This is a genomic window from Streptomyces thermoalcalitolerans (genome assembly GCF_039525155.1).
GTDB lineage: Bacteria > Actinomycetota > Actinomycetes > Streptomycetales > Streptomycetaceae > Streptomyces > Streptomyces thermovulgaris.
This window is the reverse complement of the sequence record NZ_BAAAHG010000006.1, coordinates 114,022-165,744: the sequence shown is the minus strand read 5'-3', so window position 1 is coordinate 165,744 and position 51,723 is coordinate 114,022. Positions and strand designations below refer to the sequence as shown.

55 protein-coding genes, 2 tRNA genes and 2 pseudogenes (1 of these 59 only partly in view) are annotated in these 51,723 nt (G+C 69.4%); 38 read left to right on the top strand and 21 right to left on the bottom strand.

Features of this window, described 5'->3' with window-relative positions:
- Together ABD224_RS06540 and ABD224_RS06535 are read left to right on the top strand one after the other, a co-directional pair.
- A partial coding sequence (locus ABD224_RS06540) for an RDD family protein (protein WP_344047766.1) occupies positions 1 to 725 on the top strand: 725 nt, incomplete at its 5' end.
- A 135-nt stretch (positions 726 to 860) separates the two neighbouring features.
- Complete coding sequence (locus ABD224_RS06535) at positions 861 to 1,529, top strand: RDD family protein (protein ID WP_344047763.1); 669 nt, start codon at positions 861 to 863, stop codon at positions 1,527 to 1,529.
- A 47-nt stretch (positions 1,530 to 1,576) separates the two neighbouring features.
- Here ABD224_RS06535 and ABD224_RS06530 read toward each other — a convergent pair whose 3' ends face one another.
- On the bottom strand, positions 1,577 to 1,849 hold the full coding sequence (locus ABD224_RS06530; protein ID WP_344047761.1) for a hypothetical protein: 273 nt from the start codon (positions 1,847 to 1,849) through the stop codon (positions 1,577 to 1,579).
- Positions 1,850 to 2,327: 478 nt separating this feature from the next.
- On the opposite strand from ABD224_RS06530, the gene ABD224_RS06525 reads away from it, so the two are divergent.
- Positions 2,328 to 4,706 (top strand): immune inhibitor A domain-containing protein, encoded by a 2,379-nt coding sequence (locus tag ABD224_RS06525; RefSeq protein ID WP_344047758.1) that lies wholly within the window; start codon positions 2,328 to 2,330, stop codon positions 4,704 to 4,706.
- Positions 4,707 to 4,853: 147 nt separating this feature from the next.
- On the top strand, positions 4,854 to 5,186 hold the full coding sequence (locus tag ABD224_RS06520; RefSeq protein WP_344047756.1) for a hypothetical protein: 333 nt from the start codon (positions 4,854 to 4,856) through the stop codon (positions 5,184 to 5,186).
- Positions 5,187 to 5,446: 260 nt separating this feature from the next.
- Here ABD224_RS06520 and ABD224_RS06515 read toward each other — a convergent pair whose 3' ends face one another.
- A complete protein-coding gene (locus ABD224_RS06515) occupies positions 5,447 to 6,073 on the bottom strand; it encodes an isochorismatase family protein (RefSeq protein ID WP_344047754.1) in 627 nt (208 codons plus the stop codon).
- Positions 6,074 to 6,332: 259 nt separating this feature from the next.
- On the bottom strand, positions 6,333 to 7,679 hold the full coding sequence (locus tag ABD224_RS06510) for a nicotinate phosphoribosyltransferase (RefSeq protein WP_344047789.1): 1,347 nt from the start codon (positions 7,677 to 7,679) through the stop codon (positions 6,333 to 6,335).
- Between the two features lie 177 nt (positions 7,680 to 7,856).
- Between ABD224_RS06510 and clpS the strand changes: the two genes are divergently transcribed.
- The 8 genes from clpS (at position 7,857) to ABD224_RS06470 (ending at position 13,574) form a co-directional block, all read left to right on the top strand.
- On the top strand, positions 7,857 to 8,174 hold the full coding sequence (clpS, locus tag ABD224_RS06505) for an ATP-dependent Clp protease adapter ClpS (protein WP_067388129.1): 318 nt from the start codon (positions 7,857 to 7,859) through the stop codon (positions 8,172 to 8,174).
- A gap of 12 nt (positions 8,175 to 8,186) precedes the next feature.
- Positions 8,187 to 8,792: a DUF2017 domain-containing protein gene (locus ABD224_RS06500; protein ID WP_344047751.1), complete on the top strand. Its 606-nt coding sequence runs from the start codon at positions 8,187 to 8,189 to the stop codon at positions 8,790 to 8,792.
- A gap of 390 nt (positions 8,793 to 9,182) precedes the next feature.
- A complete protein-coding gene (locus ABD224_RS06495; RefSeq protein ID WP_344047749.1) occupies positions 9,183 to 10,601 on the top strand; it encodes an amino acid permease in 1,419 nt (472 codons plus the stop codon).
- A gap of 142 nt (positions 10,602 to 10,743) precedes the next feature.
- Positions 10,744 to 11,166: a M67 family metallopeptidase gene (locus tag ABD224_RS06490; RefSeq protein WP_344047747.1), complete on the top strand. Its 423-nt coding sequence runs from the start codon at positions 10,744 to 10,746 to the stop codon at positions 11,164 to 11,166.
- A 145-nt stretch (positions 11,167 to 11,311) separates the two neighbouring features.
- Complete coding sequence (locus ABD224_RS06485; RefSeq protein WP_328587072.1) at positions 11,312 to 11,407, top strand: putative leader peptide; 96 nt, start codon at positions 11,312 to 11,314, stop codon at positions 11,405 to 11,407.
- Positions 11,408 to 11,524: 117 nt separating this feature from the next.
- On the top strand, positions 11,525 to 11,803 hold the full coding sequence (locus ABD224_RS06480; protein ID WP_344047741.1) for a MoaD/ThiS family protein: 279 nt from the start codon (positions 11,525 to 11,527) through the stop codon (positions 11,801 to 11,803).
- 16 nt (positions 11,804 to 11,819) lie between these two features.
- A complete protein-coding gene (locus tag ABD224_RS06475; protein ID WP_344047739.1) occupies positions 11,820 to 12,770 on the top strand; it encodes a PLP-dependent cysteine synthase family protein in 951 nt (316 codons plus the stop codon).
- A gap of 192 nt (positions 12,771 to 12,962) precedes the next feature.
- Positions 12,963 to 13,574 (top strand): hypothetical protein, encoded by a 612-nt coding sequence (locus ABD224_RS06470; protein ID WP_344047737.1) that lies wholly within the window; start codon positions 12,963 to 12,965, stop codon positions 13,572 to 13,574.
- A 23-nt stretch (positions 13,575 to 13,597) separates the two neighbouring features.
- Here ABD224_RS06470 and ABD224_RS06465 read toward each other — a convergent pair whose 3' ends face one another.
- Entirely contained in the window at positions 13,598 to 14,167 is a 570-nt protein-coding gene (locus tag ABD224_RS06465; protein WP_344047734.1) for a type II toxin-antitoxin system PemK/MazF family toxin, read from the bottom strand.
- 214 nt (positions 14,168 to 14,381) lie between these two features.
- On the opposite strand from ABD224_RS06465, the gene ABD224_RS06460 reads away from it, so the two are divergent.
- Positions 14,382 to 15,134, top strand: a complete 753-nt coding sequence (locus tag ABD224_RS06460) for an MBL fold metallo-hydrolase (RefSeq protein WP_344047732.1) — start codon at positions 14,382 to 14,384, stop codon at positions 15,132 to 15,134.
- 89 nt (positions 15,135 to 15,223) lie between these two features.
- Here the strand turns inward: ABD224_RS06460 and ABD224_RS06455 are convergent, their stop codons facing one another.
- The gene (locus tag ABD224_RS06455) at positions 15,224 to 16,471 is read right to left on the bottom strand and encodes a PTS transporter subunit EIIC (protein WP_344047730.1); all 1,248 of its coding nucleotides are present in this window, start codon (positions 16,469 to 16,471) and stop codon (positions 15,224 to 15,226) included.
- 229 nt (positions 16,472 to 16,700) lie between these two features.
- Here ABD224_RS06455 and ABD224_RS06450 point away from each other — a divergent pair, with 229 nt between their 5' ends.
- From ABD224_RS06450 to rdgB, 3 genes are all read left to right on the top strand, one after another.
- Positions 16,701 to 16,934, top strand: a complete 234-nt coding sequence (locus ABD224_RS06450) for a PTS sugar transporter subunit IIB (RefSeq protein WP_344047728.1) — start codon at positions 16,701 to 16,703, stop codon at positions 16,932 to 16,934.
- An 86-nt stretch (positions 16,935 to 17,020) separates the two neighbouring features.
- On the top strand, positions 17,021 to 17,746 hold the full coding sequence (gene rph / locus ABD224_RS06445) for a ribonuclease PH (RefSeq protein ID WP_344047726.1): 726 nt from the start codon (positions 17,021 to 17,023) through the stop codon (positions 17,744 to 17,746).
- Positions 17,747 to 17,760: 14 nt separating this feature from the next.
- On the top strand, positions 17,761 to 18,363 hold the full coding sequence (gene rdgB, locus ABD224_RS06440; protein WP_344047724.1) for an RdgB/HAM1 family non-canonical purine NTP pyrophosphatase: 603 nt from the start codon (positions 17,761 to 17,763) through the stop codon (positions 18,361 to 18,363).
- A 99-nt stretch (positions 18,364 to 18,462) separates the two neighbouring features.
- Here the strand turns inward: rdgB and ABD224_RS06435 are convergent.
- The 3 genes and pseudogenes from ABD224_RS06435 to bcp form a co-directional block, all read right to left on the bottom strand.
- Positions 18,463 to 18,546, bottom strand: a tRNA-Leu gene (locus ABD224_RS06435).
- Positions 18,546 to 18,743 (bottom strand): annotated as a pseudogene (locus ABD224_RS06430) (HNH endonuclease); the annotation flags it as partial. The pseudogene ABD224_RS06430 and the gene ABD224_RS06435, both read right to left, overlap by 1 nt.
- 93 nt (positions 18,744 to 18,836) lie before the next feature.
- Entirely contained in the window at positions 18,837 to 19,304 is a 468-nt protein-coding gene (bcp, locus tag ABD224_RS06425; protein WP_344047722.1) for a thioredoxin-dependent thiol peroxidase, read from the bottom strand.
- A gap of 145 nt (positions 19,305 to 19,449) precedes the next feature.
- Between bcp and ABD224_RS06420 the strand changes: the two genes are divergently transcribed.
- On the top strand, positions 19,450 to 19,770 hold the full coding sequence (locus tag ABD224_RS06420) for a DUF3618 domain-containing protein (protein WP_344047720.1): 321 nt from the start codon (positions 19,450 to 19,452) through the stop codon (positions 19,768 to 19,770).
- 54 nt (positions 19,771 to 19,824) lie between these two features.
- Positions 19,825 to 20,181: a GroES family chaperonin gene (locus ABD224_RS06415; protein WP_067388156.1), complete on the top strand. Its 357-nt coding sequence runs from the start codon at positions 19,825 to 19,827 to the stop codon at positions 20,179 to 20,181.
- Between the two features lie 73 nt (positions 20,182 to 20,254).
- Here the strand turns inward: ABD224_RS06415 and ABD224_RS06410 are convergent, their stop codons facing one another.
- A complete protein-coding gene (locus tag ABD224_RS06410) occupies positions 20,255 to 22,666 on the bottom strand; it encodes a transglycosylase domain-containing protein (protein WP_344047715.1) in 2,412 nt (803 codons plus the stop codon).
- Between the two features lie 221 nt (positions 22,667 to 22,887).
- On the opposite strand from ABD224_RS06410, the gene ABD224_RS06405 reads away from it, so the two are divergent.
- The 5 genes from ABD224_RS06405 to ABD224_RS06385 all read left to right on the top strand — a co-directional run bounded on the left by ABD224_RS06405 (position 22,888) and on the right by ABD224_RS06385 (position 28,085).
- Positions 22,888 to 23,694 (top strand): ABC transporter permease, encoded by an 807-nt coding sequence (locus tag ABD224_RS06405; protein ID WP_344047713.1) that lies wholly within the window; start codon positions 22,888 to 22,890, stop codon positions 23,692 to 23,694.
- Positions 23,687 to 24,526: an ABC transporter permease gene (locus ABD224_RS06400; protein ID WP_344047710.1), complete on the top strand. Its 840-nt coding sequence runs from the start codon at positions 23,687 to 23,689 to the stop codon at positions 24,524 to 24,526. The genes ABD224_RS06405 and ABD224_RS06400 overlap by 8 nt, the downstream gene beginning before the upstream one ends.
- Before the next feature lie 111 nt (positions 24,527 to 24,637).
- Entirely contained in the window at positions 24,638 to 25,648 is a 1,011-nt protein-coding gene (locus ABD224_RS06395) for an ABC transporter ATP-binding protein (protein WP_344047786.1), read from the top strand.
- 9 nt (positions 25,649 to 25,657) lie between these two features.
- Entirely contained in the window at positions 25,658 to 26,347 is a 690-nt protein-coding gene (locus ABD224_RS06390; RefSeq protein WP_344047707.1) for a DUF1707 SHOCT-like domain-containing protein, read from the top strand.
- A gap of 418 nt (positions 26,348 to 26,765) precedes the next feature.
- Complete coding sequence (locus tag ABD224_RS06385; RefSeq protein ID WP_344047705.1) at positions 26,766 to 28,085, top strand: DUF445 domain-containing protein; 1,320 nt, start codon at positions 26,766 to 26,768, stop codon at positions 28,083 to 28,085.
- Between the two features lie 37 nt (positions 28,086 to 28,122).
- Here the strand turns inward: ABD224_RS06385 and ABD224_RS06380 are convergent, their stop codons facing one another.
- A complete protein-coding gene (locus ABD224_RS06380; RefSeq protein WP_344047703.1) occupies positions 28,123 to 28,629 on the bottom strand; it encodes a hypothetical protein in 507 nt (168 codons plus the stop codon).
- Between the two features lie 113 nt (positions 28,630 to 28,742).
- Here ABD224_RS06380 and ABD224_RS06375 point away from each other — a divergent pair, with 113 nt between their 5' ends.
- Entirely contained in the window at positions 28,743 to 29,699 is a 957-nt protein-coding gene (locus ABD224_RS06375; RefSeq protein WP_344047701.1) for a GlxA family transcriptional regulator, read from the top strand.
- A gap of 132 nt (positions 29,700 to 29,831) precedes the next feature.
- Here the strand turns inward: ABD224_RS06375 and ABD224_RS06370 are convergent, their stop codons facing one another.
- Positions 29,832 to 30,710 carry a universal stress protein gene (locus ABD224_RS06370; protein WP_344047699.1) on the bottom strand — a complete coding sequence of 293 codons (879 nt, stop codon included), beginning with the start codon at positions 30,708 to 30,710 and terminating at the stop codon, positions 29,832 to 29,834.
- 258 nt (positions 30,711 to 30,968) lie between these two features.
- Between ABD224_RS06370 and ABD224_RS06365 the strand changes: the two genes are divergently transcribed.
- The 7 genes from ABD224_RS06365 (at position 30,969) to ABD224_RS06335 (ending at position 35,871) form a co-directional block, all read left to right on the top strand.
- A complete protein-coding gene (locus tag ABD224_RS06365; protein ID WP_344047784.1) occupies positions 30,969 to 31,442 on the top strand; it encodes a carboxymuconolactone decarboxylase family protein in 474 nt (157 codons plus the stop codon).
- A 185-nt stretch (positions 31,443 to 31,627) separates the two neighbouring features.
- A complete protein-coding gene (locus ABD224_RS06360) occupies positions 31,628 to 32,047 on the top strand; it encodes an Hsp20/alpha crystallin family protein (RefSeq protein ID WP_344047697.1) in 420 nt (139 codons plus the stop codon).
- A gap of 141 nt (positions 32,048 to 32,188) precedes the next feature.
- Positions 32,189 to 32,617, top strand: a complete 429-nt coding sequence (locus ABD224_RS06355) for a DUF2267 domain-containing protein (RefSeq protein ID WP_344047782.1) — start codon at positions 32,189 to 32,191, stop codon at positions 32,615 to 32,617.
- A 201-nt stretch (positions 32,618 to 32,818) separates the two neighbouring features.
- Positions 32,819 to 33,679 (top strand): immunity 49 family protein, encoded by an 861-nt coding sequence (locus ABD224_RS06350; RefSeq protein WP_344047695.1) that lies wholly within the window; start codon positions 32,819 to 32,821, stop codon positions 33,677 to 33,679.
- 227 nt (positions 33,680 to 33,906) lie between these two features.
- Positions 33,907 to 34,134 carry a hypothetical protein gene (locus ABD224_RS06345; protein WP_344047693.1) on the top strand — a complete coding sequence of 76 codons (228 nt, stop codon included), beginning with the start codon at positions 33,907 to 33,909 and terminating at the stop codon, positions 34,132 to 34,134.
- Positions 34,135 to 34,258: 124 nt separating this feature from the next.
- On the top strand, positions 34,259 to 35,275 hold the full coding sequence (locus ABD224_RS06340) for a hypothetical protein (RefSeq protein ID WP_344047691.1): 1,017 nt from the start codon (positions 34,259 to 34,261) through the stop codon (positions 35,273 to 35,275).
- A 236-nt stretch (positions 35,276 to 35,511) separates the two neighbouring features.
- Positions 35,512 to 35,871 (top strand): DUF6086 family protein, encoded by a 360-nt coding sequence (locus ABD224_RS06335; protein ID WP_344047780.1) that lies wholly within the window; start codon positions 35,512 to 35,514, stop codon positions 35,869 to 35,871.
- Between the two features lie 84 nt (positions 35,872 to 35,955).
- Here the strand turns inward: ABD224_RS06335 and ABD224_RS06330 are convergent, their stop codons facing one another.
- From ABD224_RS06330 to ABD224_RS06315, 4 genes are all read right to left on the bottom strand, one after another.
- A complete protein-coding gene (locus ABD224_RS06330; protein WP_344047689.1) occupies positions 35,956 to 36,807 on the bottom strand; it encodes an ABC transporter permease in 852 nt (283 codons plus the stop codon).
- Complete coding sequence (locus ABD224_RS06325) at positions 36,804 to 37,781, bottom strand: ABC transporter ATP-binding protein (protein WP_344047687.1); 978 nt, start codon at positions 37,779 to 37,781, stop codon at positions 36,804 to 36,806. Before ABD224_RS06325 ends, ABD224_RS06330 begins: the two co-directional genes overlap by 4 nt.
- Positions 37,782 to 38,204: 423 nt before the next feature.
- Positions 38,205 to 38,534, bottom strand: coding sequence for a hypothetical protein (locus tag ABD224_RS06320; RefSeq protein WP_344047685.1), 330 nt, complete (start codon positions 38,532 to 38,534; stop codon positions 38,205 to 38,207).
- On the bottom strand, positions 38,531 to 38,872 hold the full coding sequence (locus tag ABD224_RS06315) for a hypothetical protein (RefSeq protein ID WP_344047683.1): 342 nt from the start codon (positions 38,870 to 38,872) through the stop codon (positions 38,531 to 38,533). Before ABD224_RS06315 ends, ABD224_RS06320 begins: the two co-directional genes overlap by 4 nt.
- Before the next feature lie 170 nt (positions 38,873 to 39,042).
- Between ABD224_RS06315 and ABD224_RS06310 the strand changes: the two genes are divergently transcribed.
- The 3 genes from ABD224_RS06310 (at position 39,043) to ABD224_RS06300 (ending at position 40,851) form a co-directional block, all read left to right on the top strand.
- Positions 39,043 to 39,279 (top strand): GntR family transcriptional regulator, encoded by a 237-nt coding sequence (locus tag ABD224_RS06310; RefSeq protein WP_344047681.1) that lies wholly within the window; start codon positions 39,043 to 39,045, stop codon positions 39,277 to 39,279.
- A 213-nt stretch (positions 39,280 to 39,492) separates the two neighbouring features.
- Complete coding sequence (locus tag ABD224_RS06305; RefSeq protein ID WP_344047679.1) at positions 39,493 to 40,257, top strand: alpha/beta fold hydrolase; 765 nt, start codon at positions 39,493 to 39,495, stop codon at positions 40,255 to 40,257.
- A gap of 78 nt (positions 40,258 to 40,335) precedes the next feature.
- Positions 40,336 to 40,851 (top strand): VOC family protein, encoded by a 516-nt coding sequence (locus ABD224_RS06300; RefSeq protein WP_344047677.1) that lies wholly within the window; start codon positions 40,336 to 40,338, stop codon positions 40,849 to 40,851.
- Between the two features lie 9 nt (positions 40,852 to 40,860).
- On the opposite strand, the pseudogene ABD224_RS06295 reads toward ABD224_RS06300, so the two are convergent.
- From ABD224_RS06295 to ABD224_RS06275, 5 genes and pseudogenes are all read right to left on the bottom strand, one after another.
- Positions 40,861 to 41,067, bottom strand: a pseudogene (locus ABD224_RS06295) (IS5/IS1182 family transposase); the annotation flags it as partial.
- Between the two features lie 31 nt (positions 41,068 to 41,098).
- Positions 41,099 to 41,170 (bottom strand) — tRNA-Cys (locus tag ABD224_RS06290).
- 208 nt (positions 41,171 to 41,378) lie between these two features.
- Positions 41,379 to 41,765, bottom strand: a complete 387-nt coding sequence (locus ABD224_RS06285) for a VOC family protein (RefSeq protein ID WP_344047675.1) — start codon at positions 41,763 to 41,765, stop codon at positions 41,379 to 41,381.
- Positions 41,762 to 42,055, bottom strand: coding sequence for an ArsR/SmtB family transcription factor (locus ABD224_RS06280; RefSeq protein ID WP_344047673.1), 294 nt, complete (start codon positions 42,053 to 42,055; stop codon positions 41,762 to 41,764). Before ABD224_RS06280 ends, ABD224_RS06285 begins: the two co-directional genes overlap by 4 nt.
- A gap of 127 nt (positions 42,056 to 42,182) precedes the next feature.
- On the bottom strand, positions 42,183 to 43,127 hold the full coding sequence (locus tag ABD224_RS06275) for an RNA polymerase sigma-70 factor (RefSeq protein WP_344047670.1): 945 nt from the start codon (positions 43,125 to 43,127) through the stop codon (positions 42,183 to 42,185).
- Between the two features lie 187 nt (positions 43,128 to 43,314).
- Here ABD224_RS06275 and ABD224_RS06270 point away from each other — a divergent pair, with 187 nt between their 5' ends.
- Entirely contained in the window at positions 43,315 to 43,800 is a 486-nt protein-coding gene (locus ABD224_RS06270) for a carboxymuconolactone decarboxylase family protein (protein WP_344047668.1), read from the top strand.
- A 100-nt stretch (positions 43,801 to 43,900) separates the two neighbouring features.
- Here ABD224_RS06270 and ABD224_RS06265 read toward each other — a convergent pair whose 3' ends face one another.
- Entirely contained in the window at positions 43,901 to 44,806 is a 906-nt protein-coding gene (locus ABD224_RS06265; protein WP_344047778.1) for a LysR family transcriptional regulator, read from the bottom strand.
- Between the two features lie 140 nt (positions 44,807 to 44,946).
- Here ABD224_RS06265 and ABD224_RS06260 point away from each other — a divergent pair, with 140 nt between their 5' ends.
- The 3 genes from ABD224_RS06260 to ABD224_RS06250 form a co-directional block, all read left to right on the top strand.
- Entirely contained in the window at positions 44,947 to 45,651 is a 705-nt protein-coding gene (locus tag ABD224_RS06260; protein ID WP_344047666.1) for a type 1 glutamine amidotransferase domain-containing protein, read from the top strand.
- 598 nt (positions 45,652 to 46,249) lie between these two features.
- The gene (locus ABD224_RS06255; protein WP_344047664.1) at positions 46,250 to 51,007 is read left to right on the top strand and encodes a sacsin N-terminal ATP-binding-like domain-containing protein; all 4,758 of its coding nucleotides are present in this window, start codon (positions 46,250 to 46,252) and stop codon (positions 51,005 to 51,007) included.
- Positions 51,004 to 51,723, top strand: the 5' end (the start) of a protein-coding gene (locus tag ABD224_RS06250) for a nuclease-related domain-containing DEAD/DEAH box helicase (RefSeq protein WP_344047662.1). It continues 798 nt past the right edge of the window; only the first 720 of its 1,518 coding nucleotides appear in the window; its start codon is at positions 51,004 to 51,006; its stop codon lies off the right edge, out of view. Before ABD224_RS06255 ends, ABD224_RS06250 begins: the two co-directional genes overlap by 4 nt.

Genomic DNA, 51,723 nt, shown 5'->3' with positions numbered 1-51,723 from the left:
CCCAGGCCCCCGCGCCCGCCGCGAACCCCGCCGTGCCCACCGCCCCGCCGGCGTCGTCCCTGCCCCAGCAGCCCGGCGTTCCCCAGGCCGCGTCCGCCCCGCTGACCAGCGGCCCCGGGGGCGGGCAGCCCTCGTGGGCCCAGCAGGTGCACCAGCTGGCGGGAGCGGGAAGCGGGCAGCCCGTCGTGCCCTGGAGACCGCCGGTCGAGGACCCGTTCCAGGCGGCGGCACGGCAGCGGACGTCGGGCCGCCCGGCCGGCCTCGGCAAGCGGCTGGCCGCACGGCTCGTCGACTCGCTCGTCGTCGGGGGCGTGACCGCGGTGGCCGCGGTACCGCTCGGCGCCAGGGCGGTCGACCACATCAACGACAAGATCGAGGCGGCCAAGCTCTCCGGGCGCACGGTCACCGTCTGGCTGCTGGACGGCACCACGGGGACGTATCTGGGCATCGTCCTCGCCGTGCTGCTGCTCTTCGGCGTCCTGTACGAGGTCCTGCCCACGGTCAAGTGGGGCCGCACCCTGGGCAAGAAGCTGTGCGGTCTGGAGGTGCGGGACATCGAGGCCCACGAGTACCCGACCTTCGGTCCCGCCCTGCGCCGCTGGCTCGTCTACAGCGTCCCCGGCCTGCTCGGCGTCGGCCTCGTGGGGCTGGTGTGGTGCCTGTTCGACAAGCCGTGGCACCAGTGCTGGCACGACAAGGCGGCGCACACGTTCGTGGCCGGCTGACCGGGCCGGCGCGGACCGCCCCGTCGTTCCCCGCCGCCCGAGCGGGGCAGCCGCTGCCCGCCGCCCGGGCGGCGGGGATCATCCGTACGGACCGTTCCGGGTGCGGGGCGGGCGGGCGCGGGATGTATTCGGCGCATGAGCACCGAACCACCCCACGGCTCCGGACCGCAGCCACCGCCTCCCGGTGAGCAGCCGCCCCCTTCCGGCGGCGGCCCCGCGGGCGGCGGACCGTACGGCGGCGGCCAAGGCGGCAGCCCCTACGGTCCCGGCGGTCCCGGCGGCCCCGGCGGGCCCTACGGCGGCGGGGGAGGGCCGTACGGCGGCGGGCCGTACCCCGGCGACCCTCTCGCCGGTATGCCCCCGCTCGCCGACAGCGGCAAGCGCACCCTCGCCCGGATCATCGACCTGGTCCTGGTGGGGATCGTCGCCGCACTGATCACCTGGGCGGCGGGGATCAACGAGTACACGGTGAGAGCCGAGAACGTGCAGGTCGGCCGGTCCCTGGCGCAGTCGGTGGTCGGGGTGGTGCTCTATGTGGCCTACGACACCTTCATGATCGCCAAAAACGGCGGGCAGACCCTCGGCAAGAAGTGGCTCGGTCTGCGGGTGGCCGATCTGCGCGACGGCTCCACCCCCTCCGTCCCGGTCTCGCTGGCACGCGCGGCGGTGCTGTGGGTCCCGAGCTGGTTCTGCTGCGCCTGCCTCTGGCTGGTGATCTGCGGCGGCTGGAGCTTCTTCGACCGTCCCTACAAGCAGGGCCTGCACGACAAGGCGGCCAAGACGGTGGTGGTCAGCACCAGGTGACACCGGGGTGACACCGGGCCGATGCGCGGCCCGGAGCGGACGACGGGTCAGGAGGCCGTCCGTCCCCGCACCGGCTCCGCTCCCGCCGACACCGGCTCCCGCCGCACGCGCGGAGTCACCGGCCGGGCGGACGGCTGCACCGTGCGCGCCTTCGGCAGCGGTGCCGTCAGGGCGACCAGGAGGCCCAGGGCGAGTGCCGATACGGCGACGACCACGACCCCTGGGCCTGAACTCGTCCGGGACAGCAGCAACATGGCGAGCGTCGAGAAGACCACGGTGCAGGAGCCGTAGACGAGCTGTGCGGCGGTCGGACGAGGCATGGCAATCGGTCCTCGGGAAGGGGGTCTCCCCCTGTGCCTCTTACTGGGGGGAGTACACGGACAGGGATCCACGGGTGTGACAAGGATGTCGGCCTGGGGTTCACCGGCTTCCGAACGTTCCGCCCATCGACTTTACCGCCTGTGTGCCCAGGGGGAACCGTCGGTAAGCATGACCTGACCCGCGGTACCGGTGCACAGGGGGCGCACGGAGTCATGCAGTCCACATGGTGGACGAAATCGCGCGCCCGTTCGGGAAGTTCCGCTCAGGCGGCCTCGTCGGCCTGCCGTCGTCCCGCGTCCGCGCGGCAGACACGCACCCCCTCATAGAGCAGTTGACCTGTCCAAGTCAAGGTCTGTATTTTCTCGTCAACCTCTAGTCAAATGTCGTCACTTGACTACACGCGTTGATCGCACGCGGACATTCCCTTGGTCCCAAGACCCCTTCCGCGTGCACGAACGCGTCAGGGGAGGACATCAAGTGACGAGCAGACCCCGGACGTTCAGAACGGCCGCGATCGGTGTCGCACTCGCGGCGGCCACCGCCACGTTCTCGACGTCAACCCTGGCTCAGGCCGCTGAGCCGGCCGCCACACCGGCCGCCGCGGCGGCCGGCCCCGCCTCCGGGCACCGGCACGACCCGCAGCCGGTCGAGCAGCACGCGCACAATCTGGACGGGCCGCTGAGCCGGACTCAGAAGGCCCAGCGCCAGGAGGCCTTGAACCAGCTGATCGCCGGCAAGACCAAGGTCCAGAACCGGCACGGCTCGAAGGTCGTCCAGCTCAAGGGCAAGAAGGGCGACACCAAGTACGTCGAGCTGGGCCGGGAGAAGACCGACAAGATCTTCGCCATCCTGGTCGAGTTCGGCGACCGGATCGACCCGCGGTACGGCGGCACACCCGGACCGCTGCACAACCAGATAGCCAAGCCGGACCGCACCAAGGACAACTCGACGGCCTGGCAGAAGGACTACAACCGCAAGCACTTCGAGGACCTGTACTTCGGCACCGGCAAGAAGACCGAGTCGGTCAAGAAGTACTTCGAGAAGCAGTCCTCGGGCCGCTACTCGGTCGAGGGAGAGGTCTCCGACTGGGTCAAGGTGCCCTACAACGAGGCCCGTTACGGCAACAACGCCTGCGGCTCCAGCAACTGCCCGAGCGTGTGGAACGTCGTCAGCGACGGTGTCAACGCCTGGGTCGCCCAGCAGAAGGCGGCCGGCAGGACCGACGCCCAGATCAAGGCGAACCTGGCCCAGTACGACCAGTGGGACCGCTACGACTACGACGGCGACGGCGACTTCAACGAGCCGGACGGCTACATCGACCACTTCCAGATCGTGCACGCCGGTGAGGACGAGTCCGCCGGCGGCGGCGCCCAGGGCACCGACGCGATCTGGGCGCACCGCTGGTACGCCTTCGGCACCGACGCCGGCGCCACCGGCCCCGAGTTCAACAAGCTCGGCGGCGCGCAGATCGGCAACACCGGCATCTGGGTCGGCGACTACACCATCCAGCCGGAGAACGGCGGCCTCGGCGTCTTCACCCACGAGTACGCCCACGACCTCGGCCTGCCGGACGAGTACGACACCGCCGGCGGCGAGAACTCCACCGGCTTCTGGACGCTGATGTCCTCCGGCTCCTGGCTCGGCCGGGGCAAGGACTCCATCGGCGACCTGCCGGGCGACATGAACTCCTGGGACAAGCTGCAGCTGGGCTGGCTGAACTACGACACCGCCAAGGCCGGCGTGAAGTCCTGGCACAAGCTGGGCCCGGCCGAGTACAACACCAAGTACCGGCAGGCCGTGGTGGTCTCCCTGCCCGACAAGGCGGTCACCACCGAGATCGTCACCCCGGCCCAGGGTGCCACCCAGTGGTGGAGCGGCAGCGGTGACAACCTGAAGAACACCCTGACCCGGTCCGTGGACCTCACCGGCAGGACGTCGGCCACTCTCACCCTCGACGGCTGGTACGACATCGAGGCCAACTACGACTACCTGTACACCGAGGTCTCCACCGACGGCGGCGCCAGCTTCACCGCCCTGGACGGCACGGTGGACGGCCGGCCGATCCCGCGCGACGGCAGTGACAAGCCCGCCCTGACCGGCAGCAGCGACGGCTACCGGAAGCTGTCGTACTCCCTGGACGCGTACGCCGGCCAGAAGATCCAGCTCCGCTTCCGCTACCAGACCGACGGCGGTGTGGCGCAGAAGGGCTTCGCGGCCGACTCGATCACGCTGACCGCGGACGGCACGGTGCTCTTCGCGGACGACGCCGAGAGCGCGGACCCGGCGTGGACGGCGAACGGCTTCTCCCGGATCGGCGCGTCCTTCACCAAGGACTACAAGCAGTACTACATCGCCGAGAACCGGCAGTACGTGTCGTACGACACCACGCTGGAGACCGGCCCGTACAACTTCGGCTTCACCGGCACCGACCGTCCGAACTGGGTGGAGCACTTCCCGTACCAGAACGGTCTGCTGATCTGGAAGTGGGACACCTCCCAGGCCGACAACAACACCAGCCGGCACCCGGGCACCGGTCTGATCCTCCCGGTCGACTCGCACCCGAACGCGCTGCGGTGGTCCGACGGCACGCTGATGCGCAACCGCATCCAGACCTACGACGCGACGTTCAGCACCTACCGCACGGACGGCATCACGCTGCACAAGGAGGGCGTGGCCACGCGGATCAAGTCGTCGAAGGGCGTGTCGGTCTTCAACGACCACACCCACACCTACTGGGACCCGGCGAACCCGGGCGGCAGCGTCAAGGTCACTGACACCAACACCAAAATCAAGATCGTCAAGGAGCCCAAGGACGGCTCCACGATCGAGATCGAGGTGGACAAAGCGGTGAGGTGACCAGCGTTTCCGCAGGTCAAACGCGTGCCGGCGGTGACCCTCTGGCGGGTTGCCGCCGGTTCGTGTTTAGTGCCTGCTGTCGCTCTCTTATTGACACCCTTATCGACACCGACTTGTCGACACCGACCGGAACGGGGATGTGACCGCATGGCCGCAGGAGGTTTCTGCAAGCTGCCGGACAGCACCGTGGTGGTGGCGCTGAACCTGCCCAGCCCCGCCCCCGACGGCGTCGGCGGCGTCCGTGTACTCGTCCACGCCCACAACCGCGCCCGCGCCCTGACCCGTCTGCGCAACCTGGGTCTGCGGGCGGTCTACCTGCGCGGCAACGCGGCGCCGCCCACCCCGGACGAGGTCACCGCGGTCCTCCATCACCCCGACGGCCTGATATGGCGCACCTTCCCCGAGAACCCCCTCGACGCCCCGGAGCTGTGGCACCCGATCAGAACCCTGCTGCGCCGCGACACGGCGACACGCGTGTGACGCCGGCCGCCGGCACGCGCGCGTGAGCGAATGCATGTTCGGCTTGGGGTCCGTCTGGTGGGTGCGCCCCGCGCGGGGACGGGGCAGCGAGCGGCAGGGGCGGCACGCGGCGGGTGCACCGGTGCGGACGGTGAGGCCGAGGTGATGCCACGGCGCCGCGGGGGCGGCGGTGCCGCGGGGACGGTGGCGCCGGGGCGGAGGAGCGGCACCGCGGGAAGGGCGCCGGCGGCGGCCGGGCCACCCGGGGCCGGCGGGCCGGATCAGGCGACGACCGGCTTGCCCATGAGCTCCACGCCCGCCTGGCGCAGTTCCTCCAGCGCCCGCTCGGTGGTCTCCTGGCTCACCCCGGCGGTGAAGTCGAGGAGGACCCGGGTGCGGAACCCCTCCTTGACGGCGTCCAGGGCGGTGGCGCGGACGCAGTGGTCCGTGGCGATGCCGACCACGTCCACCTCGTCGATCTCGTGGTCCCTGAGCCAGTCGGCCAGGGACACACCGTTCTCGTCCGTGCCCTCGAAGCCGCTGTAGGCCGCCGAGTAGGCGCCCTTGTCGAAGACGGCGTCGATCGCGCCGGAGGCGACGGCGGGGGCGAAGTTCGGGTGGAAGCCCACGCCCTCGGTGCCCGCGACGCAGTGGGCGGGCCAGGACTGGGCGTAGTCGGGCTCGTCGGCGAAATGGCCGCCGGGCTCGATGTGGTGGTCACGGGTGGCCACCACGTGGTGGTAGCCGGCGAAGTCCCCGGAGCTCCCGGTCCCGCCCGGGCCGGGAGGACTCCCCTGCCCGATCAGCTCGGTGATCGCGGCGGCGACGTCGGCGCCCCCGGCCACCGCGAGGCTGCCTCCCTCGCAGAAGTCGTTCTGCACATCGACGACGATCAAGGCGCGGCGCATGGTCTGTGTCCTTCGGCTATCGGTTCGATGGGATGAAACGGGTGACGTGACGGAAAGCGGTGCATGGGGTGCATGGGGTGCATGGGGTGAAGGGAGTGAAGGGAGCAGGAAGGGCGGAGGGTGCGGCGGGGTGCGGAGCCCGGCCGTGCGGCCCCGGCGCCGTGGCCCGCGCGGGCCGGGCGGGAGGACGCCTTCGGCGGCACGGGCCCTGTCGGCGGTGCGGGGAACGCGAGGATCGCAGGGAAGCAGTGCACCGCTTTTAGTTACCCGAGCCCCCGTGGACGTACTCCGTCGGAAGGACGGGTTCCCCACGGGAGAGCTGTGTCGCGGACAGCGGCAGACGGGCGCGGGCGGCCCTGTGGCGCTCCCGGGCCACGTCCAGCGGCTCACGGGCGACCACCTCGCCGCCCTTGACCAGCTCGACCAGCAGCTGACGGTCGGCCAGTGCCTCCGGCACCGGCCCGGTGCCCACCACCTCGGCCTCCGCGACCCCGCTCTCGTCCAGCCGGCGCGCCGCCCACTTGCGCCCGCCGATGGAGGTCTTGCCGCCGGTGGACCTCTTCGCCACCGGCACCAGGGGCGCCCCCGGATCGTCGCTCTCGGCGCGGGCGACCAGCTTGTAGACCATGGAGGCCGTCGGATGGCCGGAGCCGGTCACCAGCTGGGTGCCGACCCCGTAGGCGTCCACCGGCGCCGCCGCGAGCGAGGCGATGGCGTACTCGTCCAGGTCCGAGGTGACGATGATCTTCGTGTTCCGGGCACCCAGCTCGTCCAGCTGCCGGCGCACCCGGTGCGCGACCAGCAGCAGGTCGCCGGAGTCGATGCGCACCGCGCCCAGCTCGGGCCCGGCGACCTCCACGGCCGTACGGACCGCCTCGGCCACGTCGTACGTGTCCACCAGCAGCGTCGTGCCCCGGCCCAGCGAGTCGACCTGCGCCCGGAAGGCGTCCCGCTCGCTGTCGTGCAGCAGGGTGAAGGCATGGGCGGAGGTGCCGACGGTCGGGATGTTGTAGCGGAAGCCGGCGGCCAGGTCCGAGGTGGAGGCGAACCCGCCGATGTAGGCGGCCCGGGCGGCGGCCACCGCGGCCAGCTCGTGGGTGCGGCGGGCGCCCATCTCGATCAGCGGGCGGTCACCGGCGGCCGAGGCCATCCGGGAGGCGGCGGCCGCGATCGCCGAGTCGTGGTTGAGGATCGACAGGATCACGGTCTCCAGCAGCACGCACTCGCCGAACGTCCCCTCCACGCGCATGACCGGTGAGCCGGGGAAGTAGACCTCCCCCTCGGGGTAGCCCCAGATGTCACCGCCGAACCGGTAGCCGGCGAGCCACTCCAGCGTCGGGTCGTCGACGATTCCCCGGCTCCGCAGAAAGCGGAGCACGTCCTCGTCGAAGCGGAAGTTCTCCACCGCGTCCAGCACCCGCCCGGTGCCGCACACGACGCCGTAGCGGCGCCCGTCGGGCAGCCGCCGGGCGAAGACCTCGAAGACGCTGCGCCGCCCGGCGGTCCCGGCCTTCAGGGCGGCCTGCAGCATGGTCAGCTCGTAGTGGTCCGTGAAGAGCGCCGTCGAGGGAACACTCACCGGCAGCCCGAGGTCCGCATCCACCAGAGCTCTCCTAAGACATGTCCTGCGGGATGGCCCCCGGTGACGTCCGGGGGTCCGGGGCCGTTCCCCGGGATACGCACGGCACGGATCGTACCCCCATCTCGTCAATCTGACGATAGAGGGTCCGTGAGGGGGCTGCCACGAGGCCCGTTTGTGCGTGTACCCCCCTGGGATGGCAGCATGGGCCGTGTGACGGTAGCCGCACCCATCGAGATCGAGAAGACCGAGTCGGCGGAGGACGTCTCCGCCGTACCTGAACCCGACGTCCCCTGGGTGACGATCGTCCACAACGACCCCGTCAATCTCATGAGCTATGTCACGTACGTCTTCCAGACGTACTTCGGCTACTCCAAGGAGAAGGCCACCAAGCTCATGCTCGACGTCCATCACAAAGGCCGGGCGGTCGTCTCCAGCGGGACACGCGAGGAGATGGAACGGGATGTGCAGGCCATGCACGGCTATGGTCTGTGGGCCACCCTCCAGCAGGATCGGAAGTAGCGAACTCCCTTCATGGCAGGACACTTCGAACCGCTCCCCGGCGGTGGCGCGGCCATCGCTCTCGACGAGATCGAGATCTCCATCCTCCGCTCGCTGGCCGTGCAGCTCCTGGAGCTCATCGGTCCCGGACCCGCCGGGGACGCCTCCGGCGACCCGCTCGCCGAGCTGTTCGCCGAGGGTCCGAGCGAACCGCCCTCCGATCCGGTGCTGAAACGGCTCTTCCCGGACGCCTACGGCGACCCCGAGGAGCCTCCCGGCACCCCGGAGGAGGCCGCCGAGCAGCGTGCCCGCTCGGCGGAGTTCCGCCGCTACACCGAGAGCGACCTGCGCGCCGGCAAGCGCGAGAACGCCCTCGCGGTGGTCCACGCGCTCAACGCGCTCACGCCCGCCGGCGAGGGCGGGGCGGTGCTGGAGCTGTCCGTGGAGGACTCCAAGCGGTGGCTCGGCGCGCTCAACGACCTGCGTCTGGCGATCGGTTCCCGGCTGGAGATCACCCACGAGGACGACACCGACGACCTCTACGGCCTGCCGGACGACGACCCGCGCAAGCCGATGGTGATGGCCTATCTGTGGCTGGGTGGTCTTCAGGAAACCCTCGTCTCCACTCTCATGCCGTAATCCCCCGGACCTTTTTCAGGCTCCTTTCGGCCTTCTCACGAACACCTTCCGGACCTCTCCCGACTTGTGCCTGCCTGAGCGTTTTTGGTGTTCGCTCAGAGGATCCTCAAATCCGGATAACGATCCGGCCACCATGATGGTCGTTTATGATCTTTTTTTGTGTGGTTTGTCCGCTTCTCCCTGTGGAGTCCCTCACACACCTGTTCGGCGATCAGTGCCGCGGTCGTGGTAGACCTTCACGACCACTCGGCGAACACCACCGCGTTCCGCCGGGTGTGCCACCGGGCCTGAACGGCCGGCCAGGCACAACTCCATCCAACCCGGGGGGAATTCGGACCCGGTCCAGGGCCTTACACGGCCCGGGCCGGCAATGGAGAAAGGCGCGACCTCATGACCTCACCGCAGGTCACCGAAGCCCCTGAAGAGGGGTACGAGCGCGGACTTGGCGCACGCCAGGTCCAGATGATCGCCATCGGCGGCGCGATCGGCGTCGGCCTCTTTTTGGGAGCCGGGGCGAACATCGCCAAGGCTGGGCCCAGTCTCATCGTCATGTACGCCCTCGCAGGCGTGATCATCTTCTTCATTATGCGGGCCCTCGGTGAGCTTCTGCTCTACCGTCCGGTCTCGGGTTCCTTCGCGGAGTACTCCCGGGAGTTCCTCGGTCCGTTCTTCGGCTACTTCACCGCCTGGACGTACTGGTTGATGTGGGTGGTGATCGCCATGGCCGAGCTGACGGCCGCCGCGATCTACATCAACTACTGGTTCCCGGCGATCCCGCAGTGGATCACCGCCCTGACCTTCCTGATCCTCCTCTTCGGAGCCAACCTGATCTCCGTCAAGCTGTTCGGGGAGATCGAGTTCTGGTTCTCGATGGTCAAGGTCACCGCCATCATCGGCATGATCGTCATCGGTCTGGGCGTTCTCACCTTCGGCTTCAGCGCCGCCGGCGACACCGCCGGCGTCGCCAACCTCTGGCAGTTCGACGGCTTCTTCCCCAAGGGCATCGGCTCCTCCCTGATGACCCTGCAGGGCGTGATGTTCGCCTACCTCGCCGTCGAACTGGTCGGCGTCACCGCCGGCGAGTCGAAGAACCCGGAGAAGACCCTCCCCAAGGCGATCAACACGCTGCCCTGGCGCATCGCCCTGTTCTACGTCGGCGCCCTCACCGTCATCCTGTGCGTGGTGAAGTGGACCGAGTTCGGCCCGGACGTCAGCCCCTTCGTGAAGGCGTTCGCGGTCATCGGCATCCCGGCCGGCGCGGGCATCGTCAACTTCGTGGTGCTCACCGCGGCCCTGTCCTCCTGCAACTCCGGCATGTACTCCACCGGCCGCATGCTGCGCACCCTCGCGGACAACGGCGAGGCCCCCCAGGTCTTCCGCCGCCTGTCCGCCTCCAGGACGCCGGCCCTCGGCATCGCGGTCTCCGTCGCCTTCATGGGCATCGGCGTGGTGCTGAACTACATCGTCCCGGAGAAGGCCTTCGGCTACGTCACCTCCGTCGCCACCGGGGCCGGCATCTGGACCTGGTCGATGATCCTGATCAGCCACATCCGGTACCGGCGGGCCGTCGAGGCGGGCCGGCTGCCCGCCTCCTCCTTCCCGGCGCCGGGCGGCTCGGTCTGCTCCTGGATCGCCCTCGCGTTCCTGCTGCTCGTCACCGGCATGATCGCCGTCGACGCCGAGGCCCGTGTCTGCCTGTATGTGATGGCCGTCTGGTCCGTCGCCCTCTGCATCGGCTGGGCCGTGCTCAAGAACCGCAACCCGCAGGTCACCGAGCGCCGCGAACCCCAGCTGGAGAAGACCGGCTGACCCAGCCGGACCCCCGGGCCGGACGCCCGGCGGGGGCGGGACCACCTGACACCCGCTCCCGTGGCCGCTCAGGGCGTCCGCCATACGAGCCGCCCCGTACCGCCATCCGGTACGGGGCGGCCGTCTGTCTATGCTGAGCCCCATGCTGACCCTCACCCAGGCCCTCTACGACCAGATCGTCGCCCACGCCCGCAAGGACCACCCGGACGAGGCGTGCGGCGTCGTCGCCGGCCCCGCGGGCTCCGGCCGGCCCGAGCGCTTCATCCCCATGGTGAACGCGGCCCGCTCGCCCACCTTCTACGAGTTCGACTCGCAGGACCTGCTCAGGCTGTACCGGGAGATGGACGAGCGCGACGAGGAACCGGTCGTCATCTACCACTCCCACACCGCCACCGAGGCCTACCCCTCCCGCACCGACATCGCCTACGCCAACGAGCCGAACGCCCACTACGTCCTGGTGTCCACGGCCGACACCGACGGCCTCGGCGAGTTCCAGTTCCGCTCGTTCCGCATCGTGGACGGCGAGGTCACCGAGGAGGAGGTCAAGGTGGTGGAGGCGTACTGACCGGTCCCGGCACCCGCCGGTCCGCACCGTCCGCACCGGTCCCCGGCACCCCTTTGCCGCGCATTGTCTCGCATCCTGGATGAACGCCGTCCACCAGTCGGGATCGCACTCCAGGTCCCGGACCGGGAATCGATACGATGCCCCCATGGTTTTCAACGACGTGAACGGTCAGGCGCCGGGCATGCTGCTCGTGGCGCGGCGGCACGTCGACCTGTGCAGGCTGAACAGCGCCATCTGTTGACGCTCCCTGCCGCCGTACGGCCGTGAGCCGCGGCGCTCCCCCAGTGCCGAGAGCGTGGGGGACTCCCAGCGCGCCCCCGAACCAGACGACACCTTTTCCCGACAGGAGCCCGCAACCATGGCCATCGAGGTCCGCATCCCCACCATCCTCCGCCAGTACACCAACGGCCAGAAGGCCGTGGAAGGAAACGGGGAGACCCTCGCCGAGCTCTTCGCCGACCTCGAGACCCGGTACCCGGGCATCCAGGCCCGCATCGTGGAGGGCGAGCAGCTGCGCCGCTTCGTCAACGTCTACCTCAACGACGAGGACGTCCGCTTCCTGGACGGCATCTCCACCAAGCTCGCCGACGGCGACAACGTCACGATCCTGCCGGCCGTCGCCGGCGGCATGCGCTGATCGGTCGCGGGCAGCGATGCGCTACGACTCTCCTCTGGACGCGGTGGGCAACACCCCCCTGGTGCGCCTGCCGCGGCTGTCGCCGTCCGCCGACGTCCGCATCTGGGCGAAGCTGGAGGACCGCAACCCGACCGGATCGGTCAAGGACCGGCCCGCCCTGCACATGATCGAGCAGGCGGAGAAGGACGGCCGTCTCACCCCGGGCTGCACGATCCTCGAGCCGACCTCCGGCAACACCGGCATCTCGCTGGCCATGGCCGCCCGGCTCAAGGGCTACCGCATGGTCTGCGTGATGCCCGAGAACACCTCCCGGGAACGCCGTGAGCTGCTCCGCATGTGGGGCGCGGAGATCATCTCCTCGCCGGCCGCGGGCGGCTCCAACACCGCCGTGCGCGTGGCCAAGGAACTGGCCGCCGAGCACCCGGACTGGGTGATGCTCTACCAGTACGGCAACCCGGACAACGCCGGCGCCCACTACGCCACCACCGGACCCGAGATCCTCGCCGACCTGCCCTCCATCACGCACTTCGTCGCGGGTCTGGGCACCACCGGCACCCTCATGGGCGTCGGCCGCTATCTGCGCGAGCACAAGCCGGACGTACAGATCGTCGCCGCCGAACCGCGCTACGACGACCTGGTCTACGGCCTGCGCAACCTCGACGAGGGCTTCGTCCCCGAGCTGTACGACGCCTCCGTCCTGACCAGCCGCTACTCGGTCGGCTCCGCCGACGCGGTCGCCCGCACCCGGGAACTCCTCCAGCAGGAGGGCATCTTCGCGGGCGTCTCCACCGGAGCCGCCCTGCACGCGGCCCTCGGCGTCGGCAGGAAGGCGCTGAAGGAGGGCCGCAGCGCCGACATCGTCTTCATCGTCGCCGACGGCGGCTGGAAGTACCTCTCCACCGGCGTCTACACGGCGGCCACCACCGAGGAAGCCGTCGAGAAGCTCCAGGGACAGCTCTGGGCATAGGCCCGCCCCCACACCTCTCCGCCCGTCCCGCGGGCCCTCCCGCGAGGCGGGCGGCGCTGTTGCCGGGAGACGTTCCGGCCCTCCGGCCGATTTCCCGTTCGGCCGATTTCCCGGGCCCGTCGAAGTTCAGCGAGGGCGGACGGGGCAAGAAGGACAGGGAACGGCACCTCGGGTCCGAAAGGCGGCCGTCCCATGCGCCGTACGACGCTCCACCGCGCCACGGTCACCGCCGCGGCGGCCACCCTGCTCCTGACCGGCTGCGGAGCGGGGCACGGCGGCGCGGCCCCCGCAAGGGGCCCCGCGGCGGACTCCGCAACGGACTCTGCGGCGGACTCCGCGAAGAGCAGCACCGGCCCCTCACCGGCCTCCGGCCCGGTCCCCGCCTCGAAACCCGCGCCCGGCTGCACGGGCCACGCCGAACTCACCGTGGCCGACTCCGGGCGGACCCTCTGCCTGACGGCCGGCGGACAGGTGCGGCTCACCCTGGACGGCACCGGGGACCGCCCCTGGGCGCCGGTGAGGTCCACCGGCACCGCCCTGCGGGCCGCCAACGCCGGAATCGTGATCCTGCCGGGCGACGCCGTCGCCGCCTTCGACGCGGTCGCCCCCGGCACGGCCCGGCTGACCTCCACCCGCCCCCTGTGCGCGACCGGCGGCCCCGGCCGGATCGGATGCCAGGGCCTCCAGGAGTGGACGGTCACGGTGGAGGTGAGAGCGACGGGAGCGGCAGGAAAGGCAGGGGAGGCGGGGGCGACAGGGAAGGCGGGGGCGACAGGGAAGGCGGGGGAGGGAGCGAGGTCATGAGCCGTCTTCGCCGCGGCCCCCGCTCAGTCGGCCAGATACCGCACCTGGTCCCACAGCACCGGGTCCACGACACCCACCCGGCGCCGGAAGTCCCGCACCGGCACCTCCTGGATCTCGTCGGTCTCCAGGAAGCTCGTCCGGCCCTGCGCGTCCCCCACCGAGCCCGGCGGCAGGGGAATCACCCCGACCCGCTCGTCGCGGTACTTGCCGGTGATCCTCGCGACCCTGGCGCGCCTGCCGCGCACCGACAGCACCAGACAGGGCCGGTCCTGTGCCCCCGGCCCCTCGGCCCCCGGCCCCGTCTCGCAGGGCACGCTGGCCCACCAGATCTCCGCCGGCCGCGGACGCGCCACGGCGGACCGCTCGCACCGATCGGACCGCTTGGACCGGTCGGATCGCTCAGACCCGTCGGAGCGGTGGGAGCGGTCCGGGCGGCCGAAGCCGCCCAGGCCGCCGGACCGGTCGTCCGGACGCCTGGACGGACGCGCCCGGCGGCTTCCCGGCCCGGGGGCCCGCCCCCAGCCGTCGACGAGCGCGGCGACGAGCGCGAGCAGCACCACCGCTGCGAGCGCCGGCCACCAGGACGTGTCCATGGGGACGACGCTACCGGCGCGCGACGCTCCGTGCGCGCCCTCTTCCGGCTCTCGGGCGCCCCACATCCAGCCGAACCGGTGACACCGCAGGTGAGTTCGCCCACAACAGCCGCTGCCGAAGGAGCGATCGGACCTTTCGCGCCTTACGCTCGACGGACCGCACGGCCCCCGTCACTTTCTGTTCGCTGTTCCCGCCAGCGGAGGTTCCTGCTTTATGAAGCTCACCGTCGTCGGCTGCTCGGGGTCGTTCCCGTCCGCGGAATCGGCCTGCTCGAGCTACCTGGTCGAGGCCGACGGCTTCCGGCTGCTTCTCGACCTGGGCAACGGCGCCCTGGGCGCGCTGCAGCGCCACTGCGGTCTCTACGACCTCGACGCCATCTTCCTGAGCCATCTGCATGCCGACCACTGCATCGACATGCTCGGCTACTTCGTCGCGCGCTACTACCGGTACGAGGGTGGTCGCTGCGACCCCATCCCGGTCTATGGCCCCGAGGGCACCGAGCACCGGCTCACCACCGCTTACGCCGACACCCCCACCGCCTCCTCCATGAGCGAGGTGTTCGACTTCCACACGGTGAAGCCCGGCACCTTCGAGATCGGCCCCTTCACCGCGCACACCGACCTGGTGGCGCACCCCGTGGAGGCGTACGGCATCCGTATCGAGCACGGCGGCAAGGTGCTGACGTACTCCGGGGACACCGGGGTGACCGAGGCGCTGGACGAACTCGCCCGCGACGCCGACCTGTTCCTGTGCGAGGCCGCTTTCACGGACGGCAAGGAGGACATCCCCGACCTTCACCTCAACGGGCGCGAGGCGGGGGAGACCGCCGCCCGCGCCCGTGCCCGCCGACTGGTCCTCACCCACATTCCTCCGTGGACCGACCCCCAGGTCAACCTGGCCGACGCCCGTGCGGCCTACGCCGGCCCGGTGGAGCTGGCGGTGCCGGGCGCGACGTACGAGATCTGAGCCCAGGACGTGAGAAGGCTCCCGGTTCCGGACGGCCGTCCGGAACCGGGAGCCTTTCTGCGGGCGCCGGGCCCGTGCCCCGCGAGGGCCTACGCCTTCGTGAGGTCCTCGGCCTGCTCCTCGGGCTCACGGCCCGGGGTGGGCAGATTGAACTTGGTGATGGCGAAGCGGAAGACCGCGTAGTAGATCACCGCGAACACCAGGCCGACCGGAATGATCAGCCAGGGCTTGGTCGCCAGGTTCCAGTTGAGGACGTAGTCGATGAAGCCCGCGGAGAAGGTGAAGCCGGCGTGCACCCCGAGCGCCCAGGTGACGGCCATGGACAGGGCGGTCAGCACCGCGTGGATCGCGTACAGCGCCGGGGCGATGAACACGAACGCGAACTCGATCGGCTCGGTCACACCGGTCACGAAGGACGTCAGCGCGAGCGAGAGCATCATGCCCAGCACGGCCTTGCGGCGCTCGGGGCGGGCGGAGTGCGCGATCGCGAGGGCGGCGGCCGGCAGACCGAACATCATGATCGGGAAGAAGCCGGACATGAACTGGCCGGCATCCGGGTCACCGGCGAAGAAGCGGTGCAGGTCACCGTGGACGACCTCACCGGCCGCATTGGTGAAGTCGCCGATCTGGAACCAGGAGACGGTGTTGACGAACTGGTGCATGCCGACCGGGATCAGCGCGCGGTTGACCAGGCCGAACAGACCCGCGCCGAAGGCACCCAGACCGGTGATCCACTCGCCGAGGGCGGAGATGCCGTCACCGATCGGCTCCCAGACCAGACCGAAGAAGACGCCCATCAGGGTGCCGACGAAGGCCATGATGATCGGCACCAGACGCCGGCCGTTGAAGAAGCCGAGCCAGTCCACGAGCTTCTTGCGGTGGTAGCGCTGCCACAGCACCGCCGACAGCAGCCCCATCAGGATGCCGCCGAGCACCCCGGGGTTGTTGTAGGTGGCCTCGACTATCTTCCCGTCCTCGATGTGCTGCTCGGTGAGCGGGAAGGCCTTCAGCACATTGCTGTAGACCAGGAAGCCGACCAGGGCGGCCAGTGCGGTGGAGCCGTCCGACTTCTTCGCGAAGCCGATGGCGACACCGATGCAGAACAGCATCGGCAGATTGTCGAAGAGGGCACCACCGGCCGTGGCGAACACCGCCGTGACCTTGTCGGGCAGATGCAGCTTGGCCTGGACGTCGTCCTGGCCCAGCCGCAGCAGAATGCCGGCAGCGGGCAGAACGGCGATCGGAAGCTGCAGGCTGCGGCCCACCTTCTGCAAGCCCTGGAACAGGCCGGATCCCCGCTTCTTCGCGGGAGCCGCCGTCGACGTGGCGGTGCTCATACGTCCTCCATCGGTGGTCTACACCACGCAGTGGTGTAGACCTGTTGTAGCACGGCGAAGTGGCACAAGGAACCCATCGGCAGTCCCGCTTTGCCCGCTGTTCCCGCCCGTCCGGCGAAGCGCTCTTCTCCCTCGAGTTCTCCCTGTGTGCTCCTCGTGGTTGGCCACCGGCCCCACGGTGGTGTAGACCAGTCCACAGACGGTTCGGTTACGACCAGGGAGAAGGAACATGGCCAGCAAGGCTGAGAAGATCGTCGCCGGGCTCGGCGGCCTCGACAACATCGAAGAGGTCGAAGGCTGCATCACCCGCCTCCGCACCGAGGTCAAGGACCCCTCGCTGGTCGACGAAGCCGCCCTCAAGGCCGCCGGCGCCCACGGCGTCGTCAAGATGGGCACCGCCATCCAGGTCGTCATCGGCACCGACGCGGACCCCATCGCCGCGGAGATCGAGGACATGATGTAGCGCCCGCAGGCCGCCGTGCCGCGCCGGGAAGGGGCATTTCCCCCTGCGGAGGAGCCCCTTCCCCGCGGAGGACTAGGCTCGACGCCATGTCTCGAATCGACGGCCGCACCCCCGAACAACTCCGCCCGGTCACCATCGAACGCGGCTGGAGCAAGCACGCCGAGGGCTCCGTCCTCGTCTCCTTCGGCGACACCAAGGTCCTCTGCACCGCCTCCGTCACCGAAGGCGTCCCGCGCTGGCGCAAGGGCAGCGGCGAGGGCTGGGTCACCGCCGAGTACGCCATGCTCCCCCGTGCCACCAACACCCGCGGCGACCGCGAGTCCGTCAAGGGCAGGATCGGCGGCCGCACCCATGAGATCTCCCGCCTCATCGGCCGCTCACTGCGCTCGGTCGTCGACTACAAGGCCCTCGGCGAGAACACCGTCGTCCTGGACTGCGACGTCCTCCAGGCCGACGGCGGCACCCGCACCGCGGCGATCACCGGCGCGTACGTCGCCCTGGCCGACGCCGTGGCCTGGGCCCAGTCCAAGAAGCTGATCAAACCCGGCCTCCAGCCGCTCACGGGCACGGTCAGCGCGGTCTCGGTCGGCATCGTCGACGGAGTCCCCCTGCTGGACCTCTGCTACGAGGAGGACGTCCGCGCCGACACCGACATGAACGTCGTCTGCACCGGCGACGGCCGCTTCGTCGAGGTCCAGGGCACCGCCGAGGCCGAACCCTTCGCCCGCGACGAACTGAACGCCCTGCTCGACCTCGCCACCGCCGGCTGCACAGAGCTCGCGGCCCTCCAGCAGGCCGCCCTGGACCAGTAGAGGAGCGGCCCAGCATGACCCGACTGATCCTCGCCACCCGCAACACCGGGAAGATCGCCGAACTGCGGGCGATCCTCGGCGACGCCGGCCTGCCCCATGAACTGGTCGGCATGGACGCGTACCCGTCGGTCCCCGACGTCAAGGAAACCGGCGTCACCTTCGCGGAGAACGCCCTGCTGAAGGCCCACGCCCTCGCCCGGGAGACCGGCCTTCCCGCGATCGCCGACGACTCCGGCCTCTGCGTCGACGTCCTCGGCGGCGCCCCCGGCATCTTCTCCGCCCGCTGGGCCGGCCGCCACGGCGACGACCAGGCCAACCTGAACCTGCTCCTGGCCCAGCTGGCGGACATCCCCGACGAACACCGGACCGCCCACTTCGCCTGCGCGGCGGCCCTCGCCCTGCCGGACGGCACGGAACGGGTGGTCGAGGGCCGGCTCCAGGGCACCCTGCGCCACCGGCCCGCGGGCACGAACGGCTTCGGCTACGACCCGATCCTCCAGCCGGAGGGCGAGACCCGCACGTGCGCCGAACTGTCCCCGGAGGAGAAGAACGCGATCAGCCACCGCGGCAAGGCGTTCAGGGCCCTGGTACCGGTGGTGCGGGAGCTGCTGGGCTGAGCGGACGAAGCCGAGCGGACACAGCCAGACAGACAAAAACAGATAAAAACAGATAAAAACGGCCTGCGTATCGATCCTTCGGTGGGCAGGCCGTTTGTGTGCGGCGGGAGGGATTCGAACCCTCAAGCCCGGTCAAGGGCCACAGATCCTAAGTCTGCTGCGTCGCCATTGCGCCACCGCCGCTAGCCGCCTGCCATCGTACCGGGAGCCGCCTGTCGTCTTCTTCCTCCCCTGCACCAGGTGCCGGTGGTGGCATGGCAGTTCGGGCACAGCAGCCGCAGGTTCTCCCGCCGGTTGTCGCTCCAGTCCCCGTTGATGTGATCGACCTCCAGCGTCATGGACCTGCCGAGCCACTCGGGGCCGGTCCCGCACTCCGCACACCGGCCGTCGGACCGTCACGCACGGGAACGCACAGCGGCCCGCACCGGGCACCCCGGTGCGGGCCGCACGCGCGAGCCGCGGAGGCCGGTTCCTCAGATCCCGAGATCCTTGATGAGCTTGGCCACGTGGCCGGTGGCCTTGACGTTGTACAGGGCTCGTTCGACCTTGCCCTCCTCGTCGACGATCACCGTGGAGCGGATGACGCCGACGACCGTCCTGCCGTAGAGCTTCTTCTCGCCGTAGGCGCCGTAGGCCTCCAGGACCTTCTTGTCGGGGTCGGAGAGAAGGGTGACCTTCAGGGACTCCTTCTCACGGAACTTCGCCAGCTTCTCCGGCTTGTCGGGGGAGATGCCGATCACGTCGTAGCCGGCACCGGCCAGGAGGCCGAGGTTGTCGGTGAAGTCGCAGGCCTGCTTGGTGCAGCCGGGGGTGAGGGCGGCCGGATAGAAGTAGACGATGACCTTGCGGCCCGCGCGGTCGGCCAGCGACACCTCCTTGCCGTCGGCGTCGGGGAGGGTGAAGGCGGGGGCGACGTCCCCGGGCTGGAGCCGCTCGGTCATCGAAGGTCGTCTCCTCACAGGTGCCGATACCGTGTCGCTCCGAGGGTAACCGGGGGTGCCGACGGCGCGGTCGGAGCGAGAACTGACAGACTGTGTCGAACAGGAAGCAGTCGAACAGGCAGCAGTCGACTTCGGAGGCGTTACGGTGGCGGACACCAGAACCCCGGATGAGATCGAGGCGGACATCAGACGCCGCCGTGAGGCACTGGCCGAGATGCTCGACGAGATCGGGATGAGGGTGCACCCGAAGACCATCGTCGGTGACGCCAAGGCCAAGGTCGCCTCCCAGGTCGACCACACGCTCGGACGGGCCTATGTGCAGGTCAACCGGGTCGTGAGCGAGGTGCGGGCGCAGTTCGTGGACGAACGGGGCGCTCCCCGTCTGGAGCGGGTCGTCCCGGTCGCGCTCGTCGCCGTCGGACTGGTCGGCCTGCTGGCGCTCGGTGCCCGCAGGCGCCGGAGCTGAGCCGCTCGGCCCCCACCGCGTGCGGACGCGCCGGGAGCAGGTAGGTTTTCAGGCGTGAGCGCCAAGAGTAATGAGCAGAGCAGCCACCACGACAAGCTGCCCATCCGGATGCTGCACGACCGGGTGCTCGTCCGGCAGGAGAACAACGAGGGCGAGCGGCGTTCGGGCGGCGGCATCCTGATTCCCGCGACGGCGGCGGTGGGACGCCGGCTGGCCTGGGCGGAGGTCGTGGCGGTCGGGCAGAACGTGCGGACCGTGGAACCGGGGGACCGCGTGTTGTTCGACCCGGAGGACCGTGCCGAGGTCGAGGTGCGCGGGGTCGGGTACGTGCTCATGCGCGAGCGTGATCTGCACGCGGTGGCCGCGGACCGCTTCGAGGGGTCGGAGGACTCCACCGGCCTGTACCTGTAGGCGGTGTGCGGGCCTTGGGCAAGGGCCCTTCGGCGCGGGGCCGGTGACAGGTGTCACCGGCCCCTGCTGGTGTTCAGGACGGCCTTCGGCCGCTGAGCACGCCGGCTGTCGTGTCGCCGTCGCCGGAGGTGCCGCCCGGCGAGCCCCAGCCGCCGCCGTCGTGGCCGCCGGGTCCTCCGGAGCCTCCGGGGGTGCCTCCCGGGCCGGTGTCGCCGGGCGGGGTGCCTCCGGTGTCCGCGCCGGTGCCGCCGGTCGGCGGGAGGCCGCCGATGTCACCGGTGGTGCCCTCGGTGATGCCCTCGGTGGTGCCGTCCGTGCTGTGCTCCTCGGGGTCCTGCTCCCGGCCCCCGGTGTCCTGGTCCCGGGGGTCCTGGTCGCCGGTGTCCGTGTCGCCGTCGTCCTCGCCGTCGGTGTCCGGCGTCTCGACGGGGGCGGTGGGCGGTGCCGCGGGCTGGTCGGCGCCCGGCTGGAGCTCGAGGTCGAAGTCGGTGACCGGCTTGTTCTTCAGGGCGTTCCGGGTGAACTGGGCCCAGATCCGGGCGGGCGGTCCGCCGCCGTTGACGCGCTCCAGGCCCAGGGCGCCGTAGAGCGGCTTGTGGTGGGCGGTGACCGGGTCCTGGCCCATGACGGACACGACGGTGGCCAGGTCGGGGGTGTAGCCGGCGAACCAGGCCGCCTTGTCCTCCTCGGCGGTGCCGGTCTTGCCGGCGGCCGGGCGTCCGGCGGCCTGGGCGGCGGTGGCGGTGCCGTTCTGGACGACGCTGCGCAGGACCGCGGTGGTGGTGTCGGCGGCCTGGCGGCTGATCTTCTGGGACTCGTCGCGTTCGGGCAGCTCGACGGTGTCGGTCCCGTTCCTGGTGATCTTCTTGACCAGTGTGTACGGGATGTGCCTGCCGTGGTTGGCGAGCGTGGCGTAGGCCTGGGCCATGTCCACGACGCTGGCGTTGGCCACTCCGAGCGCGATGGACGGGGTGGCGGTCAGGGACGGGGTGTCGGCCGGCAGGCCGAGGGCGAGAGCGGTGTCCTTGACCTTCTCGCAGCCGACGTCCACGGCCATCTGGGCGTAGACCGCGTTGACGGACTTGTCGGTGGCCTCGCGGACGGTGATGGTGCCGTAGGAGCGCTGGTCCTCGTTCTCGGGGGCGTAGAAGCCGTTCCAGCCTTCGACGGGGCGTTTGTTGGTGCCGTCGTAGTAGGTGTTCGGGGTGATCAGGCGGCCGTCGCGGGTCTGGGCGGCGTGCTCGACGGCGGCGGTGAACACGAACGGCTTGAAGGTGGAGCCGACCTGGAAGTCCCGGCGGGTGGCGTTGTTGGTGTACTGCTTGACGTAGTCGATGCCGCCGTAGAGGGCCACGAGTTCGCCGGTCTTCGGGTCGATCGCGGCGCCGCCGGCCCGGACGTAGGTGTCGACCTCGCGGTTCTTCTTGTCGAGCTTGCTCATCAGCTGGTCGTCGACGGCCTTGACGAAGGCGTCCTGCTGGCGCTTGCGCAGGGTCGTGGTGATGCGGTGGCCGCCCGCGTCGAGCTGTTCCTCGTCGAGGATGCCGTTCTTGGCCAGGTAGTCCTTGACCGCGCGGACGATGTAGCCGCGCTGTCCGGCCATGCCGATGGGGACGGTGGCCTCCTTCGGCGTGGGAAAGGTCGTCCTCGCCCGCTCGGCGGGGCTCAGCCAGCCCTCGGAGACCATGCCGTCCAGGACGTAGTTCCAGCGGGCCAGCGCGGCGGGCTTGTTCTCCGGGTGGGCGACGACGTCGTACCGGCTGGGGGCGTTGACCAGCGCGGCCAGGTAGGCGGCGCGGGCCGGGTCGAGGTCCTTGGCCTTGATGCCGTAGTACGCCTGGGCGGCGGCCTGGATGCCGTAGGCGTTGCGGCCGAAGTAGCTGGTGTTGAGGTAGCCCTCGAGGATCTTGTCCTTGGACTGGTTGCGGTCCAGCTTGATCGCGATGAAGAACTCCTTCACCTTGCGGGTGATGGTCTGCTCCTGGCCCAGGTAGTAGTTCTTCACGTACTGCTGGGTGATCGTGGAGCCGGACTGCCGGCCCTTGCCGGTGGCGGTGTTCCAGGCGGCGCGCAGCATGGCCTTGGGGTCGACGGCGGACTCGGTGTAGAAGTCGCGGTCCTCGGCGGCGAGGATGGCGTGCTGGGCGTCCTTGGAGATCTGGTCGAGGCCGACGTTCTCGCGGTTGATCTCGCCGTCGCGGGCGATCTCGGTGCCGTCGGCGTACAGGTAGACGTTGGCCTGTTTGACGGCCAGGGCGTTGGCGGGCGGGATCTTCACCAGTGAGTAGCCGAGGAAGAACGCGCCGATGCCCAGCAGGACGACGACGATGAAACCGCCGAGCATCATGCGCCAGGTCGGGATGGCCCGGCGCCATCCGGTGCGGCGGGGCCGGCCGCCCGGACCGGCGTCCGTCGCGTGCGCCGCCGGTGGCTGTGGCGCGGCCTCGTCCCGGTGCGGCGGCTGCGGCATCGGCTCGTCGCTCATTGTGTGTACGGACTCCTGTTTTCGCGTCGTACGTTCCCGTACGTCCTCATGCGCCTTCTGCGTCCCTGGATGAAGACTCTCGCATCGGACGTTCCGTTCCCGGCCGCGCGCACCTGCCAGGCCGGAAAATGCGTGGAAAGTCACGTCCCGGGCGTAATAGGCTCACGCGCTTTGTCGTCATGGACGGCGTCATGGATGGCGTCATGGGTGCGGGGAGGCGGATGGGCGTGGGCGCTGGACGGTTGTATGCGGCCGTCGCGGCGAGAGGGTTCCGACGGTACGCGACGTACCGGACGGCGACGGTGGCGGGGGTGTTCACGAACACCGTGTTCGGCGTGATCCTCGTGTACACCTATCTGGCGTTATGGGGCGCCCGGCCGCATCTGGGCGGCTACGACCCGGCGCAGGCGGTGACGTACGTGTGGCTGGGGCAGGCGTTCCTGGCGGCGCTGGCGCTCGGCGGGGGCGGCGTCGAGGACGAGCTGATGGAGCGCATCCGTACGGGTGATGTCGCGATCGACCTGTACCGGCCGGTGGATCTGCAGCTGTGGTGGCTGGCGGCCGATGTGGGCCGGACGCTGTTCCAGCTGGTCGGCCGGGGGGTGGTGCCGTTCGCGTTCGGGGCGCTGTTCTTCCCGGTGTCCCTGCCGGCGGACCCGCTGACCTGGCTGGCGTTCCTCGGTGCGGTGTCCCTGGCGATGCTGGTGGGCTTCGGGATCCGGTTCCTGGTGGCGTTGAGCGCGTTCTGGCTGCTGGACGGCATGGGCGTGCAGCAGATGGCCTGGCTGGCCGGGATCTTCTGCTCGGGGATGCTGCTGCCGCTGAACGTCTTCCCGGGCACGCTCGGCGAGGTGGTCCGGATGCTGCCGTGGTCCTCGCTGCTCCAGGCTCCCGCCGATGTCCTGCTGGGGCACGCGGACCCGCTGGAGACGTACGCCTTCCAGGGGGCGTGGGCGGTGGTGCTGCTGGCGGCCGGGCGGCTGGTGCAGGCGGTGGCGACACGGCGGGTGGTGGTGCAGGGTGGCTGAGCTCACCGGGTACCGCGGGGCCGGCCGGCTGCTGGACGGGCTGCGGACCTACCGTCTGGTGGCCGGGATGTGGATCCGCTCCACGATGGCCTACCGCGCCTCCTTCGTCATGACCACGCTCGGGAACTTCGTGGGGACCGCGCTGGACTTCGTGGCGATCCTGCTGATGTTCTCCCATGTGGACGCGCTGGGCGGCTACTCGCTGCCCGAGATCGCCTTCCTGTACGCGCTGGCCAATACCGCCTTCGGCCTCGCCGACCTGGCGATCGGCTCGATGGAGCGGCTGGGGCGGCGGGTGCGCGACGGCACCCTTGACATCCTGCTGGTGCGGCCCGCGCCGGTGCTCGCCCAGGTGGCCGCCGACCGGTTCGCGCTGCGCCGGGTGGGCCGGGTGACGCAGGGCGTGCTGCTGCTGGGCTGGGCGCTGGCACGGCTGGACGTGGACTGGACGCCGCTGAAGCTGCTGCTGATGCCGGTGATGGTGATCAGCGGCTGCGGGATCTTCTGCGCGGTGTTCGTGGCGGGGGCCGCCTTCCAGTTCTGGGCGCAGGACGCCTCGGAGGTGCAGAACGCCTTCACCTACGGCGGGACCACGCTGTTGCAGTACCCGCCGACGGTGTTCGGCAAGGAGCTGGTGCGCGGGGTGACGTTCGTCCTGCCGCTGGCCTTCGTCAACTGGCTGCCCGCGCTGTATGTGCTCGGGCGGCCGTATCCGCTGGATCTGCCCTGGTGGACGGCGTTCGCGCCGCCGCTGGTCGCGGTGGGGTGCTGCGCGCTGGCGGGAGCGGCGTGGCGGGTGGGGCTGCGGTCGTATCGGAGCACGGGAAGCTGAAGGGGTGTGCGGAGCCGTATGGCGACAGCGGTGAACGGCAGGGGCGGCCGGGACGGCACGGGTGGCCGGGACGGCAAGAGCGGCGGGAACGGCATGGGCCACGGGAACGGCATGGGCGGCTCGGACGGCTGGGCCGACGGGGGCGGCGCGGACGGCGGGGACGACGGCTTCATCGAGGTCGACCGGGTGGAGAAGGTCTTCGAGGTCCGCAGGAGGACCGGGTTCCTGCGGCGTGAGCGGCGGCAGGTGCGGGCGGTCGACGCGATCTCGTTCCGTGTGGCGCGCGGCGAGATGGTCGGCTGCATCGGCCCGAACGGCGCGGGCAAGTCGACGACGATCAAGATGCTCACGGGGATCCTGACCCCCAGCGGCGGCCGGCTGCGGGTCGCCGGCATCGACCCCTCCCGTGAGCGGACCCGGCTCGCGCAGCGCATCGGGGTGGTGTTCGGGCAGCGCACGACCCTGTGGTGGGATCTGCCGCTGATCGACTCCTACCGGCTGATGCGCCGCATGTACCGCATCCCCGACGCCCGGTACCGCGCCAACCTCGACCGCTGCGTGGAACTCCTCGAGCTGGGCGGTCTGCTGGACGTCCCCGTACGGCAGCTCTCGCTCGGCCAGCGGATGCGCGGGGACATCGCGGCGGCCCTGCTGCACGACCCGGAGGTGCTCTACCTCGACGAGCCGACCATCGGCCTGGACGTCGTCAGCAAGGCCAAGGTCCGCGGGTTTCTGCGGGACCTGAACGCCGAGCGCGGTACGACGGTGCTGCTGACCACCCACGACCTGCAGGACATCGAGCAGTTGTGCTCGCGGGTGATGGTCATCGACCACGGGCGTCTGGTGTACGACGGCCCGCTCGCCGGTCTGCACCAGGCGGGCGGGAACGAGCGCACCCTGGTGGTCGACCTGGAGCGGGAGCTGCCGCCGATCGAGCTGCCGCCGGCGCGCGTGGTGCGGGTCGAGGGGCCGCGCCAGTGGCTGGCCTTTCCGGCGGACGAGTCGGCGGCCGAGCTGGTCGCCCGGATCGCGGCCGCGTACCCGCTGGCCGACCTGTCGGTGCGGGAGCCGGACATCGAGGCGGTCATCGGGAGGATGTACGCCGAGAAAGCGGTCTCGTAGGCTGCTGTCATGACGGAAGACCTCCCGGAGCTTCGCGCTTCCGACGCCGATCGTGAAAGAGTCGCCGAACAACTGCGGGACGCCCTCGCGGAGGGCCGTCTCGACATGACGGAGTTCGAGGAGCGGCTGGAAGCGGCGTACAAGGCGCGGACCTACGGCGAACTCGCGCCGCTCACCCGGGACTTGCCCGCACCCGGGGTGAGTGCTCCGACCGTCGACATGACCAAGCGGCCGGAACAGAACGGCGATTGGGCCGGCCGGGTGGTCGGCGGCGAGGGAACCTCGTCCTGGGCCGTCGCCGTCCTGGGCGGTTTCGAACGCAAGGGCGGCTGGGTCGTGCCCAAGCGGTTCAACTGCTTCACCTTCTGGGGCGGCGGCACCGTCGATCTGCGCGAGGCCAGCTTCGCCGACCGCGAGGTCGAGATCAACTGTGTGGCGATCATGGGCGGTGTGGACGTGATCGTGCCGCCCGGTGTGGAGGTCGTGGTCCGCGGTGTCGGCATCATGGGCGGCTTCGACCACCGGGAGGACGGCGTCCCGGCCGAGCCGGGCGCTCCGCGGGTGATCGTGACCGGCGTGGCCTTCTGGGGCGGTGTGGGCGTCCGGCGCAAACTCACGGCGGCGCAGCGCCGCCATCTGAAGGAGGAGCGCCGCAGGGAGAAACTGGCCCGCAAGGAAAACCGCCGAGAGCTGTGGTGAGAACCGGCGTGGCGCGGTCGTCATGGTGCGGTCGCCCATGACGCGGTCGTCCGCCCTGTGGGCGGCCGTGGAGAGGGCGGCGGACACGGCGGCGATCAGCGCGAGGACCGCGGTCAGCGGGGCACAACCGTGACGCCTGGCCATGCGGGCGTCGTTCTCCCCGGTTCCCCTCGGTTTTTCCCCGGCTTTCCTCGGTTCTCCTCGGTCTCCCGTTGGTCCTCCGTGGCCCTTCGGGTTCCTCGGACGGTGGAAGCCCGAAGCTCCGATCCGATGAGCACACGTCTCTTCCTGGGCTCGGGAACGTTGACAGGACCCTGCCGACGACCCCTTCCCGACAGGCGCCGGGAACTCTCGTTCCGTTCCGGGAGTCGGTCAGGAAGGGACAATTGTGTGCGGGATCACCGAACGGGTGGAGCGGATGGAACAGACGACACAGGACGGCCCGGACACGACACAGGCCGCCTCCCGCCGCGCGATGACCGTGTTCAGTCCCGCCGACGAGGAGCGGGCCCGCGGGGTGCGCCGGATGAAGCTGACCGCTACCGGGCTCCTGCTGTTCGTGGCCGTGGTGTACGCCCTCGCCACCTGGGCCGGGCACACGGGCGCCGGTGCCTGGACGACCTATGTGGCAGCCGCCGCCGAGGCCGGCATGGTCGGCGCGCTCGCCGACTGGTTCGCGGTCACCGCCCTCTTCCGGCACCCGCTCGGCCTGCCCATTCCGCACACCGCGATCATCCCGAACAAGAAGGACCAGCTCGGCGTCTCGCTGGGCGAGTTCGTCGGCGAGAACTTCCTCTCCCAGGAAGTGGTGCGCCAGCGGCTGCGCGCCGTCGGCATCAGCAGCCGGGTGGGCGCCTGGCTCGCCCGGCCGGAACACGCCGACCGGGTGACGGCGGAGCTGGCCACCGCACTGCGCGGCGCCCTGACCGTCCTGCGCGACTCCGATGTGCAGGCCGTGATCGGTGAGGCGATCAACCGCAGAGCCGAGGCACAGGAGATCGCGCCCGGCCTCGGCAAGCTGCTGGAGAGGATCGTCGCCGACGGCGGCCACAAGCGGGCCGTCGACCTGATCGTCTCCCGCGCCCACGACTGGCTGGTGCTGCACAGCGACTTCGTGAGGGACGCCGTCCAGGGCGGCGCGCCCGGCTGGACCCCGAGGTTCGTCGACCGGAAGGTCGGTGAGCGGGTCTACAAGGAGCTGCTGCGCTTCGTCACCGAGATGCGGGACATGCCCGGCCACCCCGCGCGCGGAGCCCTGGACCGCTTTCTCGCCGACTTCGCCTCCGACCTGCAGTCCGACACCGACACACGCGCGCGTGTCGAACGGCTCAAGGGCGAGGTGCTGGGCCGCAGCGAGGTGCAGGACCTGATCGCCTCCGCCTGGAGCGCCCTGCGAACCATGATCGTCTCGGCGGCGGAGGACGAGCGCAGCGAGCTGCGTCTGCGCGCCCGTGCCTCACTGCTGTCCCTGGGGGCCCGGATGGCCGAGGACCCCAAGGTCCAGGGCAAGATCGACGGCTGGCTCGAGGGGGCGGCGGTGTACGTGGTGACGACGTACCGCAAGGAGATCACCTCCCTGATCACCGATACCGTCGCCGGCTGGGACGCCCAGCACACCACCCGCAAGATCGAGGCCCATATCGGCCGCGACCTGCAGTTCATCCGTATCAACGGCACGGTGGTGGGCGCGCTGGCGGGCCTGGCGATCCACACGGTGTCGAGGGCGCTGGGGGCGTAGACGGTGCCCCGGGGCACCGGGAGCCGCCGCGGCGGCCTCACACCCCCGTCGTCGAGCCCGGCCTGACGATCATCAGAACGGTCACCGCGGCCCAGAGCAGATTGAACGCCCCGGTGAGCATCGCGAGCCGGACGGTGGCCTCACGGGTGACGGCGGGAGCGGTGGCGACGGCGACGTCACCGCCGTCGCCCTCCGCGGGCCGGCGTTCGAGGCTCTCGGCGATCGCGGTCTGCCGGGGCAGGACGAACGCGACGAGCAGCAGGGCGGCGAGCGCGGTCAGCACCATCGACACGATCAGCCACGTATCGCCGAGCACACCCATGTTCTTGGCCGTGGCCATCCCGAACACGGGAACGACGACACCGACGACGGCGTACACCCGGCAGATCCGCAGCAGGAGCCGTACGGTCTCCACGGCCCGGGGATCGTCGGGCGCGGCCAGTGCCCTGCGCGCGGCGGGCGGGAACATGCTGGCGGCGACGGTGACGGGCCCGATCGCGACGATCGCGGCCAGAACATGCACGGAGAGAAGGAACGCGGTCACGCCCCGACGCTAGAGGCGCGGCCGGCTGCGAAGAAGTGGCGAGAGTGCCAGCTGTCAACGGATTCTCGCCACCGCCCGTGCGGGTGGCGGACGGCCCCGCCTACGCTCGCGCCATGCACATCGTGGCCGTTCTGGCGCTGGACCAGGTGATCCCGTTCGACCTCTCCGTCCCCATCGACACCTTCGGCCGGGTACGGCTGCCCGACGGTGAGGAGCCCTATGAGGTCCGGGTGTGCTCGGTGGCGCCGGAGGTGAGGGCGGCGGGCGGTGCGTTCACCGTGCGGGCGCCCCACGGCCTGGAGACGCTGGCGGAAGCCGACACGATCATCCTGCCCGGACAGGCCGACCCGGCCGAGCCGCTCCCGCCGGGCGTCGCCGACGCGCTGCGCACGGCGGCGGCGAACGGCACGCGCATCGCCTCGATCTGCGTGGGCGCCTTCGTCCTTGCCGCCACGGGCCTGCTGGACGGACGGCGTGCGACGACGCACTGGGCCGCGGCACGGCACCTGGCCGAGCGCCACCCGAGGGTCACGGTCGACCCGAAGGTGCTGTACGTCGACAACGGCCAGTTCCTGACCTCGGCGGGCGCCGCCGCGGCGCTGGACATGTGCCTGCACATGGTCCGCAAGGACCATGGCTCGGCGGTCGCGGCCCACACGGCCCGCATGTCGGTGATGCCGCTGGAACGGGAGGGCGGCCAGGCCCAGTTCATCGTCCACGAGCTGCCCCCGGCCCCGGCCGGCACCACGCTCGAGCCGGTCCTGCGGTGGCTGGAGGACAACTGCGACCGCAACCTCACCCTGGAGGAGATCGCGTCCCACGCCGGCATGAGCACCCGTACCCTCAACCGGCGCTTCCGCGAACAGACCGGTACGACACCGTTGCAGTGGCTGCACCGGGCGAGGGTGCGGCGCGCCCAGTACCTGCTGGAGACGACGCCGTACCCGGTGGAGCGCATCGCCCTCAAGGCCGGCTTCGGCTCCCCGACGGCATTCCGGGAACGCTTCCGCAGGGTGGTGGGGACGAGCCCGAGGGCGTACCGGAAGGCGTTCCGGACGGCGCGGGACTGAGGCAGAGACGCGGAGCCGCGGAACTGCGGGACTGAGGGAGAGCAGACCTGCCGGAGGCCGTGCCCACCCACCGCCACCGGCACCGACCGGGAACGGACGCCCCCCGCCGTGGACCACGCCGCCCGGGGGCGGTCATTTCGTGCCGCGGACCACGGCGAGGGGGCAGTGGGCGTGATGCAGCAGGGCCTGGCTGACCGACCCCAGCAGCAGCCCGGTGAAACCGCCGCGGCCCCGGGCACCGACCACCAGCAGCTGGGCGGACCGGCTCGCCTCGATCAGGGCCTCCCGGACTCCGCCGTGCACCATCTTGTGCTCCACCACCACGTCCGGGTGCCGCTCCTTGTGGCCGGCGATCGCCTCGGCCAGCAGACGCTCCTCCGTCTGGGCGAGCGTGCCGGGCGGGTTCGCGTACGGCGCCGACGCGTCCTGGGGTTCGGGCAGGGGCGCGTTCCACGTCGTCCAGGCGTGCAGCGCCACCAGCGGTGCCTTGCGCAGCTCGGCCTCGGCGAAGGCGAAGTCCACCGCCTTCTCGCCCGCGGCCGAGCCGTCCACGCCCAGCACGATCGGACCCTCGGTCTCCGGTTGTCCGCGCACCACCAGCACCGGACACCGGCCGTGCGCCGCCAGATGGACCGCCGTGGACCCCACCAGCAGCCCCACGAACCCGCCCATGCCCCGGGACCCGACCACCACCAGATCCGCGGCGCGTGACTCCGCCTCCAGCACGGTCAACGGCTCACCCGTCACCACGTCGGAGGAGATCTCCACCTCCGGCTCCGCCGTCCGCGCCCGTTCCACCGCCTCCGCCACCAGGCGGTCGGCCATGTTCTGGAGCCCACCGTCCGGCGGACCCAGCGGTGACGGTCCCAGGGGCACAGGCATCACCGGCCAGATGAACGCGTGCACCACCCGCAGCCGTGCCCCGCGCAGCCGCGCCTCCCGAGCCGCCACCTCCACCGCGGCAAGGCTCGACTCCGACCCGTCCACACCTACGACCACCAGACCGGGCACCGGAGCTCCTTCGTCCGAGACTTCCTCTTTTGCCCAGCCTCTCCCAGACGGCGCCGTGCCGCATGGGCCCAAGGGACCTCTCCACGGGGCGGTTCGGCGCACAGGTCCACGCCGGCCGGCAACCGCGACAACGAGACACGGATCACACGCGTGGGGCGCGTGAGGTTGTCACAACCGCGGGCCCGGCTCCGTCGTATGGGCGCACGCGTGAACACAAGCAGTAGAACTGACTCTTTCGAGGAGCCCGGAATGGAAGCTCTGGAAGCCCGTCTTCCCCTGCAGGACAACCCCGTCGCGGCCGCGTTCGTCCGTCGGCTCGTCTCCGCGGACAAGACGCTCGCGGAGTCGGGACTTCCGACGTCGACGCAGGAGCTGGTGAAGATCCGCGCCAGTCAGATCAACGGCTGCGGTTTCTGCGTCGACATGCACACCAAGGAGGCCGCCCGCGCCGGCGAGTCGGCCGTACGCCTCAACCTGGTCGCGGCCTGGCGTGAGGCCACGGTCTTCACCGAGGCCGAGCGCGCCGCTCTCGAACTGACCGAGCAGGGCACCCGTCTCGCCGACGCCGCCGGCGGTGTGACGGACGAGGCCTGGGCCAACGCCGCCAAGCACTACAACGAGGACCAGCTGGCGGCCCTGGTCTCCCTCATCGCCCTGATCAACGCCTTCAACCGCCTGAACGTCATCATCCGGCAGCCGGCGGGCCACTACGAGCCGGGCATGTTCGACTGATGCCATTGACTTAGACCGCACCTGCGGGGGCCCGGTCCTTTCCCGGACCGGGCCGCCGCAGGTGTATGCCCCAGGAGCTGGGACGGACGCCCGAACCTGAGTCCATGCTTGTCAATTTTCATTCCTTCCCTTATATAAGAGGTGGGGCACCGCACAACAGTGCCATCGGGAGGGAGTGACTTGTAATGCTCATGCGCTCCGATCCGTTCCGCGAACTCGATCGCCTGGCACAGCAGTTCTTCGGCGCCGCCCGCCCGGGTGCGATGGTGATGGATGCCTACCGCTCGGGGGACGACCTCATCGTTCACTTCGATCTCCCGGGGGTCGACCCGGAGAGCATCGACATCGACGTCGAACGCAACGTCCTCAGCATTCACGCCGAGCGCAGGTCCCCGGCCCCCGAGGGCGCCGAGACGATCGTCGCCGAACGGCCCATGGGCAGCTTCTCCCGCCAGCTCTTCCTCGGCGAGACCCTCGACACGGATCGCATCGACGCCTCCTACGAGGCAGGCGTCCTCACCTTGCGCATCCCCGTCGCCGAGCAGGCCAAGCCACGCAAGATCCAGATCACTGGCGGCAGCGACCGCAAGCAGCTCGGCGGCTGACGCGGCGTGCCGCACGCGTCCCGTGGGCTCCGTACCCGCCCACGGGACGCGACGACGTGTCCGGACGGATCCACGACCCACGCGGAGGAGGACCGCAGGATGATCGCGCCAACGGTACGGGGAGAGACCACGACGCGAGACATGCATGCCCGTGACGAAGCGGTTGACCAGCGGAAGTGGAGGGAACTGACGGAGCGGGTGCAGGAAGCCGGCCAGTACACGACGAGGGCGGAGGCGGAGCGCGTCACCCGCATCGTCCTGTCCGTCCTCGGCGGCCACGTCACCGGTGACGAACGGGTGGAGCTGGCCCAGGCCCTTCCCGAGGAGGCGGCCAGGGTGATCGCCTCCCAGATCCCGGTCACCCGTCCCCTGACGGCCGCGGAGTTCGTCGACGCGGCGGCGGCCCGCATCGACGGCTCCACCCCGGCCACGGCCCGCTGGGACGTCAGCTCGGTCCTCAGCGTCCTGGCCGACCTGCTGGACGAGGACCTGCTGACCCGCATCCTGAACCAACTCCCCTCGGGTTACGCCCTGCTGTTCGGCCGAGCGGAGCTGACACCGGCGCGGTGACCCACGCGGACGCCCTGCGCACGGCGGCCGCCGCAGGAGCTCGGGTGCCTGCGGCGGCCGCCGCGTATCGGCCACCTCCGGTTGTCTCCGGCGACGCTCCCCACCGCGCCGAGGCCCGTATGAGCCTGCCGCCGCGGCCGCACACCAAGCCTTCGGTGGGAGATCATGAACTCGTCGACAGGGCGAGGGAGACCACCAGGGATGACGGTGTACGTACCGCGGCATGAATTCCCCCTCGAGGGGGCCGAAGTCCGTGCGGAGAAACTCGACAGAAACGCCCGTGAGAGGATCGGCGGTCTCGAACGGTCACCGGACGGCTTCAACATGGCCTTGGGAACGTCGCTGCTCGCAGCGCAGACCCACTGCGCCACCGACCCCAGAGCCGCACAGCTGCCCACCTGGGAGGCGTGGGTGACGGCCATGCAGGTGGGCTCGGCCCTGTTCACGGCGGCCACCGCCACCGAGGAGACGGTGTCGTGCCGGATCGCCGACAAACCGCGCACCATCCGGGCTGTCGGCCCACGGCGCTACACCGATGCGGGCAACTGGCTCACCGCGTTCTGGCTTGCGGTCATCTGCCGCGAACAGGAACGCATGACCCGGCTCCTTCACGTGCCCCTGCCCTTGCTGCGAGCCTCGGGTGCGGTGTTCGACGACTACATCTACGCCTGGGTCGAGGCTCTGCAGGTGGCATGGCGACAGGGCGGTGACCTCGGTGAGCTGCTGAGCGCGGCAATGGGCGGCACAGCTCCGGACTCTCTGCGGGTGGCAGACCCGGAACTGGTGCTGAAGGTGCTGTATCCGCCGATCAACCTTTTCTGCCGATACCTCACCCGACAGCACGAGGAGTTCAACGAGGCGCTGTACGACGCTCTGCGCTGGCACAAGGAGTACTGGAACGGGAACGAGGAACGAAGGGGCAGCAGCTCCGGTCTCGTCGCTCTCGGCCCCCTGGCCGTCGCCTGCCTCGCCCATGACGCGGGTTTCCCGATCGAGGTCGAATCGGAGTATCTGCCCAAGCACCTGTTGACGGGCAGCTGGCTCAACGAGTTCGAGACATGAGCCACTTCAACGGCAACGCGACGACCCGGCACATGTGGATCTCACTGGCTACTCGTGGATCGGAGTCCACCTCGGCTTGGAGTCGATCCACGAGGACCGTGGAAGAGCCGCCTGGATTGAGTTCAGTGACGAAGTCCTCTTGTGCGCGCGTCCGGGAAGTTGTGTCAGTGCTCCTTCGGGGAGCGGACTGAACAGCCTGTGTCTCCGAATGTGTAAGGGTGGGCTGCATGTGGAGATTTCGCTACGACGAGGACGGCTTTGTGGTCGCCGAGAGTGATTCTTACGGCGAGACCGTGTGCCGTGCGGTGTCCGATTTTTTCGACGACGTCCGGTCGCTGCACTCCACCGAGCGGCTGCTGGCGGAGTGGGACGAGATCAAGAGGAATTATCCGCAGGATCCCACGGGAGTCGCTTTCAATGCGACAAGCGCTGAGCTTACGGGTGACGGGAGGTGATCATCGAGTCCCTGTACGGCCAGTTCCCTGCGATTGAGCTCTCCGAGAGTGAGTTCAGCTGTGCTGCTCAGCGCTTCCGTGACTTCTTGAGGGCGCAGTCACCCGAGTATCCCGAGGAAAGTCTGTGATTACTGTAAATTCTGTCGGCGACTGGTTCTGGGAAGTCGCGACGGAACCAGGGGAAGCTTCTCCCATGCGGGCGGCTGAGACAGCTGTTGCCGTGTGGAACGTGCTCGCTGCGCATGAGCTTGCGGTTCCTGTGGGCAAGGTCAGTGTTTCTGCCCGGATAGACGGGGAAAAGAGGGACTACCGCATCAATGTCAGTCGTCTGAGCCTGGAGCCGGAACCGTTGGCCAGGGACACTGAGCTGTCCCGGGTGGTGGCCGAGGCGGAAACGCTTGAGGGGGACTTTATTTTCACGGTCCGGATCGATTGCCCTGGACTCTGGTTGGAGTCGGGAGTCAAGCACCGTGCGGAGAAACTCTTTTCCATTCATACCGCTTCCTGGGAAGGCGGCCTCCTCACGCTGTTGCTGGAGACCTACTCCGATGCGTGGCTGACGATGGACACCCGCGACCGGGAGCAGCTGGAGATCCACGCGGCGAACTCCCCTCGGCTGGCTGCTGCTTTGCGGGAGATCTCGGACCTCATGGGCAGTGCCCCGACTCCTGGGGGTCTGAACCGCTTTGCAACCTCGACGGAGACGGGGTTCGAAGACTCGCGGGTCGAAGAGCCGGCCTACGAGGATTCCTGGGGAACGTTTGAACCCCGCGCCCGGTTGTCACTGCTTTACTCGAGGCTTCCTGACTCCGAGGACGAGTACGAGGTAGTCACCGACCACCCGGTGCGTTACTTCACGATTCGGCGCGAGGGACAGACCCTTGGTTACCTCTGGGCCTCGACCGGCGACGAGGCAGCGGGCTATGAGCCCAGAACTGCCGCAGGGGATGACGCTTTCGACGCGGGGGCGCAATGGGTGTTGCGCCTGCGAGCGGCCCATGAACAGGGATTGACCGCACTGGCGGCACTGGACTGGGCGACCCGGCAACCGCCACAGCCGGAGATCGGGGAGGCTGCCGAGGACACACCCCAGGAAGCCCCGTCCTTGGACGCCCTGCAAGAAATGTCGAGCCGGTACTGATCTCCCATGCCTGGGATACCTGCCGCCAGAGAGCGTGGCGGTCATGGGCAGGAAAAATGACCTGATATGCACGGGAGCGGTCCGTGGCGAACTGTGAACCACACTCCGTGCCCATGAATCTCCGCCAGGGGGCAGCTTGAACAGTTCGTGTCGCTGAACAGGCGGCAGCAGGTGGGCACGTACGGAGAAGCCGCTGCCCTGCGGCAAGCGCGATGAGCGAGGTGGGCAGGTTGAGTGTGTATTTTCAGGTCGCCGACGAGGTTCTGTGGAACCCTTCCAACTCCGTGGCCACGGTGTTTCTCGGGCAGGCTGCGGTGCTGTCCCGGTTTGTCGGCCTGGGATCCGGGCTGGGGGACATAGTCGAGGACGAGTGCCAAGTCGATCCACGAGAGTTTGTGGCCTTCACGAACGAACTCGTCAAGACGTATCAAGAGACCAACAACATGGCTCCAATGGCGCTTCTGAAGGGCTTTGCTTCTGTGGCTCTGGTGCTGGCCGACCGTATCGGAGCAGAAGGTGTTTCGATGGATCCAGAGTATGCCGGGATGTGGAGGGCGGAACGAGAGCGCCAGGCGAGGTCCATGCCGCGCGGGTGAGAAAAGGGATGCCTCCGTTGCCCGGCGTGGCCCGGCTCGGCCAGGAACCGGGCCGACGCCCCGGCACATCACCGCACCGACTCGCTAAACGACCCGCTGCATCGCCTTCCGGTACCGTTCCGCCATCGCGGCCCCCGACTCACGGCGGGCCATCCTGCGCAGAACGGACGGGGCGAGGAGCAGCCCGGCGACCGCCCAGGCACCCAGCGCGCCCGCTGTCTCCAGGTGCCGCCAGGACTCGCCGACCTCGGCGGTGACCGCCCCGGCCGGCAGCAACGCGGCCCGAACGCCCAGGCCGAGCCAGTACACGGGGAAGATCTGCCCGACGATCTGCAGCCACTCGGGCAGCTTCGACAGGGGGAAGTAGATCCCGGAGATCATGATGAGCCCCATCACCGGAAGCATCAGCAGCCCGAGGGTGCGCGGGTTGTTGACGAGCGAACCGAGGATGGCGCCCAGCGGCAGGGTGGCCAGAAGACCCAGCGGTATCACCCACACCAGCGTCAGCAACGCTTCACCGCCCTGCTGGGCAACGCCGTCGACCAGGAACAGCCCCGCGACGAAGGGGAGTGCCATGGAGACGAGAGCCGTCCCCGACACCATGATGATCTTGCCGACCAGAAGGCCGACCATGCCATGGGGCACGGCCTTGGCCCGCAGCAGCGTGCCGTCCTCGCGCTCGGTCGCGAGCAGCTGCGCCGTGGTCATCACCCCGGTGAACGCGAGCGTCATGCCCACCATGCTCGGCAGCATGAACGCCCCGGTCGAGATGCCCGCGCCCTTGAGCGGATCGTCCCCGGCCAGGAACAACGGGATCATGAGCAGGGCGGTCCAGAGCACATACCCGAACAGGTCCTGACCGGAGGTGAAGGTCTGCCGGAATTCCGTCCAGCCACGCCGTATCCCTATGCGCGCCGCGTACCACACCGGATTCATCGCGCTTCCTCCCCGCCCCCGAAGGCGTGTGCCGCCTGCTCGCCGGGGACCTTCCCCGCTTCCAGCTCCCGCACCATCGTCAGATAGGTGTCCTCCAGGCTCGCCCGGCGCACCTCCAGCCCGCCGATCGCGTCGCCGTGCTCCTCGAACAACCGGCGGACGAAGCGAGTGGGTTCGGCCGTCGACTGCTCGTAGGACTGCCCGTCCCGGGTCCAGCGCACGGTGGCCTTGACCGATATCCTCCGCGACAGTTCCTCGGCCGAGCCGTCGGCCACGATCCGGCCGCTGGCCAGGATGAGGATCCGGTCGGCGAGCTTCTCCGCCTCGGCGAGGTCGTGCGTGGTCAGCAGGACGGTGGTGCTCTCGTTCGCGAGCCCGCGGACCAGGCCGTGGAACTCGTTCCTGGCCTCCGGGTCCAGACCGGTTGTCGGCTCGTCCAGGAACAGCAGCTCGGGTCTGCCCACGATTCCGACGGCCACGTCGAGGCGTCTGCGCTGCCCGCCCGACAGGGTCGAGATCCGCTTGTCCGCCTGCTCGGTCAGGCCCACGGCGGCGATGAGCTCGTCGATGTCCCACGGCCGCTGAACGTGGGCGGTGGAGTAGGGCACGTAGTACGCGCCGAGATGGGCCAGCAGTTCCCGCACCCGCCACTTGCCGTGGTCGCGCCAGGACTGCAACACGATGCCCAGGCGCGCACGCCACCGCTCGTCCCCGCGAGCCGGATCGGTGCCGAGGACGGTCACGTCACCGGCCGAGCGCATCCGGAAGCCTTCCAGGATCTCGATCGTGGTCGTCTTGCCCGCGCCGTTCGGACCGAGCAGTACGACGACCTCGCCGCGCCGGGCGGTGAAGTCCACCCCTTTCAGCACTTCCTGGCTGCGGTAGCGCATCCGCAGGTCCCGTACGTCGATGACCGTGTCGCTCTCCGACGGCGTGCTGTTGTCCACTTCGGACAAGGCGTGAGTGGTGGTCATCGGCGTTCCCTCCCTCCCGTGGTCCTTGTGGCGTCCTCCGGGAGCAGGAGCCGAGGACCGCACCGACGTCCGTGGTCGTGGGACGTGTCTACGACTGCGGCGGATCGCTGCCGCGTGGCAGCAGCACCTCGGGCCTTTCCCGGGCGAACACACTACCGAACGGTTCGGAGGCTCCCCCGGTTTCACCGATCCGGCCGGTGAGCTGGCGATGTGTCGCCTGCCGGCTTCTGCCCGCCCTGCTCGGGCAAGGCCGTCCACCCGGCCACTGGATTGCTGCCTTCTACGGACGGGAGACAAGCAGGGCGCCTGGTACCGGTGGCGGACGCCGCGCCGGACACGCCGGTCCAGGGCTGGCTACGCCAGCTCCAGGCCGCCGGTGAGAGCCCCGAGATCCATGGGGCCTCGGGGCTTCCGTCTTGGGCGCTACTCGTCGTTGTCGTTGTCCGCGTCGTTGTCCGCCTCGTCGTACGGCGGGATGCGTTGGCCCCGGCTTTCGCAGATGTTCAGGACGTCCGTGAGCGATTCGATGAGGCGGCACGCGATCCAGCGGAGCTCATGGGCCGCGAGGTTCGCCGTGCCCTTGACCATCGGCTTGGCCAGCCCCAGGATCGTGGCCGCCGTCTGGATCTGCTGCTCCTCGACGGCGTCGGCCAGCCGGGACAGGAACGTCTCGGTGCCGTCCGTCACGAGGACGGCCGGCTTGCCGTCGTGGCTCCACGGCAGCAGACGGCGGTGTGTGGGGGAGGAGGTCATGCTGTCACTCCTGCCAGGTGGCCCTGTCCGAGGGATGCGAGCACGGCGGCACATCGTCCGCCCCGCTGCCACAGGCGCTCCTGCTCCCTCTCGTAGGTCTCGTAGGCGAGGAGGTAGGGGCGGACGAGGGGCAGGCCGTCGGCCACGATGACGGCGAAGTCCTCGGCGTCCTCATGGCGCGGGACAGGGGGAGAGGGCGCGATGATCAGCCGCCGGACGGGTGTCTTCTGTTCGACACCGGCCGTCGCGACCGCCGATGCCCGCTCGGGCGGGGTTGCACGGCGCCTGCCCTTGGCAGGCAGCAGCCACGAGAGGACGAGAGTCAGTAAGGTGCGCATGTCGGTCTGCCCTATTCAGATCGGCCATGCCCCCGGACCGCTTGCACCGGTCGCGGGGGTCTGTCGTTGTTGTTCGCGTCACAGTAGCGACTGTTATCTATGCCTGTCTATACCTACCTATAGACCTAGCTGGACATGCCTGCTTGGGTGTGCGTACGTAGCGTCCAGGTATGGGAGAGCCGAAGTGGGACCCGAAACGGCCGAAGTGGCAGCAGATTGCCGACGTCATCAGGCAGCGCATCCAGGACGGCACCTATCCGCCCGACACCCTGATCAGTGAGTCGCGGATCCAGGGTGAATGGGGCGTAGCCAAGATGACGGCACGGAAAGCTGTGGCTGCTCTCCGCGCGGAAGGGCTACTCGTAACCACGCCGGGCATGGGCTCATTCGTGAAGGGCGACGAATGACGAAGGGCTGGTGCGGGATGTTCCCCACCAGCCCTCTGCTGTGCGCGTGCCGGCCGACACGCCCCTGTGTGCTTGTGTCTCCTCGTGCGCAGGAGCCACAAGTCCGCCGTAGTCGGTTCGAGCGACAGGCTCGGCTCCATCCGGAGAGGGCGTGCCGCACAACGCCCCCCGGTCAGCCTCGAGGTGTCGGTGCTGCCTCCTAACATCCGCGTCATGCGCAGGTACTTCATGGTGGGGGAGCGGAAGCTGTCGTACCTGGACTTCGGCGGTCCCGGGAGGCCGCTTCTGGCCCTGCACGGGCACTACAACGAGGCGTCGGCGTTCGAGCCGCTCGCGAAGGCGTTGGCACCACGGTGGCGGGTGATCGCGCTCGACCAGCGGGGTCATGGAGAGTCCGACCGCGCCCGCAGCTACGAGCGGGACGACTACATAGCCGATGTGGCAGCTTTCCACCAGCACTTGGGAGTCGGCTCCTTGCCCGTGCTGGGGCACTCACTGGGCGGTGTCAACGCCTACCAGTTCGCCGCCCGTCACCCGGACAAGGTCGGCACGCTGATCGTGGAGGACATCGGTGCGGTCGTGGAGTGCGACTGGTCGTTCACCACTCGCCTCCCCCGGCAGGCACCCTCACGCGAGGCGCTGGTCGCGGCTTTGGGTGCGACCGCGCCTTACCTGGAGTGCGCCTTCCGGCAGAGCGGCCAGGGCTGGGGGTTCTCGTTCGACATCGACGACACGGTGGCATCCCAGAAGGCGCTCAACGGTGATCACTGGGACGACTGGACGGCAGTGTCCTGCCCCACCCTGCTCGTCCGTGGAACACGCAGCGACGAGCTGGCGGCCGACCACGCCCGGGAAATGATCGCCCGTCGCGGCGGCCGGGCGCGCCTGGTCGAGCTGCCCGCCGGTCATGTCGTCCATCACGACGCACTGGACCAGTTCTCCGCCGCGGTCACCACGTTCCTGTCAGAGCTCCGCTGAACCAGAATTACGGCCCTCAGGGTGCCGGACGGCGCGAACCGCCGTACCCACCGAGGGGCCCAGGGACTGTCGCGGATCGTGTCACTGGCTCATGTGCGGGTGATTGAGCCGGGTGGGGGCGAGGCCGCGATCGGCCGGTACCTGAGAGGGCGTGGCCGCGCTTCAGCGGAGCTTCGAATAACGCTTGCGGTGCTGTGGGGCAGGCTGGAGGCTGGGGCCATGCAGTTGACTCACCTTGGCCTGCCGGTGCGCGACGAGCAGACCAGCCGGCGTTTTTACTGTGAGTACTTCGGGTTCGATCCGGCCAGTGCGCAGCGTTACGACGACGGCACGGTGATCATCCGCAACTCCGCCGGTTTCGATCTCGCTCTGCACGCGGTGCCGGGTGAGATCGGCTCGCTGCCTGATTTTCTGCATTTCGGCTTCCGGTTGTCCGAGCCGGCAGAGGTGCGGTCGCTGCTCGGCCGGCTTGCCGCCGACGGCGTTGAGATCATCGAGCAGTTCGACGAGTCCGGTCTCGTCTCCTTCAAGTGCCTGGACCCGGACGGCCACCGTGTCGAGGTGTACTGGGAGGCGCCGGTGTCCGGGGAGTGATCCACCGGATCACGGACGGGGCCGGAGCCGTATCGCGGCAACGGCGACGGTGTCCTGGAGGACACAGGCTCGCCTGCCGTATCGGGTGGCCATGGCCCAGAAGCCCTTGAGGGCGTTGACCGTCCGCTCCACTTCGTTGCGGCGCTTGTCCTTCTCCTCGCCGAAGCCGACAGGCCGGCCGCCCTTGCCGCCGCGGCGCCTGCGGTCGGCTTGCTGCTCCTTCTGTTGTGCCTGATCACTGAGCCAGAGGCCGTGGCGGGAATCGAACCCGCGTAACTCGCTTTGCAGGCGAGTCCCTGAACCACTCGGGCACACGGCCGTACAAGACGACCGTACGAACGGGGGTCGGCAGGCTCAAGAGAAGGACGGAGGGTGCAATCCGACTGCCATACGCCGTTCATGTTCGGCGGTCGTACGACTTACGACTGCCGAACGGCCGAGGTCCCGGCGCGGGGCCGACGGCCGTTGACGGCGAAAGTCCGCCTCGCTGCGGACAGCGACGGTCGGTCGCCGCGCCGGGCCCATGCCTACGTGTACTGGGCGATCTGGATCAGGTTGCCGCAGGTGTCGTCCAGCACCGCCGTGGTGACCGGGCCCAGGTCCAGCGGCTCCTGTGTGAACCGCACCCCGAGCTTGCGCAGCCGGTCGAACTCCGCGTGCACGTCGTCCACGGCGAAGGAGGTGGCCGGGATGCCGTCCGCGGCCAGCGCCTCCTTGTACGGCTTCACCGCGGGATGGTTGTCGGGTTCCAGCACCAGTTCGGTGCCGTCCGGGTCCTCCGGCGAGACCACGGTCAGCCACCGGTGCTCGCCGAGCGGGACCTCGGTCTTCTTCACGAAGCCCAGGACCTCGGTGTAGAAGCGCAGGGCCTTGTCCTGGTCGTCGACGAAAACACTGGACAGGTTGATTCTCATGAGGAGTTCTCCCGCGCATCGGGTCTGAGCCATCGGGTCACGATGCGCTCGAGCGGTTCGGTGTTCAAGTCGTGGAACTTGTAACGGCCCTGGCGCCGGGTCCGGACCAGGTCCGCGGCCTCCAGCACGGCGAGGTGCTGGCTGATCGCCTGACGGGACAGCCCCAGACCGTGCTTGGTCGCCAGCCGCGCACAGATCTCGAACAGGGACTGGCCGTCCCGCTCCACCAACTCGTCGAGGATGCGTCGGCGGGTGGGATCGGCCAGCGCCTTGAAGACATCATCCGCCACGACCACAGCATAGGCAAGTAACGACTTGCATGACGAGGGGAGCCGGACGTTCCCGCGCCGGCGCGGCTCGCGGGCGGCGCCCCGGCCGGCCGAGGCCGCCTCCGTTTCCGAACGCCTGGCCCCGGGCTCAGCGGCGCAGGGCGGTCTCCCGCTGCATGTGCGACAGCTTCGCGGGATTGCGCACGGAGTAGAGCCCGGTGATGAGGCCGTCGTCCATGCGGGCCGTCACGACGGCGTCGAGTACGCCGTCGAGATGGAGAAGCAGCGCCGGGTGGCCATTGACCTGCGCCGTTCGCAGCGACACCTCGGCGTCGACCTTGCTCAGTCCGCCGATCAGCAGGCGGGCCACCTTGTCGGCTCCCACGACGGGCCGCAGAACGGACTGCTTGACTCCGCCGCCGTCCCCCAGGAGGACGGCATCCGGCGCGAGGATGTCGAGCAGGCCCTGCAGATCGCCCGTCTCCAGCGCCCGCCGGAAGGCGTCGAGTGCCTCCTGGGTCTTGACCGGGGAGACGGTTCCGCGCGGCCGGCGCGCCGCGACATGGGCCCGTGCCCGGTGCGCGATCTGGCGGACCGCGGCCTGGCTCTTGCCGACGGCCTCGGCGATCTCGTCGTACCCGAGGTCGAACACCTCGCGCAGCACGAACACCGCCCGCTCGATCGGCATGAGCGTCTCCAGCACCAGCATCATCGCCATCGAGACGCTGTCGGCCAGCTCGACGTCCTCGGCCACATCGGGTGTGGTGAGCAGTGGCTCGGGCAGCCAGGAGCCGACGTAGGACTCCTTGCGGCGGCCGAGCGTGCGCAGCCGGTCCAGCGCCTGGCGCGTGGTGATCCGGATCAGGTACGCACGCTGGTCCCGCACCGTGCCGAGGTCGACACCCGACCACCGCAGCCAGGTCTCCTGCAGGACGTCCTCCGCGTCGACGGCCGAGCCGAGCATCTCGTAGGCGATGGTGAACAGCAGATTGCGATGGGCGACGAACGCCTCGGTGGCCCGGTCCGTGCGTCCGCCACCGGCGAGCCGTCCGGCCGTCGTGTTCCGCGTGCGCTCGCCGTGCTCGCTCCTCACCGGCTGCTCCCGCCTGTCCGCTCCCGACAATCCCACGCGCACAAGACGTCGCTTCCCGCAGCTTTGTGACAGCCGCGGGTAGTGGTGTACGTCACACGGATGTCCCGTCACGAGGAGCGGACCGTCGGCGTCTCGTGGTCGTCCCGTGCACCGCCGAGGTGCACCACGCACGAGTGAGGACGATGCCATGGACACCCGGTTCAACCTGTTCGACAACGAGCTCGCCGGCACGTTCGCCAAACGGTTCGCCAGTGCCGCTCTCGTGATCTATCAGTCGCCGCTGCCGAAGGCCACACGGGAGCTGGTGACGCTGCGCGTCAGCCAGATCAACGGCTGCGGTGCCTGCGTCGACATGCACACCAAGGAGGCCGCGGCCACCGGGGAGACCGCGGTCCGGCTCCACCTGGTCGCCGCCTGGCGCGAGTCCACCGTGTTCACCGAGGCCGAGCGGGCCGCGCTGGCGTTCGCCGAGGAGGGCACCCGGCTCGCCGACGCCCACCAGGGCGTGTCCGACGAGACCTGGGCCCAGGTGCGCAAGCACTACGACGACGACCAGCTCGCCGCGCTGATCTGCCTGGTCGCCCAGGCCAACGCCGCCAACCGGCTCGCTGTGATCACGGGCCAGAAGGGCGGCTCCTACGAGCCCGGCATGTTCGCCACCATGTTCACCTGACCGGCAGCCCGGCGGACACCTCCGGTTCCGGCCCGGGACTGCCCAACCCGGGCCGGGACCGTGCGGGGCCGAGTACCGACGCCTCTGTGAGGCCGGGGGCTCACAGAGGACCCCAGGTGGTGGCGTGGTCGAGGAGGCGGCGGCGGACGAGCTGGAGGGCGGGTGGGGCGGAGCCGGAGCGGGTGACCAGGTAGAGGGTGTTGAGCGGCAGTACCTGGGGGCGGTGCAGCTGTTCCAGGGAGCCGGCGTTCAGGGCGGGTTCGGCCAGGTAGCGGGGGAGGACCGAGATGCCCGCGTCGGCGATCACGGCCGCGAGCACGGCCCGCAGGTCGGGCACCAGGACGGAGACAGGGTTGGGCGGGCGGCGGTTGAACTCGCTTCGCCAGTACCGGCGGATGATGGGCAGTTCCTCGGCATACGCCACCAGCGGCAGATGGGCGAGGGCTGCGACGGGGTCCTCGGCGAGGTGCTGCGGGTCGATGGATCTGGCCGCGGTCGGGGTGCCCACGAGCACGAACTCCTCGTCCACGTAGGGCGTCGCGGCCAGGCCGCGCAGCTCCGCCGGTGGCCGGACGGAGGACACCACCAGGTCCAGCTCCCCGTCGGCGAGGGATGCGAGCAGCGGTTCGGCGAGGCCGAGGGTGATGCGCAGGTGCAGGCCGCGGCGGGTGAGGGGGGCGAGCGCGGGCAGCAGGCGGGCCGCGGTGAACTCGCTTGCCGCGCCGAGCCGCACGGTGCCCTGGTATGCCTGCTCATTGGCCTCCTCGGCCAGCGTGTGACGCAGACCGTCCAGGTGCGGGCCGATCCGGCGGGCGAGCTCGTGCGCTCGGGCGGTGGGATGGGCGCCGTTGCGGGACCGGGTGAACAGGGCCTCGCCGAGCTGCTCCTCCAGTCGGGCGAGTTGTCCGCTGACGGCGGGCTGGGAGATGCCCCGTGCGGTGGCGGCGGCGGTCAGCGAGCCCCGGCGGTAGATCTCCAGGAAGGTCACCAGCAGATCGAGGTCCATCACGCAACCCACCCTACATAAGGAATCTTATGGATAAGGCGCGGTGTCAGTGCGGATCTGATGAAGACTGATCGGGGCGTCACCCCAGGGGCGACACCCCGATCCACGTCCCCGCACGAGAAGAGTCGAAGAGTCACACCATGGCGAAGATCCTGATGATCATCTCGGCCGCCGACACCCTCACCCTGGCCGATGGCACCGCTCACCCCACCGGCTACTGGGCCGAGGAGGTCGTTGCCTCGCACAAGGTGCTGGTCGAAGCCGGGCACCAGGTGGACATCGCCACCCCCGGCGGCGTCCGCCCGACCGTCGACGCGATCTCGCTGGACGAGCGCGGCGGTGTCGAGCCCGCCGACGGCGCCGCCTTCAAGGCGTACCTGGAGTCCATCGAGGCGGACCTCGCCGCCCCGCTCGACCTGGCCGCCGTCCGCGCCGCCGACTACGACGCCCTCTACCTGCCCGGCGGCCACGCCCCGATGACCGACCTGGCCGACAACCCCGAGCTCGGCGCCCTGCTCGCCGACGCCGACGACCGCGGCAAGACCATCGCCGCTCTGTGCCACGGTGTCGCTGCCCTGCTCAGCGCCAAGCGCGCGGACGGCACGTTCCTCTTCGCCGGCCGTAGCCTCACCAGCTTCACCAACGACGAGGAGCGTCAGGGCGGGCTCGGCGACGCGACGCCGTGGCTGGTCGAGACCCGCCTCGCCGAGCGCGGCGCGGACCTGAAGACCGGCGCCCCCTGGTCCGACACCGTGATCGTCGACGGCAACCTGATCACCGGCCAGAACCCGCAGTCCAGCGTCACCACCGCCCAGCAGGTCCTCGCCGCCCTCAAGGACGCCTGATCCCCGGACGAGCGAGAACTCGACGCCGACCGGCCCGCCGCGACCGCAGTCGCGGCGGGCCGGCGCGTTTTCCGCGCCCTTTGGGGGCCCTCTTGCGGGGGAAGGTCCCGATCTGCTGCGTGCAATGATCAAAACGTTTGCCGACGCGTTCATGAGGGCGCATCGTGCCAGGGGCGCGACGGCGGGAGGGGCGGGCGTCGGTTTCTCCGGCACCGGGACGGAAGCGACGCAGGGGCGTGCGTGACCTTGCACGGCAGTTCATGGATTTTGACCACTGCTTCACCGGTGTTGCGCCTGCCCCGGGTTCTGCGGTAACAGACTCAACCCACCCTGCACATAAGAATTTTTCGACAAAAGGGACTAATTGCATTCATGTAATGGCTCCGGGCGTGACTTGTGATGTGTTTGTGCTGACAAGGTGCAAACATTCGACATGTGTTCCTGTCCGCTGCCTCGAAGAGCTGATTTGGTGATATGGGGGGCGACTTGTCGGTGGCTGCGTCTACAGTCCGTGGCAGGTCGATGGTGTGTGACGTGACGCACTGTCGAGGAACACGGGTGATTGACGTACAGGAGTCACGTAGGTGCAGAGCTGGCAATGGTCCATCGCGGTGTCGGCGACCGGGGCGGTGCGGTCATGAGAGGGAGCGGCACCGATTGGGCTCCCGACCCGGGGCTGGCCCGTGAGGTCGATGCTCTCTTCGAGCGTGCGATCGACTCGTATCGCGCGAACCCGAACCTGATCACGGAGCATGCCAACCAGGAAGAGTCCATCCGGGTCGGTGGCTACTCCAACCGCACCCTGCTGGAACTGGTGCAGAACGCTGCCGACGCGATGACGGGGGCCGACGGGCAGGGGGAGGGGGCCGGGCGGGTCGAAATCGTCCTCGACCTCGACCGTCGGACCCTGTACTGCGCGAACGCCGGTCGTCCGTTCTCGCGAAGCGGTCTTACTGCGCTTGCCCATGCACATCTCAGCGGCAAGAGGGGGGACGAGATCGGGCGGTTCGGACTCGGATTCAAGTCGGTCCTTGCGATCACCGACACCCCGCAGGTCTTCAGCCGGTCGGTCTCCTTCGAGTTCAACTCCCCCGAGGCCAGGAAAGCGCTTGCGTCGATCGCGGGGACGTCCAGGAGGCTCCCGACCCTGAGGACCATGACGCGGGTCGACGCCGAGGCCGAGTTCGCCGAGGACCCGATCCTGGCCGAGCTCGCGGAGTGGGCGGTGACGATCGTCAGGTTGCCGCACGCGTCGAGGCTGGAGCGCCTGAAGAAGGAGATCGAGGAGTTCCGCTCCGAGTTCCTCCTCTTCGTCGACGCGGTGCGCGAGATCCGGCTTCGCATGGTCGGGGCGGACACGGACTTCGTGACGAGCCATGTGTCGCGTGACCTGGGCGGCGGCAGGTTCAGGATCGAGCGTCCCGACGGCGACCACGACGAGTGGTACGTCGAGAACCGGATGCATGCGCCCAGCCCCGAGGCCCGGGCCGAGGTCGGTGAGGCGGTGTCGCGTGATCGGATGAAGGTCACGATCGCCATGCCGGCGCGCTTCGCCCAACTGAGGACGGGCGAGTTCTGGTCGTACTTCCCGCTTCAGGACAGGACGTCGGCGTCCGCCCTCTTCAACGCTCCCTGGAGCGTCAACGACGACCGCACCACGCTGCTGGAGAACGTCTACAACCGAGAGATCCTCGTGACTCTCTCCGAGATGTTCGTCGACATGTTGCCGAAGGTCTCGTCCGCCGACGATCCGGCCGCGCACCTGGACTACATGCCGGCACGTGGTCGTGAGGCCCACTCGTTCGGCGACGAGATCCTCTGCGCCCATGTTCCGCGGCTCGGAGCCAGGAAGCCGCTGGTCCCCGACGCTGCCGGTACCATGCGCATGCCGTTGGAGCTCTGCCCCCTCGACTTCGGCGTCGGCGAGGTGTCCGAGCACCATCACGAAGAGTGGATCAAGTCGCCCAACACCGGTGACGACGTCCCGCACTGGCGCTGCTACGCCAGCAACCAGCGGGCGACTCGTCTGAGGCAGCTCTATGTCCACAGCGACTCCTCCGACTTCCTGGACCGGCGGGTCAGGGACGAGAAGAAGGCGCTGGAGAGGATTCCCAAGAGGGGCCTCCTGTCGTGGCTGCGCGAGTGGGCGGGGGGAGCCGACATGGCCTCCGCCGCGAAGGCGCTCGACTTCGTCCTGAAAAACCCCAGAATCGACGGCATCGACTCCGCGAAGGTCATACCCACGACCGACGGCATGCGCTCGCTCAAGGACCGCGACCGGGTCTTCCTCCATCGTGTGGAGGACATCGACCTCGAAGGATCGTGCTTCGTCGATCCGGACTTCCTCGCAATCCCCGGAGTCGAGAAGAAGCTTGGCGACAGAGGGTTCCGGGACCTGGACCCGGTGGCGGTGTTCGAGGCCAGAATGGCCAAGCTGTCGCCGGAGTCGGAGGGCGACGAACTTCCGAAGTTCTGGAAGGCAGCCGATGACGTGCCCATGACGCAGGCACGGAAGCTCATGGCGAGCAACAAGGCGGGCGGCGTCAAAGTCCCGACACGGGACGGAGGCTGGGCCCCGCCCGAACTGGTGCTGGACGTCGAGGGCCTCGACGACGTCGTCCCCGATCGCATGCTGGACCGGACGAGGTGCGTTCCCGAACTCGCGCATGCGGCAGGTGTCGTCACCGACCCGATGGCCTCGTACCCGCTCGAGGACGAGATCTGCTTCGAGGACTACTGCGAGTACGTGCTGGACGAGCTGAACCGGAGGCTCGGACCCGGAGAGCGTCCCGTCGAACAGGTCGAGTTCGACAGGGGCGACAGCCCCGGTCCCTTCTCGGTGCTTCTCCTTCTGAAGGAGGCGAAGGCCCCCGAGGCCATCCGTGAGCGTTGGACGGAACAACTGCTCAAGCACGACGAGGAGGGCTACTGGCTCTGCACGGACGTCGACACGGGACTCACCCACCGGGTCGCCTCCCCCGTCCGATGGGCAGTGGAGCGTGCCGGACTGCTGAAGTCGACCCGCGGCTACCGTGCTCCCGATCGCGTCGTCTCCGCCTCACTGGTCGAGTACGAGGCCCTGCTGCCCCTCTTCCGCGGACCGCGCCACGTCGAGGACGCCCTGGCACTGCCGAAGGAACTGACGGAGGTCCCGGCAGAGCTCCTGCGTGAGGCGCTGCAGGCGGAGGTCATTTCGCCGATCAAGAACAGAGCGCTGACGGGATTCGTCCTCACCGCCGGAAGGATCGCGTTCCCGGACGGGCACCCGGTGCTCATTCCTGCTCGGGTGGGGCATGCCGTCGAGACGAAGCGGCCCGACGCGGTGTACCTGGCGACGACCGAGGAGGAACGCGAGTTCCTCAGCACGAGGCAGAAGCCGTACCTCAGGGCGGAGCAGGACGAGGCGGAGCTGCTCGTCAAGACGATCGGATGCCGCCGGTTCGAGGACAGCTTCTCCTTCTCGCTGCTGATCGACGGCCGACAGGACGAGGAACGCGTCCTCGACCTGTACACCGGGCTGCGTTCGACGTTCGTCGAGGACAAGGTCATGAACGCGACCGTGGCGAAGGCCGTCCAGATCACGAAACGCGTGACCACCGAGGACGGTGTCGAGGACCAGTCGCTCGAGTGGCACCTCGAGGGGCTGACCCTCGTGGTCCGTGCGGACCTCGACGAGCAACGTGTCCTGCGGATCGTCAACGAGGCGTTCGACCTGCGTCTGTCGAACGCCGAGCTGAGCGACATCCTCCAGGCACGCGTCGACCAACGTCTGGAGGAACACCGGCAGGCCGCCCGGGCCGCGTCCAGCGACGCGGAGCGCCTGGAGAACTTCTTCGGCAACGACACGCTGAAGGAGGCCCTGCCGAAGGGGCTCTGGCAGGCGCTCGAGGGGCAGGGCCTGGTGGACGACTCCACATCCGTCGCGGAACTCTTCCTGACCGTCTACGGCAGCGACTCGATCAGGCTTCTCGCCGATCAGTTCAGCGCCGAGGGATACACGGACGTCCCCACGACATGGGCGGGCGGGGCATCGACCATCGCCTGGCTCCGGAAGATGGGATTCGGCACCAAGTACGCCGGGCGACGCAGTCTGCACCAGGACGAGGAGTTCGTGGTTCCCGGTGCCGTGAAGCTCAACCCTCTGCACGACTACCAGGAGAGGATCAGCCGGGAACTGCGGGAGGTCCTGACCTCCCGGGACGAGGACGGCCGCGCACGCAAGGGCATGGTGGAGCTTCCGACAGGAGCGGGAAAGACCCGTGTCGCCACCGAGACCGTGCTGCGGCTCTTCGTCGAGGGCCGCATGAGCGGAACCGTGCTGTGGATCGCACAGTCGGAGGAGCTCTGCGAGCAGGCGGTGCAGACGTTCAGCACCGTCTGGCGTTGGTTGGGCGACGAGCGTCCGCTGACGATCGGACGGCTCTGGAGCACCAACGTCGTCCACGAGCCCGACACCGAGTTCAGTGTGGTCGTGGCCACCGACGCCAAGCTCGACCGGGTGGCCCACACCCCCGAGTACGAATGGTTGAGCCGAGCCTCCGCGGTGTTCATCGACGAGGCGCACCGGGCCGGTGGATCGAAGATGTACACGAAGATCCTCAGGTGGCTCGGGGTCGACGGGCGCAGCTGGGAACGGCCTCTGGTGGGCATCTCGGCGACCCCGTTCAAGGGGAGCGGCGACGTCACCGAGCCGACGAGGGAACTGGCGGCCCGCTTCGGTCACCACAAGATGAGCGCCTTCGACGGCAACGCCTACGAGGAGTTGTCGAAGAGAGGCGTCCTCGCCCGGGTCCGGCACGAGGTGCTGCCGGGCGTGGACGTCCGGCTGGAACCGGACGAACTCGAGCAGGCGCGGTCGTTCCGCAAGCTCGAGCCCAGGGTCCTCGACCGCATCGGCCGGGACCAGGCTCGCATGAAGATCCTGGTGGAGCACATTCTGAGCCAGGACCCGGAGTGGTCGATCCTCGTGTTCACCCCGAACGTCCTCTCCGCCCAGGTCCTCGCCGCGACGCTTCGTTATCGGGGGGTCACGGCCGAAGCGGTCAGCGGTCAGACCGGACGGCAGGCGCGCCGTGACGTCATCGAGAGGTTCAAGAAGAACGAGATCCGGGTTCTGGCCAACTGCGACCTGCTGATCCAGGGCTTCGACGCACCGGGTGTCCGGGCCCTGTACATCGCGAGACCGACGTTCAGCCCCAGCGCGTACATCCAGATGGCCGGCCGCGGTCTGCGCGGTCCCGCGAACGGCGGCAAGGAGGAGTGCCTCATCGTGGACGTCGCCGACAACTTCGGTGCAGCTAACGACTTCCTCGGATACCGCGCCTACGAGGACCTCTGGAGGAAGCAGGGAGCATGATCCTCGTACCGGACCTCGCCGACATCGAGACGACGACCACCAGCAACGCCGAGCGGCGGGTGGCCCGACTGCTGCGGGCGGTCGACGGACCCCACGACGCGGTCGCCTTCCACTCCGTGAAGCTGCGGAGCCACGCGGTCAAGCAGCAGGGGGAGGCGGACTTCGTCGTGCTCTGGGACGGCGTCGTCATCCTCATCGAGGTCAAGGGCGGGGGCGTCAGGAAGTACGACGGCGTCTGGTACTCCATCGACCGTCACGGCGACTGGAAGAAGCTGCGCGAGTCCCCGATGGACCAGGCGCAGTCGGCGATGTACGCGTTGCGCGACATCCTCCACGAGGAAGGCGTCGGCTGGTTCGCGGCCGAGGCCGTGGTCGTCACTCCCGACATAGAGGCCCCTCCCGCCGCCGTCGAGTGGAAGGGAAGCCACTGGTGGGCCAAGGACCAGATGAGCGTCGCCGCGATGACGGAGGCCTTCGAGAGGGTCGCCGGTGAGGCCAGGACCGCGCCCTTCGGAGTCAGGATCGCCAGACCCGAGACCCTGCGGGCACGTCTCTTCGGCGAGTTCACGCGGATGCCCGTCATCGACGCGCAGCGGGGAGCCGTCATAGAGGAGCAGAACCGGGCGACCGCGGAACAGGCCCGGGTCCTGGCCGCGCTCTCCCGGAACCCGAGGATGATCGTCTTCGGCGGTGCGGGCACCGGGAAGTCCCTGGTG

What these genes read in the sequence shown, in the direction of transcription:
- ABD224_RS06360 (WP_344047697.1), top strand. Translation starts at nt 31,628, where the DNA reads ATGCTCATGCGCTCCGATCCGTTCCGCGAACTCGATCGCCTGGCACAG.
- ABD224_RS06405 (WP_344047713.1), top strand. Translation starts at nt 22,888, where the DNA reads ATGGGCGTGGGCGCTGGACGGTTGTATGCGGCCGTCGCGGCGAGAGGG.
- rph (WP_344047726.1), top strand. Translation starts at nt 17,021, where the DNA reads ATGTCTCGAATCGACGGCCGCACCCCCGAACAACTCCGCCCGGTCACC.
- ABD224_RS06265 (WP_344047778.1), bottom strand. Translation starts at nt 44,806, where the DNA reads ATGGACCTCGATCTGCTGGTGACCTTCCTGGAGATCTACCGCCGGGGC.
- ABD224_RS06255 (WP_344047664.1), top strand. Translation starts at nt 46,250, where the DNA reads ATGGTCCATCGCGGTGTCGGCGACCGGGGCGGTGCGGTCATGAGAGGG.
- ABD224_RS06460 (WP_344047732.1), top strand. Translation starts at nt 14,382, where the DNA reads ATGAAGCTCACCGTCGTCGGCTGCTCGGGGTCGTTCCCGTCCGCGGAA.
- ABD224_RS06485 (WP_328587072.1), top strand. Translation starts at nt 11,312, where the DNA reads ATGGTTTTCAACGACGTGAACGGTCAGGCGCCGGGCATGCTGCTCGTG.
- ABD224_RS06305 (WP_344047679.1), top strand. Translation starts at nt 39,493, where the DNA reads ATGCGCAGGTACTTCATGGTGGGGGAGCGGAAGCTGTCGTACCTGGAC.
- rdgB (WP_344047724.1), top strand. Translation starts at nt 17,761, where the DNA reads ATGACCCGACTGATCCTCGCCACCCGCAACACCGGGAAGATCGCCGAA.
- ABD224_RS06320 (WP_344047685.1), bottom strand. Translation starts at nt 38,534, where the DNA reads ATGACCTCCTCCCCCACACACCGCCGTCTGCTGCCGTGGAGCCACGAC.
- ABD224_RS06500 (WP_344047751.1), top strand. Translation starts at nt 8,187, where the DNA reads ATGGCAGGACACTTCGAACCGCTCCCCGGCGGTGGCGCGGCCATCGCT.
- ABD224_RS06450 (WP_344047728.1), top strand. Translation starts at nt 16,701, where the DNA reads ATGGCCAGCAAGGCTGAGAAGATCGTCGCCGGGCTCGGCGGCCTCGAC.
- ABD224_RS06375 (WP_344047701.1), top strand. Translation starts at nt 28,743, where the DNA reads ATGCACATCGTGGCCGTTCTGGCGCTGGACCAGGTGATCCCGTTCGAC.
- ABD224_RS06260 (WP_344047666.1), top strand. Translation starts at nt 44,947, where the DNA reads ATGGCGAAGATCCTGATGATCATCTCGGCCGCCGACACCCTCACCCTG.
- ABD224_RS06395 (WP_344047786.1), top strand. Translation starts at nt 24,638, where the DNA reads ATGGGCGGCTCGGACGGCTGGGCCGACGGGGGCGGCGCGGACGGCGGG.
- ABD224_RS06330 (WP_344047689.1), bottom strand. Translation starts at nt 36,807, where the DNA reads ATGAATCCGGTGTGGTACGCGGCGCGCATAGGGATACGGCGTGGCTGG.
- ABD224_RS06285 (WP_344047675.1), bottom strand. Translation starts at nt 41,765, where the DNA reads ATGAGAATCAACCTGTCCAGTGTTTTCGTCGACGACCAGGACAAGGCC.
- ABD224_RS06480 (WP_344047741.1), top strand. Translation starts at nt 11,525, where the DNA reads ATGGCCATCGAGGTCCGCATCCCCACCATCCTCCGCCAGTACACCAAC.
- ABD224_RS06410 (WP_344047715.1), bottom strand. Translation starts at nt 22,666, where the DNA reads ATGAGCGACGAGCCGATGCCGCAGCCGCCGCACCGGGACGAGGCCGCG.
- ABD224_RS06515 (WP_344047754.1), bottom strand. Translation starts at nt 6,073, where the DNA reads ATGCGCCGCGCCTTGATCGTCGTCGATGTGCAGAACGACTTCTGCGAG.
- ABD224_RS06535 (WP_344047763.1), top strand. Translation starts at nt 861, where the DNA reads ATGAGCACCGAACCACCCCACGGCTCCGGACCGCAGCCACCGCCTCCC.
- ABD224_RS06325 (WP_344047687.1), bottom strand. Translation starts at nt 37,781, where the DNA reads ATGACCACCACTCACGCCTTGTCCGAAGTGGACAACAGCACGCCGTCG.
- ABD224_RS06495 (WP_344047749.1), top strand. Translation starts at nt 9,183, where the DNA reads ATGACCTCACCGCAGGTCACCGAAGCCCCTGAAGAGGGGTACGAGCGC.
- bcp (WP_344047722.1), bottom strand. Translation starts at nt 19,304, where the DNA reads ATGACCGAGCGGCTCCAGCCCGGGGACGTCGCCCCCGCCTTCACCCTC.
- ABD224_RS06350 (WP_344047695.1), top strand. Translation starts at nt 32,819, where the DNA reads ATGACGGTGTACGTACCGCGGCATGAATTCCCCCTCGAGGGGGCCGAA.
- ABD224_RS06530 (WP_344047761.1), bottom strand. Translation starts at nt 1,849, where the DNA reads ATGCCTCGTCCGACCGCCGCACAGCTCGTCTACGGCTCCTGCACCGTG.
- ABD224_RS06345 (WP_344047693.1), top strand. Translation starts at nt 33,907, where the DNA reads ATGTGGAGATTTCGCTACGACGAGGACGGCTTTGTGGTCGCCGAGAGT.
- ABD224_RS06390 (WP_344047707.1), top strand. Translation starts at nt 25,658, where the DNA reads ATGACGGAAGACCTCCCGGAGCTTCGCGCTTCCGACGCCGATCGTGAA.
- ABD224_RS06385 (WP_344047705.1), top strand. Translation starts at nt 26,766, where the DNA reads ATGGAACAGACGACACAGGACGGCCCGGACACGACACAGGCCGCCTCC.
- ABD224_RS06475 (WP_344047739.1), top strand. Translation starts at nt 11,820, where the DNA reads ATGCGCTACGACTCTCCTCTGGACGCGGTGGGCAACACCCCCCTGGTG.
- ABD224_RS06470 (WP_344047737.1), top strand. Translation starts at nt 12,963, where the DNA reads ATGCGCCGTACGACGCTCCACCGCGCCACGGTCACCGCCGCGGCGGCC.
- ABD224_RS06490 (WP_344047747.1), top strand. Translation starts at nt 10,744, where the DNA reads ATGCTGACCCTCACCCAGGCCCTCTACGACCAGATCGTCGCCCACGCC.
- clpS (WP_067388129.1), top strand. Translation starts at nt 7,857, where the DNA reads ATGGGCCGTGTGACGGTAGCCGCACCCATCGAGATCGAGAAGACCGAG.
- ABD224_RS06355 (WP_344047782.1), top strand. Translation starts at nt 32,189, where the DNA reads ATGCATGCCCGTGACGAAGCGGTTGACCAGCGGAAGTGGAGGGAACTG.
- ABD224_RS06520 (WP_344047756.1), top strand. Translation starts at nt 4,854, where the DNA reads ATGGCCGCAGGAGGTTTCTGCAAGCTGCCGGACAGCACCGTGGTGGTG.
- ABD224_RS06465 (WP_344047734.1), bottom strand. Translation starts at nt 14,167, where the DNA reads ATGGACACGTCCTGGTGGCCGGCGCTCGCAGCGGTGGTGCTGCTCGCG.
- ABD224_RS06455 (WP_344047730.1), bottom strand. Translation starts at nt 16,471, where the DNA reads ATGAGCACCGCCACGTCGACGGCGGCTCCCGCGAAGAAGCGGGGATCC.
- ABD224_RS06310 (WP_344047681.1), top strand. Translation starts at nt 39,043, where the DNA reads ATGGGAGAGCCGAAGTGGGACCCGAAACGGCCGAAGTGGCAGCAGATT.
- ABD224_RS06270 (WP_344047668.1), top strand. Translation starts at nt 43,315, where the DNA reads ATGGACACCCGGTTCAACCTGTTCGACAACGAGCTCGCCGGCACGTTC.
- ABD224_RS06315 (WP_344047683.1), bottom strand. Translation starts at nt 38,872, where the DNA reads ATGCGCACCTTACTGACTCTCGTCCTCTCGTGGCTGCTGCCTGCCAAG.